Annotated in this window: 51 protein-coding genes, 2 tRNA genes and 1 pseudogene (2 of these 54 only partly in view); 31 read left to right on the top strand and 23 right to left on the bottom strand. The window is 73.2% G+C overall.

Translation table 11 applies throughout. From position 1 onward, the window contains the following. Positions 1-814, bottom strand: the start of a protein-coding gene (locus tag ACQPYD_RS26500; protein WP_433698191.1) for a DUF4153 domain-containing protein. 1,664 nt of this gene lie to the left of the window's left edge; 814 of the gene's 2,478 nt are visible here — the first part of the coding sequence; its start codon is at positions 812-814; the stop codon falls past the left edge of the window. Between the two features lie 222 nt (positions 815-1,036). Between ACQPYD_RS26500 and ACQPYD_RS26495 the strand changes: the two genes are divergently transcribed. Beyond that, a complete protein-coding gene (locus tag ACQPYD_RS26495; protein WP_330159543.1) occupies positions 1,037-1,228 on the top strand; it encodes a ferredoxin in 192 nt (63 codons plus the stop codon). Here ACQPYD_RS26495 and ACQPYD_RS26490 read toward each other — a convergent pair. Next, on the bottom strand, positions 1,212-2,480 hold the full coding sequence (locus ACQPYD_RS26490) for an NAD(P)/FAD-dependent oxidoreductase (protein ID WP_433698190.1): 1,269 nt from the start codon (positions 2,478-2,480) through the stop codon (positions 1,212-1,214). The genes ACQPYD_RS26495 and ACQPYD_RS26490 overlap by 17 nt on opposite strands. A gap of 41 nt (positions 2,481-2,521) precedes the next feature. After that, the gene (locus ACQPYD_RS26485) at positions 2,522-3,484 is read right to left on the bottom strand and encodes an asparaginase (protein ID WP_433698189.1); all 963 of its coding nucleotides are present in this window, start codon (positions 3,482-3,484) and stop codon (positions 2,522-2,524) included. Between the two features lie 329 nt (positions 3,485-3,813). On the opposite strand from ACQPYD_RS26485, the gene ACQPYD_RS26480 reads away from it, so the two are divergent. Continuing rightward, positions 3,814-4,788: a 3'-5' exonuclease gene (locus ACQPYD_RS26480; protein ID WP_433698188.1), complete on the top strand. Its 975-nt coding sequence runs from the start codon at positions 3,814-3,816 to the stop codon at positions 4,786-4,788. Here ACQPYD_RS26480 and ACQPYD_RS26475 read toward each other — a convergent pair. The 3 genes from ACQPYD_RS26475 to ACQPYD_RS26465 all read right to left on the bottom strand — a co-directional run bounded on the left by ACQPYD_RS26475 (position 4,769) and on the right by ACQPYD_RS26465 (position 6,606). Further along, positions 4,769-5,038 carry a hypothetical protein gene (locus ACQPYD_RS26475; RefSeq protein ID WP_433698187.1) on the bottom strand — a complete coding sequence of 90 codons (270 nt, stop codon included), beginning with the start codon at positions 5,036-5,038 and terminating at the stop codon, positions 4,769-4,771. The genes ACQPYD_RS26480 and ACQPYD_RS26475 overlap by 20 nt on opposite strands. Positions 5,039-5,188: 150 nt before the next feature. After that, a complete protein-coding gene (locus ACQPYD_RS26470; protein WP_433698186.1) occupies positions 5,189-5,848 on the bottom strand; it encodes a TetR/AcrR family transcriptional regulator in 660 nt (219 codons plus the stop codon). Positions 5,849-5,919: 71 nt separating this feature from the next. Continuing rightward, positions 5,920-6,606: a heme oxygenase (biliverdin-producing) gene (locus tag ACQPYD_RS26465; protein ID WP_433698185.1), complete on the bottom strand. Its 687-nt coding sequence runs from the start codon at positions 6,604-6,606 to the stop codon at positions 5,920-5,922. 473 nt (positions 6,607-7,079) lie between these two features. Between ACQPYD_RS26465 and ACQPYD_RS26460 the strand changes: the two genes are divergently transcribed. The 5 genes from ACQPYD_RS26460 to ACQPYD_RS26440 all read left to right on the top strand — a co-directional run bounded on the left by ACQPYD_RS26460 (position 7,080) and on the right by ACQPYD_RS26440 (position 12,352). Beyond that, positions 7,080-8,375, top strand: coding sequence for a PP2C family protein-serine/threonine phosphatase (locus tag ACQPYD_RS26460; protein WP_433698184.1), 1,296 nt, complete (start codon positions 7,080-7,082; stop codon positions 8,373-8,375). Positions 8,376-8,398: 23 nt separating this feature from the next. After that, on the top strand, positions 8,399-10,339 hold the full coding sequence (locus tag ACQPYD_RS26455) for an ATP-binding protein (protein WP_433698183.1): 1,941 nt from the start codon (positions 8,399-8,401) through the stop codon (positions 10,337-10,339). Between the two features lie 29 nt (positions 10,340-10,368). Then, a complete protein-coding gene (locus ACQPYD_RS26450) occupies positions 10,369-10,803 on the top strand; it encodes a response regulator (protein WP_267946228.1) in 435 nt (144 codons plus the stop codon). Between the two features lie 71 nt (positions 10,804-10,874). After that, positions 10,875-11,402 (top strand): low molecular weight protein-tyrosine-phosphatase, encoded by a 528-nt coding sequence (locus ACQPYD_RS26445; RefSeq protein WP_433698182.1) that lies wholly within the window; start codon positions 10,875-10,877, stop codon positions 11,400-11,402. Positions 11,403-11,407: 5 nt separating this feature from the next. After that, positions 11,408-12,352 (top strand): fructosamine kinase family protein, encoded by a 945-nt coding sequence (locus ACQPYD_RS26440; protein WP_433698181.1) that lies wholly within the window; start codon positions 11,408-11,410, stop codon positions 12,350-12,352. A 73-nt stretch (positions 12,353-12,425) separates the two neighbouring features. On the opposite strand, the gene ACQPYD_RS26435 is transcribed toward ACQPYD_RS26440, so the two are convergent. The 3 genes from ACQPYD_RS26435 to ACQPYD_RS26425 all read right to left on the bottom strand — a co-directional run bounded on the left by ACQPYD_RS26435 (position 12,426) and on the right by ACQPYD_RS26425 (position 15,835). After that, positions 12,426-13,424 carry a carbohydrate ABC transporter permease gene (locus ACQPYD_RS26435; protein WP_433698180.1) on the bottom strand — a complete coding sequence of 333 codons (999 nt, stop codon included), beginning with the start codon at positions 13,422-13,424 and terminating at the stop codon, positions 12,426-12,428. Continuing rightward, positions 13,421-14,398 carry a carbohydrate ABC transporter permease gene (locus tag ACQPYD_RS26430; RefSeq protein WP_433698179.1) on the bottom strand — a complete coding sequence of 326 codons (978 nt, stop codon included), beginning with the start codon at positions 14,396-14,398 and terminating at the stop codon, positions 13,421-13,423. Before ACQPYD_RS26430 ends, ACQPYD_RS26435 begins: the two co-directional genes overlap by 4 nt. 81 nt (positions 14,399-14,479) lie before the next feature. After that, positions 14,480-15,835 (bottom strand): ABC transporter substrate-binding protein, encoded by a 1,356-nt coding sequence (locus ACQPYD_RS26425; RefSeq protein WP_433698178.1) that lies wholly within the window; start codon positions 15,833-15,835, stop codon positions 14,480-14,482. Between the two features lie 214 nt (positions 15,836-16,049). Here ACQPYD_RS26425 and ACQPYD_RS26420 point away from each other — a divergent pair, with 214 nt between their 5' ends. Together ACQPYD_RS26420 and ACQPYD_RS26415 are read left to right on the top strand one after the other, a co-directional pair. Then, entirely contained in the window at positions 16,050-17,162 is a 1,113-nt protein-coding gene (locus tag ACQPYD_RS26420; RefSeq protein ID WP_433698177.1) for a Gfo/Idh/MocA family oxidoreductase, read from the top strand. Positions 17,163-17,375: 213 nt separating this feature from the next. Then, positions 17,376-18,734, top strand: coding sequence for a four-carbon acid sugar kinase family protein (locus ACQPYD_RS26415; protein ID WP_433698176.1), 1,359 nt, complete (start codon positions 17,376-17,378; stop codon positions 18,732-18,734). 34 nt (positions 18,735-18,768) lie between these two features. On the opposite strand, the gene ACQPYD_RS26410 is transcribed toward ACQPYD_RS26415, so the two are convergent. From ACQPYD_RS26410 to ACQPYD_RS26390, 5 genes are all read right to left on the bottom strand, one after another. Then, the gene (locus ACQPYD_RS26410; protein ID WP_433698175.1) at positions 18,769-19,665 is read right to left on the bottom strand and encodes an alpha/beta fold hydrolase; all 897 of its coding nucleotides are present in this window, start codon (positions 19,663-19,665) and stop codon (positions 18,769-18,771) included. A 122-nt stretch (positions 19,666-19,787) separates the two neighbouring features. Beyond that, positions 19,788-20,138 carry a DUF4873 domain-containing protein gene (locus ACQPYD_RS26405; protein ID WP_433698174.1) on the bottom strand — a complete coding sequence of 117 codons (351 nt, stop codon included), beginning with the start codon at positions 20,136-20,138 and terminating at the stop codon, positions 19,788-19,790. After that, positions 20,122-21,702, bottom strand: coding sequence for a flavin-containing monooxygenase (locus ACQPYD_RS26400; RefSeq protein ID WP_433698173.1), 1,581 nt, complete (start codon positions 21,700-21,702; stop codon positions 20,122-20,124). The genes ACQPYD_RS26405 and ACQPYD_RS26400 overlap by 17 nt, the downstream gene beginning before the upstream one ends. Positions 21,703-22,018: 316 nt before the next feature. Beyond that, positions 22,019-22,930: an AurF N-oxygenase family protein gene (locus tag ACQPYD_RS26395; protein WP_402920769.1), complete on the bottom strand. Its 912-nt coding sequence runs from the start codon at positions 22,928-22,930 to the stop codon at positions 22,019-22,021. Between the two features lie 11 nt (positions 22,931-22,941). Beyond that, positions 22,942-23,793, bottom strand: coding sequence for an SDR family NAD(P)-dependent oxidoreductase (locus ACQPYD_RS26390; protein ID WP_433698172.1), 852 nt, complete (start codon positions 23,791-23,793; stop codon positions 22,942-22,944). A gap of 340 nt (positions 23,794-24,133) precedes the next feature. Here ACQPYD_RS26390 and ACQPYD_RS26385 point away from each other — a divergent pair, with 340 nt between their 5' ends. Further along, a complete protein-coding gene (locus tag ACQPYD_RS26385) occupies positions 24,134-24,919 on the top strand; it encodes a MerR family transcriptional regulator (protein ID WP_433698171.1) in 786 nt (261 codons plus the stop codon). Between the two features lie 232 nt (positions 24,920-25,151). On the opposite strand, the gene ACQPYD_RS26380 is transcribed toward ACQPYD_RS26385, so the two are convergent. Continuing rightward, a complete protein-coding gene (locus ACQPYD_RS26380; RefSeq protein WP_433698170.1) occupies positions 25,152-27,056 on the bottom strand; it encodes a GMC oxidoreductase in 1,905 nt (634 codons plus the stop codon). A 213-nt stretch (positions 27,057-27,269) separates the two neighbouring features. Between ACQPYD_RS26380 and ACQPYD_RS26375 the strand changes: the two genes are divergently transcribed. Continuing rightward, positions 27,270-27,917: a DUF6230 family protein gene (locus tag ACQPYD_RS26375; RefSeq protein ID WP_267946212.1), complete on the top strand. Its 648-nt coding sequence runs from the start codon at positions 27,270-27,272 to the stop codon at positions 27,915-27,917. A gap of 4 nt (positions 27,918-27,921) precedes the next feature. After that, positions 27,922-29,415: a DUF6114 domain-containing protein gene (locus tag ACQPYD_RS26370; RefSeq protein ID WP_433698168.1), complete on the top strand. Its 1,494-nt coding sequence runs from the start codon at positions 27,922-27,924 to the stop codon at positions 29,413-29,415. 292 nt (positions 29,416-29,707) lie between these two features. On the opposite strand, the gene ACQPYD_RS26365 is transcribed toward ACQPYD_RS26370, so the two are convergent. Continuing rightward, entirely contained in the window at positions 29,708-31,525 is a 1,818-nt protein-coding gene (locus tag ACQPYD_RS26365; RefSeq protein WP_433698167.1) for a UvrD-helicase domain-containing protein, read from the bottom strand. Positions 31,526-32,328: 803 nt separating this feature from the next. Between ACQPYD_RS26365 and ACQPYD_RS26360 the strand changes: the two genes are divergently transcribed. The 3 genes from ACQPYD_RS26360 (at position 32,329) to ACQPYD_RS26350 (ending at position 35,344) form a co-directional block, all read left to right on the top strand. Beyond that, positions 32,329-32,952: a DUF1707 SHOCT-like domain-containing protein gene (locus ACQPYD_RS26360; protein ID WP_433698166.1), complete on the top strand. Its 624-nt coding sequence runs from the start codon at positions 32,329-32,331 to the stop codon at positions 32,950-32,952. Positions 32,953-33,148: 196 nt separating this feature from the next. After that, complete coding sequence (locus ACQPYD_RS26355; RefSeq protein ID WP_433698165.1) at positions 33,149-33,754, top strand: SanA/YdcF family protein; 606 nt, start codon at positions 33,149-33,151, stop codon at positions 33,752-33,754. Positions 33,755-33,904: 150 nt separating this feature from the next. Beyond that, the gene (locus tag ACQPYD_RS26350; RefSeq protein ID WP_433698164.1) at positions 33,905-35,344 is read left to right on the top strand and encodes a hypothetical protein; all 1,440 of its coding nucleotides are present in this window, start codon (positions 33,905-33,907) and stop codon (positions 35,342-35,344) included. A gap of 136 nt (positions 35,345-35,480) precedes the next feature. Here the strand turns inward: ACQPYD_RS26350 and ACQPYD_RS26345 are convergent, their stop codons facing one another. Next, on the bottom strand, positions 35,481-36,326 hold the full coding sequence (locus ACQPYD_RS26345; RefSeq protein ID WP_433698163.1) for a SanA/YdcF family protein: 846 nt from the start codon (positions 36,324-36,326) through the stop codon (positions 35,481-35,483). Between the two features lie 133 nt (positions 36,327-36,459). Between ACQPYD_RS26345 and ACQPYD_RS26340 the strand changes: the two genes are divergently transcribed. Further along, positions 36,460-38,028, top strand: a complete 1,569-nt coding sequence (locus ACQPYD_RS26340; protein WP_433698162.1) for a DUF885 family protein — start codon at positions 36,460-36,462, stop codon at positions 38,026-38,028. 210 nt (positions 38,029-38,238) lie between these two features. Here ACQPYD_RS26340 and ACQPYD_RS26335 read toward each other — a convergent pair whose 3' ends face one another. Together ACQPYD_RS26335 and ACQPYD_RS26330 are read right to left on the bottom strand one after the other, a co-directional pair. Next, entirely contained in the window at positions 38,239-39,237 is a 999-nt protein-coding gene (locus ACQPYD_RS26335; RefSeq protein WP_433698161.1) for an N-acetylmuramic acid 6-phosphate etherase, read from the bottom strand. 76 nt (positions 39,238-39,313) lie between these two features. Then, positions 39,314-40,300: a MurR/RpiR family transcriptional regulator gene (locus ACQPYD_RS26330; RefSeq protein ID WP_402920810.1), complete on the bottom strand. Its 987-nt coding sequence runs from the start codon at positions 40,298-40,300 to the stop codon at positions 39,314-39,316. 198 nt (positions 40,301-40,498) lie between these two features. Between ACQPYD_RS26330 and ACQPYD_RS26325 the strand changes: the two genes are divergently transcribed. The 6 genes from ACQPYD_RS26325 to ACQPYD_RS26300 all read left to right on the top strand — a co-directional run bounded on the left by ACQPYD_RS26325 (position 40,499) and on the right by ACQPYD_RS26300 (position 44,953). After that, on the top strand, positions 40,499-42,424 hold the full coding sequence (locus tag ACQPYD_RS26325) for a BTAD domain-containing putative transcriptional regulator (protein ID WP_433698160.1): 1,926 nt from the start codon (positions 40,499-40,501) through the stop codon (positions 42,422-42,424). A 151-nt stretch (positions 42,425-42,575) separates the two neighbouring features. Further along, positions 42,576-42,761: a hypothetical protein gene (locus ACQPYD_RS26320; protein ID WP_267946203.1), complete on the top strand. Its 186-nt coding sequence runs from the start codon at positions 42,576-42,578 to the stop codon at positions 42,759-42,761. A 138-nt stretch (positions 42,762-42,899) separates the two neighbouring features. Next, positions 42,900-42,972, top strand: a tRNA-Lys gene (locus tag ACQPYD_RS26315). 176 nt (positions 42,973-43,148) lie between these two features. Further along, positions 43,149-43,221, top strand: a tRNA-Lys gene (locus tag ACQPYD_RS26310). Positions 43,222-43,656: 435 nt separating this feature from the next. After that, positions 43,657-44,139 carry a septum formation family protein gene (locus tag ACQPYD_RS26305; protein ID WP_433698159.1) on the top strand — a complete coding sequence of 161 codons (483 nt, stop codon included), beginning with the start codon at positions 43,657-43,659 and terminating at the stop codon, positions 44,137-44,139. Between the two features lie 229 nt (positions 44,140-44,368). Further along, positions 44,369-44,953: a septum formation family protein gene (locus ACQPYD_RS26300; RefSeq protein WP_267946201.1), complete on the top strand. Its 585-nt coding sequence runs from the start codon at positions 44,369-44,371 to the stop codon at positions 44,951-44,953. Between the two features lie 274 nt (positions 44,954-45,227). Here the strand turns inward: ACQPYD_RS26300 and ACQPYD_RS26295 are convergent, their stop codons facing one another. Continuing rightward, complete coding sequence (locus tag ACQPYD_RS26295; RefSeq protein WP_433698158.1) at positions 45,228-46,868, bottom strand: alpha/beta hydrolase; 1,641 nt, start codon at positions 46,866-46,868, stop codon at positions 45,228-45,230. A gap of 216 nt (positions 46,869-47,084) precedes the next feature. Then, entirely contained in the window at positions 47,085-47,315 is a 231-nt protein-coding gene (locus tag ACQPYD_RS26290) for a DUF397 domain-containing protein (protein WP_433698157.1), read from the bottom strand. Positions 47,316-48,156: 841 nt separating this feature from the next. Between ACQPYD_RS26290 and ACQPYD_RS26285 the strand changes: the two genes are divergently transcribed. Together ACQPYD_RS26285 and ACQPYD_RS26280 are read left to right on the top strand one after the other, a co-directional pair. Continuing rightward, positions 48,157-49,335, top strand: a complete 1,179-nt coding sequence (locus ACQPYD_RS26285; protein WP_433698156.1) for a methyltransferase domain-containing protein — start codon at positions 48,157-48,159, stop codon at positions 49,333-49,335. Positions 49,336-49,639: 304 nt separating this feature from the next. Further along, positions 49,640-50,416, top strand: coding sequence for a protein kinase (locus ACQPYD_RS26280; protein ID WP_433698155.1), 777 nt, complete (start codon positions 49,640-49,642; stop codon positions 50,414-50,416). A gap of 122 nt (positions 50,417-50,538) precedes the next feature. On the opposite strand, the gene ACQPYD_RS26275 is transcribed toward ACQPYD_RS26280, so the two are convergent. Both ACQPYD_RS26275 and ACQPYD_RS26270 read right to left on the bottom strand, forming a co-directional pair. Further along, positions 50,539-50,718: a DUF397 domain-containing protein gene (locus ACQPYD_RS26275; protein ID WP_433698154.1), complete on the bottom strand. Its 180-nt coding sequence runs from the start codon at positions 50,716-50,718 to the stop codon at positions 50,539-50,541. Next, entirely contained in the window at positions 50,715-51,536 is an 822-nt protein-coding gene (locus ACQPYD_RS26270; RefSeq protein ID WP_433698153.1) for a helix-turn-helix domain-containing protein, read from the bottom strand. Before ACQPYD_RS26270 ends, ACQPYD_RS26275 begins: the two co-directional genes overlap by 4 nt. A 322-nt stretch (positions 51,537-51,858) precedes the next feature. Between ACQPYD_RS26270 and ACQPYD_RS26265 the strand changes: the two genes are divergently transcribed. The 7 genes and pseudogenes from ACQPYD_RS26265 to ACQPYD_RS26235 all read left to right on the top strand — a co-directional run. Then, positions 51,859-52,290, top strand: coding sequence for an ATP-binding protein (locus tag ACQPYD_RS26265; RefSeq protein WP_433698152.1), 432 nt, complete (start codon positions 51,859-51,861; stop codon positions 52,288-52,290). Beyond that, positions 52,287-52,514 carry a hypothetical protein gene (locus ACQPYD_RS26260; RefSeq protein ID WP_433698151.1) on the top strand — a complete coding sequence of 76 codons (228 nt, stop codon included), beginning with the start codon at positions 52,287-52,289 and terminating at the stop codon, positions 52,512-52,514. The genes ACQPYD_RS26265 and ACQPYD_RS26260 overlap by 4 nt, the downstream gene beginning before the upstream one ends. 248 nt (positions 52,515-52,762) lie before the next feature. Next, a pseudogene (locus ACQPYD_RS26255) lies at positions 52,763-52,936 on the top strand (BldC family transcriptional regulator); the annotation flags it as partial. 167 nt (positions 52,937-53,103) lie between these two features. Next, entirely contained in the window at positions 53,104-53,376 is a 273-nt protein-coding gene (locus ACQPYD_RS26250; RefSeq protein ID WP_433698150.1) for a hypothetical protein, read from the top strand. Positions 53,377-53,739: 363 nt separating this feature from the next. Next, positions 53,740-54,321, top strand: coding sequence for a hypothetical protein (locus ACQPYD_RS26245; protein ID WP_433698149.1), 582 nt, complete (start codon positions 53,740-53,742; stop codon positions 54,319-54,321). Beyond that, positions 54,318-54,824 (top strand): ATP-binding protein, encoded by a 507-nt coding sequence (locus tag ACQPYD_RS26240; protein WP_433698148.1) that lies wholly within the window; start codon positions 54,318-54,320, stop codon positions 54,822-54,824. Before ACQPYD_RS26245 ends, ACQPYD_RS26240 begins: the two co-directional genes overlap by 4 nt. Before the next feature lie 356 nt (positions 54,825-55,180). After that, positions 55,181-56,033: the 5' portion of an ABC transporter permease gene (locus tag ACQPYD_RS26235; protein ID WP_433698147.1), read on the top strand. 236 nt of this gene lie beyond the right edge of the window; 853 of the gene's 1,089 nt are visible here — the first part of the coding sequence; its start codon is at positions 55,181-55,183; the stop codon falls past the right edge of the window.

Here is a 56,033-nt window from a genome sequence, read left to right as displayed (position 1 = left end):
TGCCGGTCGTCCCCGCCGCGACGGCGTCCCGGGTCTCCTGCGCGTGCTCCGGACCCGGTCCTTCGGAAGGCCCCGTCCCCGCAGACCCGGTGTCCGCGTGCCCGGAACCGTCGTGCCCGGCTTCTGTGTCCCCGGAGCCGGAGCCGGAGCCGGAGCCGGAGCCGGAGCCGGAGGCGTCGGGGCGCGTCTCCCCGGAGCGGGGGTTCCCGGCCTCCCCGCCGGGGACCGCCTCGCCGGTCCCGGGAGCCCGTGCCCCGTCCGCCTCCTGCGCGGCGGGGGCGTCCGCCTCCGGGAGCGCCCCGGAGGCGCTCCCGTCCGGCCCCTCGTCGCGGCCGTCCGCCCCGCCGGGGGCGCCGCCCGGGACGGGGGGACGCACCGTCAGCGCAGTCAGGGCGGTCAGGCCCGCCACCGCTCCAGTGATCACGATGCCGAGCCCCGGACGGTCGAGCGTCGCGAGGAAGGCCGCCACCACGCCCACGCCGAGGAGCGCGAGGGGGAGCCACACGGGCGCCTCGGGCAGGGGGATCCGGGGCCTGGCCCCCCAGAAGTCCTGCTGGTACATCTGCGCGTAGCTCTGCCGACCACGGGCGGGGTACGGGCCGTACGCCTGATGGGCCGGATACGCCTGGTGCGCCTGGTGCGGCGGATACGCCGGATGCTGCTGGGCCGTGTCCCCGGGCCGGCCCGGCCGGCCGTCCGTCCCGGCGCGTCCGGCCGTGTCCCCGTGACCGCGCAGGGCCCCGGCGGAGGGTCCGTGCCCGGAGCCTCCGCCGGGGCCCTGCGCGCCCCCGCCGCCCGTGTGTTCGCTCGGCATGCCACCCCTCTCCACGACGGCCCGGACGGCCCGTGCTGTCGTGACAGTTGGACAGCCGGATGGTGTCCACGGTTCACCGAATGCCCGGCTTGTGTCATCAAGTTCTCAATAGGACCGAATGGGCGAATCCCTTCGGTCCCTGTGGTGACAATGCCCTGCCCCGGCCGGGGGGAGTGGCTTAGGCTCGGGTCCTGCGACCGACCACGCGAGGAGCACACGAGCATGCGAGTCGAGGTCGACTACGACCAGTGCGAGAGCAACGCCCTGTGCATGGGCGCGGCGCCGGAGGTGTTCGAGGTCCGCGACGACGACTTCCTGTACCTGCTGACGGAGGAGCCCGCCGCCGGGTCCCACGACGGCGTCCGCCGGGCCGAGCGGCTGTGCCCCAAGCGGGCCATCACCGTGCTGGAGTGACCCCCGCCGCGGCCAGGGCCTCGTCCCACGTCGTCGGCTTCTCCAACAGCCCGCGGTAGCGCATCGTCCGGGGCGTGGAGCGCAGCCCCAGCACGCCGGTGAGCATGCCGTCCCGGCCGAGGAAGGCCACGAACTTTCGGTCCTCCGGTGAACCGTGCACGAAGGTGACCTGATCCGCCGGTGCTCCCTGTCCCAGCAGCTGGAGCTTCATCTTGTATTGGTCCGACCAGAAGTAGGGCACGGGGGTGAAGGGCGTGCGCCCCTCCCCGGCGAGCAGGTTGCGGGCCGCGGCCTCGCCCTGCTCGCCCGCGTTGGTCCAGTGCTCCAGCCGGATCCGGCCGCCGTAGCGGGGGTGCGGCCAGTTCGCGAGGTCGCCGACCGCGTACACGTCCGGCACCGACGTCGCCGAGTACCGGTCGCACGCGACCGCCCCGTCGGCGAGCAGCTCCACCCCCGACCCGCGCAGCCACTCGGTGTTCAGGTGCACGCCGATCCCGGCGACCACCAGCGACGCCTCCACGGCGCTGCCGTCGGTCAGCCGGACCCTCTCCACCCGGCCGTCCCCCTCGAACCCGGCCACGCCGGCGCCGAGGCGCACGTCGACCCCGTTCTCCCGGTGCAGCTCGGTCAGGAGGCGGCCGATCCGCGGGTCCACCACGCGGGTCAGCGGCGTCGCCGCCGCCTCCACCAGGGTCACGTCCATGCCCGCGGCGCGGGCGCTCGCGGTGACCTCTGCGCCGACGAAGCCCGCGCCGACCACCACGAGGCGGCCCCCCGGGGCGAACGCCGCGCGCACCGCCTCGGCGTCGTCGAGCGTGCGCAGCACGTGGACCCCCGCCAGGTCGGTGTCCGGACGCCGGGCCCGCGCCCCCGTGGCGATGATCAGGCCGTCGTAGCGCACGGTCCCGGCGGCGCCGCCCGGACCGGAGACGGTCACCTCGCGGGCCGCGGGGTCCAGCGCCACAGCCCGGGTGCCCGTGCGGAGGTCCAGGCCGAGGGCGTCGACGGCCGCGTCGTCGCGCAGGCGCAGGGCTCGGTGGCCCGCCAGCCAACCGGGCCCTCCGCCGGAGGGGTCCATGCCGATGCCGGTCAGCACCTCCTTGGACAGGGGAGGGCGCGAGTAGGGGCGGTGCGCCTCCTCGCCGAGGAGCGTCAACCGCCCCTCGAACCCTTGTGCGCGCAGCGCCTCGGCCGCGTGCAGCCCCGCCATCCCGGCGCCGACGACGACTATCTCGTTCAGGGTGTCCCGCACGGTGCTGTGCCTTTCGGTGGTCCCTCCCCGGGGAGGGGACGTCAGAGTGGGCGGACCTCGCCGACGGGGGCGCCACCGCCGTGGACGTCCACGCGCAGCCGGTCCTGGACGGGGGAGACGTCCACACCGAGGGTCCGCAGCGCGTCGAGTGCGACCAGGGTACGCGCCCGCTCCTCCGCGTCCCCGTCGCTGATCTTGACCGCGACGGTCTCACCCGTGGCCGCGGAGAGCACCAGGACGCCGTCGGCGCCGATCTTGGAGACCAGGCCCGGCATCCGGGTCATCAGGTCGGTGTCCACGCGGCCGGGGCCCGACACGTACTCGGGGTGGGCGCTCATCGCGTCCAGGACGGCCCGCTCGCGGCTGCCCCCGGGCGCGGTGCGCATCCGCCACAGGCCGCGGGCCAGCCCGGCCAGGGTCACGGCGAGCTGGGGCGCACCGCAGCCGTCCACGGCGGTGTGCGCGACCTCCTCGCCGCACACCTCCTCCGTGGTCTCGCGGACGAGCGCCTGGAGGGGGTGGTCCGGGTCGAGGTAGTCGTCGGTGCTCCACCCGCGGGCGACGCACGCGGCCAGCATGGCGGCGTGCTTGCCCGAGCAGTTCATGAGCAGGCGCTCGGGTTCGCGCCCGGCGCGGACGAACGCGGTGCGGGCCCCGGAGCCGCCCGGGGCCGCGGGCGGGCAGCCGAGGGCGTCGGGGGTCAGGCCCGCGGCCGCGAGGATGCTCCTGGCCTCGTCCGCGTGGAAGTCCTCGCCGCCGTGGCTGCCGGCCGCGATGGCGAGGGAGCGGCCGGCGAGGGGGGCGCCCGCGCGCAGCGACGCCAGGGCCTGGAAGGGCTTGGCGGAGGAGCGCGGGAACATGGGCTGGTGCACCGGGCCGCGGGCGTAGGCGATCTCGCCGGACGCCGTCAGCCCGACGACCGCGCCGTAGTGGACGCTCTCGCGCATACCGGACCGGACGACCTCCGCCAGGGGGACGTACTCGGGCAGCGGGCTCTGGGGCATGCGGGCTCTCCTCGACGGTGAGGTTCGGTGGGCGCGGGGTGTCCTCCGGCGGGCGGACACGCGTAAGAACGTTACATAACCCCCCTTTCTTCCGTGTGGCCAGGTGTCCGGGCCCGGCGCGGCCGGGCCCCGGCGGCCCGGGCTCCCGGAGCCGGTCGGCGGGACGCGGAGCAGGGGCCCGGCCCGGGCTCCGGCCGTGTCCCCTGACACGATCTGCCCGGACGACGCGTGCTGGGGGTTCGCTGTCGGACGCGGGGAGTAAGGTCGATGCCGGTACGCACCAGGAGAAACGGCCTGTGGCACGGCGCGACGAAGGAGTGGGGCACACGATGGGAACGCTGCGGATGGGCGCGCTGACCCGGCGCAGGGTCGGAATGCGGGCGGCGGACCTGGAGTACGCGGTACTCGACATGGAGACGACGGGCCTCGAACCGCGCGAGGGCGCGCGCATCGTGGAGATCGCGGTCGTGCGGGTCCGGGGCGACGGCAAGGTCGTCGAGGAGTTCAGCACCCTCGTGGACCCGCGCGCGGAGGTGGGCGGCCGGGAGTTCCACGGGATCGGCGAGGGGGACACCGTCGGCGCCCCCGTCATCGCCCAGGTCGTGCCCCGGCTGGCGGAGCTGCTCTCGGGTGCGGTCGTGGTCAGCCACAACCTCGACTTCGAACTGCGCTTCCTCGGCTCGGAGCTGGTGCCCGCGGGGCTGCCGACGGGGCAGTCCGGGCTGTGCACGCTCCGCGCGCTGCGCTCCCAGATCGACCTCGACCGGTACTCGCTGCCCAAGGCGTCCTTCCGGCTCGGGGGGGACTGGCCGACCGGCCAGCACACGGCGCTGGGCGACGCCCGCGCCTGCGCCAAGCTCCTGGCGGAGATGATCGCCAACGCTCCGGGGGAGCTGCGCTACAACGGGCCCGCGCCCCGGACCCTGGCCGTGCCGGAGGCCGCGCCGGTGCGGGGCCCGTGGGGCGTGGTCGAGCCGGTCCGCTGGAAGCCGCGCACGGCCTCGGTGCCGGGCGGCCTGGCGCCGCTGAGCCCGTGGCGGGCGGACTGGAGGCCCCGGGAGCTGGACGCCCTGCTCTGCGGCGGGGCCTTCGGCGCCACCGACCGGGCGATCGCGGAGTTGGCCGCCCAGCGCGACACCCGCTTCCGGGAGCGGCTGGCCACGGCGGCGGCCGTGACGGGCGGCATCGCCGCCACCGCCGCGGGGGGCCTGCTCGTGCGCATGGCGGGCAGCCGGGCGACGGGCTCCGCGATCGCCCGCCGGGCCGTGGCGGCCCGGGCGGCGCTCAGAGGCCGGACAGGGTGAGGAAGAAGGCCACGATCAGGGCGCTGCCCCCGAGCGTGGCCAGCAGTGCCTTGCCCTGCTCGGTGAGCCGGGCCGACTCCAGGCGGACGCGTGGAGCGGTCCCCGCGCGGCGTGCGGTGGCCAGGGGCCCCGCGGCGGCGGCGCGGCCGGCCCCGGGGGCCGGGAGCCGTCCGGGCACGTAGTGGGGCAGCCTGTTGAAGAGCGCGATCGACACCAGGACGGTGCCGACGGCGAGCAGGACGAGTGACACGTCGGGGCCTCGCTCTCGGTCGGAGGGCCGCCCGCCCGCGAGGGGCGGGCGGGTGACCGATTCTTACCGATGCCGAGATGCCGTGGCGAGTCTGTTTCGACCGCACCCTGTCCAGGGTCCTCTTACGGACCAGCCCTTATGACTCAGTGCTTATGGTGACTCGCTCTGAGTGATTTCGGGGGAGGGTTTCGGGAGGACGGTGTCGATGGTTTCGGGCTCCACTCCGAGGGCGCGGAGAACGAACCGCGTGACTAGGGCGTGGGTCTCGTCCAGGTCGATCTCGCCGCTCACGAGCGGGAGGCGCTGGGAGCCGACCATCGACAGGGTGAGGCGTGCGACGGGCTCCGCGGGCAGGGGCTCGAACTCGCCGGCGGACGTCCCCTCCTCCAGGATCTCGGTCAGCAGGCGGTGCATGGGGGCGACGTGGTCGGCGAGCGCCTGGTAGGCGTCGGGGCCGAGGCTGGCGCCGAGTTCGGCGGCCGGCGGGTGCGGGTGCGCCATGATCCCCTCCAGTTGGAGGCGGACGAACGCCGACAGTCTCCGGGCCGCGGACACGCCCGAGGGGAGTTCGCGCCTGTACCGCTCCACGAACGCGCTGTTGACCTGCTCGGTGAAGGCGAGGAGCAGTGCGGGCTTGTCCGGGAAGTAGTTGTACAGGGCGGTGCGCGTGATGCCGGCGGAGTTGGCAACGTCGGTCATGGAGACGCGGTCGATCCCCTGGCTCCGGATCAGGTGGTCGACGGCCTCCATGATGCGCTCCCGTGTGCGGGCACGGTGGGCGGCGATGGTCGGCGCCGTGATCTTGGGCATCCCCCTATGGTGGCATGTCCGGGGGCCGGACCGGCATGGCCGGGAGCCCGGGGCCGGCGGCGCGCGGCCCCTCAGGCGGCCGGGGCGTGGACGCGGCCCAGGTCGGCGAACACCTCGGTGTTGAGCTGGTAGGCGAGCCGGGTCTCGGCCACGAGGCGCGCGGCGGCCGCCTCGTCCAGGTCGAGGGAGTCGAGGCGCTCGCGGTACCCGGCACGGAACCGGGGAAGGCTGCCGAGCGCGTCGAAGACGTAGAAGGCGACGCCCGCCCCGTCGGACAGGCCGTAGGCCCCGGCGGCGGCACGGCGGATGAACTGCCCGCCGGACACGTCGCCCATGTAGCGCGTGTAGTGGTGGGCGACGAACCCCTCGGGGTGGCCGGCCATCTGCTCGATCCGCGCCGCGTAGGTGCGGGTGGCCGGACCCGGCGAGATCCGCTCGCGCCAGTCGGGGCCGAGCAGGTGCTCCAGGTCGCGGACGAGCGCGGGGAGCCGTTCGAGCTCGGGGTAGTGGAACCTTCCGGCGACGGGGTCGTCCGACAGCCTCCGGCCGACCTCCTCCAGCGCGGCGTAGGCGAAGTAGTGCTGGGCGACCATCTCGGTGTAGCCGGCCAGGGGGAGGGAGCCGTCGAGGAGGGCCCGGGTGAACCCGTGGTCCTCGGCGGCCTGGTGGTCGCTCCACGTCGCGGCCTTGAGCCGTTCGGAGAACAGCCGGGGCGAGCCGGGTGCGGCCGTCGAGGGGGCCTCGGCCGTTGCGCTCATCTGCGCTGTCCGCCTTCCGTGTCGGAAACTTTATGACATCATGTCATTTAGGTGGGAGGGGCTGTCAAGACGGATATGACGGGTTGTCGTGAAAAAATCCGCCCGCGTGTCGCCCGCGCCCCCGGGCCCGCCCCGTTCCCCGTCCCCGCGCCCCCGTGCCGCAAGGGTCCCCGGTGTTGCGCGCTCGTGTCCTGCACGTGCCCTTGCATGCGCATATGTCGGTTCTGGGTGGTTGTGGGGGCGGCGTCGCGCCGGGCGCCCGGGACGCGTGACGCGGGCCCACGGGAGGCCATCCCGGGGGCGGTTCCGGCCGTCGGCGTCGGATGTGTCTCGTTACGCCTGCTGGTCAACAGGTCGCCGGGGCGATTATCGTTTGTGTGTCGTGTGGTCCGAACCGCCGGGAAGCACCGAGGGATCCCCTCGGCGCGCCGTGCGGGGCAGGCACCCGCGGTCCGGCAGACCAGAGGCGATGAGTGGATACCAGGAGAACAGGGCACGATCCCCGGACGGTGATCGGTGAGGGGACGGCACAGGCCGCTCCCGCCAACGGCGCCGCCCCCCACGGCGGCGCCTCCCTGGGCGACGACGCCGTCCTCAACGACCGGGTGGAGGCCACCGTCGAATCGCTTGACGTCCTGCTTGTCGAAGACGACGCGGGCGACGCCTTCCTCGCCGAGGAACTGCTCGCCGACACAGCCCTGAACACCCGCATCACCTGGGTCACCACCCTGGCGGACGCGCGTGAGCACCTGGAGGGCTTCCGCGGCTGCGTCCTGCTCGACCTGAACCTGCCCGACGCCCACGGCCTGGAGCTCCTCCGCGAGATCCTGGAGGGCGCGCCGGCCGCCGCCGTCGTGGTCTTCACCGGGCTCGACGACGAGCACGAGGGCGTCGCCGCGGTCGCGGCCGGGGCCCAGGACTACCTCGTCAAGGGTCAGGTCGACGGCTCCCTGCTCGGCCGCAGCCTCCGCTACTCCCTGGAGCGCCGCCGCGCCGACGAGGGCGCACGGCAGCTCCGCGAGGCGCGCATCCGCGCCCGGGAGAACATGCGCCTCGAACGCGGCCTGCTGCCCCAGGTCCTGCTGCAGCGCTCGCCGCTCAGCCACCGCGCCTACTACCGGCCCGGCCGCAAGCGCGCCCTGGTCGGCGGCGACTTCTACGACGCGGTCGAGAAGGACGGCACCACCCACGTCGTCATCGGCGACGTGAGCGGGCACGGCCCCGACGAGGCCGCCCTCGGGGTCAGCCTGCGCATCGCGTGGCGCGCCCTCATCATGGGCGGGGTCGACGAGGCCAGGGTGCTGCCCAACCTGGAGGCCATCCTGGTCAGCGAACGCGCCCAGGAGGAGATGTACGCGACGCTGTGCATGGCGAGCCTGGACACCGGCGACGACCGGGTCAGGCTCCGCGTCCTGGGACACCCGCCGCCCATGATCGTCCAGGACGGCGCGGTGGAGGAGACGCGGGTCACCCCGCAGCCCCCGCTGGGCGTCTTCCCGGTGGAGGAGACGGCCACGGACGAGGTCGTCCTGCCCGTCGGGGCGAGCGTGCTCTTCTACACCGACGGCCTCGTGGACGCCTACGACGGCGGCCCGCCCGAGCGCCTGGAGGTCGCGGGCCTGCGCCGGATGGTCACCGGGGTCCTGGGGCAGGGCGTCTCACTGGCCCGCCTGCCGGAACACCTGGTGGACGAGGCGGAACGCAGCAACGGCGGCCCGCTCCAGGACGACGTGGCGATGCTGCTCATCACCCACGGAGAGTTGGAGTGAGCCCGACCCGGGAGGGAACGGCCATGGACACCGACACGACGGAGGGACCGGGGGCGGACCCCGGCCCCGGTCTGCCCGGAGGCGTCTCGATCGGCGGCGGCCAGTTCGTCAACGGGGCCGACCGGGAGCGCTCGCGCCCGGCCCACGAGTCGTGGAGCCTGCGCCGCCGGGTCACCAGCCTCCTGACGGTCGTCGCCGTCGTCCTGGTCGTGGCCGTGTCCGTCATCACGCTGGCCGCCCTCAACGCCCGCGACAACCTCGCCCTCCAGGTGGACTCCCTGACCCCGGCGGTCAGCTCCGTCGACCAGACCCACTCGTCCTACCTGAGCCAGGACCACGCCCTGCGCGGCTACATCCTCACGCAGGACCGGGACTTCCTGGAGCCCTACATCGCCTCCCAGCTGACGCTGGCGGAGAACCAGGCGGCCCTCTCCGAGCTGGCCGAGGAGAACCCGGAGGTCGAGTCCAACGTCGAGGACCTGCTCGCGGCGGGGCGGCTGTGGACCGACGAGTTCGCCGAGCCCGCGCTGGAGCAGGTGAGCAGCGGCCAGGAGATCTCCCGGGAGGACCTCCAACGCGGCCGCATGCTGTTCCTCGACCTGTCCCGGATCGCCGACGCCACGACCCAGCAGCTCCAGAGCGAGATCGACCAGGCGCGGGAGGGGCTGACCCTGGCCACCCAGCAGGTCGTCGCCCTCCTGGTGCTGGTGGGGCTGGTCGTGGTCTTCCTGTCGGTGTTCCTGTGGGTGATGCTGCAGCAGTGGGTGCTGCGCCCCCTGGACGAACTGGCCGGGCACATGCGCCAGGTCTCGGAGGGCTACTACGCCCACCGCATCTCCCTGCACGGGCCGCCGGAGATCGTCCGGCTTGGCCGGGACGTCGACTCCATGCGCGAACGCATCGTCCAGGACCTGGACGAGGTGGCGTCCGCGCGGCGCAAGCTCCAGGAGCAGTCCACGCTGCTGGAGCACCAGACCGAGGAGCTGCGCCGCTCCAACCTGGAGCTGGAGCAGTTCGCCTACGTCGCCTCCCACGACCTCCAGGAGCCGCTGCGCAAGGTGGCGAGCTTCTGCCAGCTGCTCCAGCGCCGCTACCAGGGGCAGCTCGACGAACGGGCCGACTCCTACATCGACTTCGCGGTCGAGGGCGCCAAGCGCATGCAGACCCTCATCAACGACCTGCTGGCGTTCTCCCGTGTCGGGCGGACCAGGAACTTCGCCTCGGTCAACCTGGACGCCGCCCTGGACGACGCCCTGAGCAGCCTGTCCACCCGCCTGGAGGAGGTGGGCGCCGAGGTCACCTGGGATCCGATGCCGACCGTGCAGGGCGACCGCACCCTGCTCACCCAGGTGTTCTTCAACCTGGTGGGCAACGCGGTCAAGTTCCGCGGCGACGAGGACCCGCGGGTCCACCTCGGCGTGGAGCGGCAGGGCGACGAGTGGGTGTTCTGCTGCGCCGACAACGGGATCGGGATCGAACCGCAGTACGCCGAGCGCATCTTCGTGATCTTCCAGCGGTTGCATACGAGGGAGAAGTACACGGGCACCGGCATCGGCCTGGCCATGTGCAAGAAGATCGTGGAGTTCCACGGGGGCAGGATCTGGCTCGACACCGGGTCCGGGACCCCTGAGGGGGCCGAAACCTCCGGCGAAGGCGACTCCGGGCAGACCGGAACCCGCATATGCTGGTCCTTGCCCGCGGATTCCGAACACGAGGACGACACGGCGGCCCCGGAGAGGGGAACCGTCGGAGGCGTTCCCGTCGATATCGGAGACGAGGGCACCGAGGACGCCGAGGCCGACACCCCCGAGGCCTCGGTGCCGACGGCCGCACGACAGCCCACGGGCGACGGCGACACCGGAGCGGAGAGCACGGACGCGGACGACATGTCCGGGGACGGGCGACCCGCCCCGCCCGCCGCCGGTGGCGGTACGGTTCCCCCCGACCACGGGGTGGGGCCCTGAGTCAGGGGTCTGGAAGTTTGAGCGAGGTCATGTTGGTGCATCCCATCGAGGTGCTGCTGGTCGAGGACGATCCAGGGGACGTCCTGATGACCAAGGAGGCGTTCGAGGAACACAAGCTGGGCAACCGCCTGCACGTGGTCTCCGACGGCGTCGAGGCCCTCCGGTTCCTCCGCCGTGAGGGGGAGTTCGCCGACGCGCCCCGTCCGCACCTGATCCTCCTCGACCTCAACCTCCCCCGCAAGGACGGCCGGGAGGTGCTGGAGGAGGTCAAGAACGACGAGGACCTCGCGCACATCCCCGTCGTGGTGCTCACCACCTCCGAGGCCGAGGAGGACGTGCTGCGGAGCTACCGCCTGCACGCCAACGCCTACGTGCCCAAGCCGGTGGACTTCGACCAGTTCATCAAGGTGGTCCGCCAGATCGACGACTTCTTCGTCACCGTGGTGCGCCTTCCCAAGGGGTGACACCGCGGGACGGAGCGGACGCGCTGGAGGGGGAGCGGGTGACGGCACCCGTTTTTCGTTACGGTTGGGGCATGAGCTTGCCGGAACCCCGTGATCCCGCTGGTCCCTACCGTGTCAGTGTGGTGTGCCTGGGCAACATCTGCCGGTCGCCCATGGCGGAGAAGGTCCTCACCGCCGACCTCGAACGCGCCGGGCTGGGAGACCTCGTCGAGGTCGACAGCTCCGGCACCGGCCACTGGCACGTGGGCGGGGAGATGGACCCGCGCGCCGCGTCCACGCTGCGCGTGCACGGCTACCTGACCCACCACACCGCCCGCCAGTTCGACCCGTCCGACCTGGCCACACGCGACCTGGTCCTGGCCATGGACCTGGACAACCTCGACGAGGTCAGGCGCTTCGTCGACGAGTACGGCGAAGAGCACGGCTTCGACATGTCGCGGCTGCGGCTCTACCGGTCCTTCGCGCCCGGCGGCGGTCCCAACCCGGAGGTGCCCGACCCCTACTATGGCGGCGACGACGGTTTCACCGCCGTCCTCAACATGGTGGAGGCCGCGGCCAAGGGCCTCACGAGCGAGCTCGTCACCCGGCTGCGGGGGTAGCGCGGGTGGAGGGGGAACCGATCGTGTGTGCCTTCGGCGGGGACGACGGCGAGGGGCCCCGGGAGGGCCGCCGCCGGGACCCCGTCCACGGCACCATGGCCGAGCGCCTGGCCACCCTGCTCGGCAGGGAGGTCGGACGCGCCGCCCGCGCGGGCAGCAGCCACGACTGGGAGATCTCCTTCGCCGAGCTCACCGACGGCACCCGCCTCTTCGTCAAGTCCCTGGTGCGGGGAGCCCCGGCCAGCGGTGTGCTCGTCGCCGAGGCGTGCGGACTCGACTGGCTGGGGCGCGCCTTCGGTTCGCCCGCCATCGAGGTCATGGCCTGGGACGACCGCCTGCTCGTCCTCCCGTGGGTCGAGCAGTGCGAGCCCACCGCCGGCGCGGCCGAGCGCCTGGGCCGCAGGCTCGCGGGCACCCACCTCACCGGCGCCGACCGCTTCGGGGCCGACTGGCCGGGCTACGTGGGCCCCCTCCCCCTGGACAACACCCCCTCCCACGACTGGCCGCGCTTCTACGCCGAGCAGCGGCTCCGCCCCTACCTGCGCCAGGCCCTGGACCAGGGCGGTCTCACCCCCGGGGACGGCCGCACCGTGGAGAAGGTCGTGGACTCGGTCGCGGACCTGGCGGGCGACCCCGAGCCGCCCTCCCGCATCCACGGGGACCTGTGGAACGGCAACGTGCTGTGGGGGACCCGGGACGCGGTGCTGATCGACCCGGCGGCCCACGGGGGGCACCGGGAGGCCGATCTCGCCATGCTCGCGCTGTTCGGGCTCCCCCACCTGGAACGGGTGAGGGACGCCTACAACGAGGTGGCGCCCCTGGCCGACGGGTGGCGCTCCCGCGTCGCCCTGCACCAGCTGCACCCGCTGCTCGTGCACGTGTGCCTGTTCGGAGCCGCCTACCGGACGACGACCCTGGAGACGGCGCGGGCCGCCCTGCGGGGCGGCTGAGGGCCGGGGCCCGGCCGGCCGCGGCCCCGCGGGCACCGCCCCCGCGGACGGTGCCCGCGCCACGCGGCGCCCGTCAGCCCTTGACGCTGCCCGCGAGCAGCCCGCGCACGAAGTAGCGCTGGAGCAGGAAGAACACGGTCAGCGGCACGACCATCGACACGAAGGCGCCCGCGGTGAGACGGTGCCAGGCCTCCCCGCGCGTTCCGGCCAGCTCCGCGAGCCGGACGGTCAGCGGCGCGGTCGCCGTGTCCCCGCCGGTGAAGATCAGGGCCACCAGCAGGTCGTTCCACACCCACAGGAACTGGAAGATCCCCAGCGAGACCAGGGCCGGGGTGATGAGCGGGAGCACGATCCGCAGGAAGATCCGGCCGTGGCCCGCCCCGTCCACCCTGGCCGCCTCGAACAGCGACCTCGGCAGCTGCGAGATGAAGTTGTGCAGCAGGAACACGCCCAGCGGCAGCCCGAAGACCGCGTGCGCCACCCACACGTTCGTGAACGCCATCGCCCCGGTCAGCTCCCACGCGGGCAGCACCTGGACGCCGCCGACCGAGACCCCCTGCGAGAAGAACCGCAGCATCGGCACCAGCGACATCTGCAACGGGACGATCTGGAGGGCGAAGATGCCCAGGAAGAGCCAGTCCCGACCGCGGAAGTCGATCCACGCCAGCGCGTACGCGGCGAGCGCGGCCACGCCCAGCACGAACACCGTGGAGGGGAGGGTGATGACGAACGAGTTCACCAGGTGGCTGGCGAGCCGTCCGTCGTTCGCGGAGCCGAACAGCACGTCGCGGTAGTTGTCCAGGGTCACGTCGGGGGAGGACAGGAACGTCCACCACCCGGTCGTGCGGATCTGCTCGGCCGGACGGAACGAGGAGATGAGCAGGCCCGCCGTGGGCACCGTCCACACCACCGCGATCACGAGCGCGGCGAGGCCCGCGGCCGAGCCGCTGAGCCTGCGGCGCACCCGGGCGGCGGCGCCGGAGGGCCGGGGCCCCCGACCGCCCCGGGGGCCGCGCCCCGCTCCGGCGCCCGTCGGGACGCCCGGGCGCGGGGGGTTCTTCGTCGGGGTCATGAGAGCTCCCTCGCCTTGCGGGTGCGGCGGATCTGCAGCACCACCAGCGGGACGACCAGGACGAAGAGGAACACCGCGAGCGCGGACCCCTGGCCGGTCTGTCCCTGTTGGAAGGCCTGGCTGTACATCTCGTTCGCGATCACGCTGGTGCCGTAGTTGCCGCCGGTCATGGTGCGGACGATGTCGAAGACCTTCAGGGTCTGGACGGTGATGGTGACGAGCACGACCAGCACGGTCGGCCACACCGAGGGCAGGGTGATCCGGGTGAACAGCTGCCACGCGCCCGCGCCGTCGATGCGCGCGGCCTCGACCGTCTCGGAGGGGATGGCCTTGATGGCCGCGGACAGCACGACCATCGCGAACCCGGCCTGGACCCAGATCAGCACCAGGATCAGCAGGAAGGTGTTGAGGGGCTGTTCGAGCAGCCACAACCGCGGTTCGCCGCCCAGCCACACGACGATCTGGTTGAACAGGCCGTACTGCTCCTGGTCGGCGGGCCGGTAGGCGAAGACGAACCGCCAGATGATGCTCGCGCCGACGAACGAGATCGCCATCGGCATGAACACGAGGGACTTGGCGACCGACTCGAACCGGGAGCGGTCGATGAGCACCGCGTAGAGCAGGCCCATGGCGGTGGCCAGGACGGGGGCGAACACCACCCACAGGAGGGTGTTGCGCAGGACGAGGAGGATCTCCGGGCGCTGGAACATCCACACGTAGTTGGCCAGGCCCACGAACTCCTCCCCGGAGCGGTCGTGGAAGGACAGCACGGTGGTGCGCAGCGCCGGGTAGACCAGTCCTCCGACGAGGAGGACCAGCGCCGGCGCGAGGAAGAGGAACGCCTGCCAGCGGTCGCGCCGGGTCCGGGGCACGTCCACGAGGACGAGCAGGAGCCCGATGGCGGCCAGGAAGGAGGCGATCCCGATGAGCATCCACACGATCTTGGGAAGCTCGGACAGGAACGAGTACTCCATGGAGACCCCTTGTCGGTACCAGGAGGGGTGACGGGGTCCGGCGGGACCGTGCCGGACCCCGTGCGGGGGTGGGGGAGGGGGTTACGGCCAGGCGGACTCGACGGTCTCCAGGACGTCTCCGGTGGAGCTGCCGGTGATCCAGTCGATGATGCCGGTCCAGAACACGTTGGTACCGACGGACGAGGGCATCGCGTCGCTGGCGTCGAAGTGGAAGACGGTGTCGGGGTCGTTGAGGACCTCGGCGGTGAACTGGTCCGTGGGGTCGGCCAGGTTGGCCGGGTCCAGGTCCTGGTGGGCGGAGACCCACGAGCCCAGGGAGGCGCGGCTGTTCGCGAAGTCGCCGGAGGACAGGTACTCGTGCATGGCCACGACCTCGGGCCGGTCGTCGAAGGCCACGACGAACTCGCCGCCGCCCATGATGGGCACCTCCGTGCCCGCCTCCATGGGGGGCAGGACGAACCCGTAGACGTCGGCGTCCTCGCCGACCTCGACGTCGTCCTCGAACTGGGCGCCGTAGAACGAGCCCATCAGGTACATGGCGCAGCCGCCGTCGAGCAGCGGGAGTCCGGCCTCCTGGAAGGACGTGACGGCGATGCTGTCCACGCCGCCGAAGGTGCCGTTGACGTAGTCCTCGTTGCGGATGATCCCGTCGGCCAGGTCGAAGGCCTCCTCGACCTCGGGCGCGTCGAAGGGGATGTCGTGGGCGATCCAGTCGTGGTAGGCGTCGGTGCCCGAGGTGCGCAGGAGCGCGTTCTCGATCCAGTCGGTGCCGGGCCAGCCGGTGGCGTCGCCGGACTCGAAGCCCACGCACCACGGCTTGGTGCCGGACTCGGCGATGGTGTCGCTGAGTTCGAGCATCTCGTCCCACGTCTCGGGGACCTCGTGGCCGTTGTCGGCGAAGTACGTCGGCGAGTACCAGACCATCGACTTCATGTTGGCGCCCAGGGGGGAGCCGTAGAGGTCGCCGTCGACGGTGGCGTAGCCCTGCCAGTCCTCGCTCCAGCCGGCCTCGACGTTCTCGCGGACACCGTCGGCGACCGGGACGGCGTGGCCGTCGGCGGCGGCTCGCTGGAGCAGGCCGGGCTGGGGGATGAAGGCGAGGTCGGGGGCGTTGCCGCCGTCGAGGCGGATGGGCAGCTGGGCCTCGAACTCCCCGCTCCCCTCGTACTGGACGGTGATCCCGGTGCAGGCGGCGAACTCGGCCCAGGACTCCTCCAGGAGGTCGCCCTCCATGTCGCGGATGGAGGCGTAGACGTCGACGGTGCCCCCGGTGTCGGCCCACTGCTCGTAGGGGGAGCAGTCGAGGTCGGAGGTGTCGACGGTCCCGCCGCCGCCCTCGCCGCTGAGGAATCCGCACCCGGAGGCGACGAGGAGGACGGTTCCGGCCGCGGCCGCCGCGGCCAGGTGGCGGCGGACCCTGGGGTCTGGTCTCGGCATGGGGGTGGTTCTCCCTCGGTCATCTGACGGGGGCGCCGCCGGTCCGGCGCCGCCCCCGGGGGGTCGTGTGACCCATGGCATACCTGGAAGAGATGCAAGCCCCCTTCTCTGCAAATGTCTACATATTTTGCAAAAACTTTCGTAACAATGGCGAAACATGCTGTTCGGAGGGGGCACACCGGTTTCCCGCCGGGTGAGGCCCTAGATTGGGGACATGGCTGACGCACCCCATGGACCGGACCGGGGAACGCCGGGGAACGGCGCCCCAGGGCACGACGGGCCCGAGCTGCACGTCGCCCTCATCGGCTACGGCAAGGGCGGGGAGGTCTTCCACGCGCCCCTCGTCGACGCGGTCCCGGGGCTGCGGCTGTCGGCCGTCGTCACCGGCGACCCGGGCCGCCGGAGCGCGGTCGAGGCGCGGTACCCGGGGGTCACCGTCTACTCCGCCGTCGCCGACCTGTGGGCCGACGCCGACCGGTACGAGATCGCCGTCGTCACCACGCCCAACGACACCCACGCGCCCCTCGCCCGTGCGGCGCTGGAGGCCGGGATGGCCGTCGTGGTCGACAAGCCCTTCGCGCTCACCGCGCGGCAGGCGCGTGAGCTCACCGACCTGGCGGACAAGCTCGACCGGGTGCTCACCGTCTACCAGAACCGCCGGTGGGACGCCGACTTCCTCACCCTGTGGAACCTGATCGAGGACGGGGCCCTGGGCCGCGTGCACCGGTTCGAGTCGCGGTTCGAGCGCTGGCGGCCCCGGCCGAAGGGGACCTGGCGGGAGGCCGGCGGGGTGGAGGCCGGGGCGGGCCTGCTCTACGACCTGGGGCCGCACCTCATCGACCAGGCGGTCAACCTGTTCGGCCCGGTCGGTTCCGTCTACGCCGAGGTCGACGCCCTCCGCGAGGGGGTGGGCGCCGACGACGACGTGTTCCTCGCGCTCGAACACGTCCGGGGCACGCGCTCCCACCTGTGGATGGGCGCGCTCACCGGCCAGGGCGGACCGCGCTTCCGGGTGCTGGGCGACCACGGGGCCTTCACCAGCCACGGCATGGACGGGCAGGAGGCCAGGCTGGCGGCGGGCGAGCGGCCCGACGCCCCCGACTGGGGCGTGGTCCCCGAGGAGCGGTGGGGCGTGCTCGGGGTGGACGGGGACACCCGCCGCGTGCCGTCGGCGCGCGGGGCCTACCCGGAGTTCTACGCGGGCGTGCGCGACGCGGTCGGCGAGGGGGAGCCCCTGCCGGTGGACCTGCACGAGGTCGTCCACGGCCTGGAGGTCATCGAGGCGGCGAGGCGCAGCGCCCGCACCCGCGCGGTCGTCGCCCTCTAGGACGGGCACGGGCCCCGCGGACGCGGGCGGGCGCCGGGCGCGCCGGGAGGGCTGGAACCGGCGGAGGGGAGGGGCCGCGCCCCCGTCCCCGGGAGGCGCGGACGGCGGACCGGGTCCCCCGGCGGCGTCCCGGGCCTGCGGCGCCTCCCCGTGGCCCTATGTTGGGGGGAGGTTGCCCCAGGGTTTCGTCCCGAAGACCGAAGGAGACGTGTCGTGGCCCAGGTCCTCGTGGTCGCAGACGACCTCACCGGCGCGAACGCCACCGGTGCCAGGTTCGCCCGGACCGGGATGCGCGTGGCCACGGTGACCCCGGAGCACGTGAGCCAGGTCGCCGGGGACTACGACGTGGTCGTGGCCAACCTCGACAGCCGGCACGTCCCCGCCGACCAGGCCGCCGATCTGGTCACCGACGTGGTCGAAGCCGTGTGGCCGGTGGGTCTGGTGGTCAAGCGCACCGATTCCACGCTGCGCGGCAACATCGGCGCCGAACTGGAGGCCGCCTACGACGCGGTCCGCGAGCGGGTGCCCGCGGGGACGCGGGTGCGGGTGCTGTTCAGCCCCGCCTTCCCGGCGTCCGGCCGGATCACCGAGGACGGCCTGCAACTCCTCCACGGGCTGCCGCTGGAACGCACGGAGCTGGCGGTGGACCCCCTCTTCCCCATGACGACCAGCGTCGTCGCGGACATCCTCGCCGCCCAGTGCGACCTCCCCGTGCGGCACGTCCCGGTCCGGCAGGTCACCCACGCGATGCTGACCTCGGAGCTCCTGGCCGGTGACGAGCCCGTCGTGGTCTGCGACGCGAGCACCGAGCAGCACCTCACCGACATCGCGGAGGCCGCTGCCGAGGCCCACCAGCGGGACGGGGTCGTGTGGGTGTCCGTCGACCCCGGGCCCACGGGCGCCCTGCTGGCGTACGCGCTGCGGCTGCGCGGCCAGGCGGGGTCGCGCGGACCGCTGCTCGGCGTGGTCGGCAGCACCACCGACCTGACCCGGCGGCAGCTGGCCACGGTGGCGCGCACGGGAGCGGTGCGCTTCGTGGACGTGGACGCGGTGGCCCTCGCCGACCCGGGGAGCGGGCACGGGGACGAGGTCGCCGCGGAGCTGACCGACCAGCTGACGTCCTCGGGGTTCCCGGAGCTGTGCGTGCTGAGGCTGGTCACCCCGGCCGAGCGGGTGCGGGGGATGCCCGCCCAGGCGCGGGCGGAGCTGCCCGGCCGGATCGCCCGCCTGGTGGCCGACGTCGTCAACGACGTGGCCGACACCACGGGCGCCCACGCCCTGCCCAGCGGCCTCTACCTGACCGGGGGCGACCTCGTCGCGAGCCTGCTGGACGAGCTGGACGTGCACGCCTTCGACGTCGGCGGCGAGGTCGTGCCCCTGGCGGTGCACGGGCACCTCGGCGGAGGGCCGCTGGACGGGACCCCGATCGTGGCCAAGGGCGGCCTGGTGGGGGACGACATCACCCTCGTCGAGTGCCTGGCCAAGCTGCGGCGGGCCGTGCAGACGCGGCTGCACCAGGTGCACTCGGAGGTGTCGGAGCACGTGGTCCCGACCCTGTCCCGCGACCTCTGACCCGCCCGGCCCCGCGTGCCGGGGCGGCCGCGCCTCAGACGGCGAGCTCCGCCCGCAGGTGGTCGACGGCGAGCTTCTCCAGCAGGTCGGACAGGACGCGCGGGTTCTCCAGCGGGCCCATGTGGCCGGTGCCGGGGACCTCCCGCACCTCCTCGCAGTTCGGGAGCAGCCCGGCGATGTGGTGCGCGTGCCACGGAGGGGTCAGCTTGTCCTGCGTTCCCACCACCACGACGGTGGGCGCCGAGATCCGCCGCGCCGTGTCGTCCAGCTCCAGCCCGCTCATCACCCCGCCCCACCGGCCGCGCGGCACGCCGCCGCACGCGTGCACCAGCCTCGCGCACAGCCTCACCATGCGCGGATCCGCCTCCTTGCCCATCACCAGGAACTTCAGCGCCCGCGCGCTCACCGCGTTGGCCGGGCCCAGGGGGAGCGGAGCCTGGAGGAACGCCCTCGCGCCCAGCGCGCCCAGCGGGCCGGGCAGCGGGATGGCGGTGGAGCGCTTGGGCAGCTGGGTGCACCCGGTGTTGGTGAGCAGCACGGCCCCCGCCCTGTCCCGGAACACCCGGCGGTCCCCGGCGGCCATGACCGTCATCCCGCCCATGCTGTGCCCGGCGACCACGGCCCGGCGCCCCTCGGGGACGGTCGCCTCCAGCACGGCGCACAGGTCGTCGGCCAGCTTGTCCGTGCTGTACCCGGCCCGGGTCAGGGGCGTCTGCGAGCGGCCGTGTCCGCGCTGGTCGTAGAGCACCACGCGCAGGTTCGGGTCCAGCTCGCGCACCACCGGCCCCCACGAGGCCAGCGACGTCGCCCAGCAGTGGGCGAGGACCAGGGTCGGCCCGTCCTCGGGGCCGCGGACCTCGGCGTGCAGCAGCGTGCCGTCGGCGGAGCGGACCTGGAGTTCGCGGGCGCGGCCCACGTGTCGGATGGCCATCGGGGTTGCCTCTCGCTCTGGGGGTGCCTCAGGGGTGCCGCCCCGGGGCGGGGGCGGGGCGGCGGCGCGCCGAGGGGGTATCCCCCCGGGTCGGCGCGTGGCCCGGGGGGACGTTCGGGGGATCAGGCGTCGAGCTCGTCGACGTCGATCCGGGGGACCGCGAAGGGAGGGGAGCCCGCCCCGTTGACCGGGTGGCCTCCCCACAGGTTGGGTTCGCCCAGGTCGCCGGTGCCCTCGAACCCGTCCGGCGTGCGGACCACGACGGTGCGCGCGCCCTCCCGGAAGGCCGAGGTCACCTCGGGGCTCGCGGACAGGCGGCCCCGCCACCGGTAGTCGCCGGTCAGGGGCGAGAAGTTGCCCGCGAGGTGGGCGTCCACCTCGACGGCGGCGCCGTCCTCCCCGTCGGACGGACCGGGCAGCACGACCGTGACCGTGCCCCGGTACTCCTCCTCGTCATCACCGAACCCGCTCATCGGCCCTCCTTCTCCTCCTCGTTCCGCCGGCCGCCGGCCCCCGGGCCGCGACGGCGGGGCGGCGGGCGCCGCGCGTGCGCGCGCGGTCCACCCGCAGGTCGTAGTTGTGCGGGTCGAACCAGCGGGTGCGCAGCGCGAAGTCCCACGTGAAGGTGGGCCACAGCGTCGTGTTGCGCCCCTCCTCGTTCAGGTACCAGCTGTCGCAGCCGCCGGACACCCACACGGTGCCCTCCATGGACTCGTCCACCATGTCGTTGTAGGCCCTCTCCGCCTCCGGGCGCGCGTCCAACCGGTCGAGCCCGTGCTTGCAGAGGTACTTGAGCGCCTCCATCGTGTACCGGATCTGCGCCTCGATCATGAACACCTGGGAGGTGTGCCCCAGCCCGGTGTTCGGCCCGGCCAGCACGAAGGCGTTCGGGAAGCCGGCGACCGTGGTGCCCCGGAACGCCCGCACGTCGGAGCCCCAGTGCTCGGCCAGGGAGCGGCCCTCCGCGTCGAGGATGCGCTGGGCGATCGGCGGGTCGGTGACGTGGAAGCCGGTGCCGAGGATGACGGTGTCGACCTCGTGCTCGGTCTCGCGGCCCGACGCGTCCCGGGTGACGACCGCGTGGGGGCGGACCTCCGTGATGCCGTCGGTCACCACGTCGACGTTGGGCCTGGCCAGCGCCGGGTAGTAGTCGTTGGACATCAGGATGCGCTTGCAGCCCGCCCGGAAGTCGGGGGTGAGCTTGGCCCGCAGCGCGGGGTCCTTGACGCTGCGGGCGATGTTGGCCCTGCCGAGCCGCTCCACGACGGTGAGCAGCCTCGGGTTCTTGGCGAAGCCGAGGATGTAGGTCTCCCGCCCCCAGTAGATGCTCTTGCGCGCGATCTGCTGGGTGACCGGGAAGGTCCGGTACAGCCAGCTCTCGACCCTGGTGATGTCGCGGTCGTGCCGGAACATCACCCACGGGGCGGTCCTCTGGAACAGCGTCAGGGCGCCGACCTCCGGCTGGATCCGGGGGACGAACTGGATGGCCGACGCCCCGGTGCCGATCACCGCGACCCTCCGGCCGGCGAGGTCGTGGCCGTGGTCCCACTCCGCGGAGTGGAACAGCTTGCCCTCGAACGAGTCCAGGCCCTTGATGTCGGGGTAGGACGGGTCGGCGAGGGGGCCGGCCCCGCTCACCAGGAACTGGGCGGTCACCGTGCCGCCGTCGGTCGTGATCCGCCAGCGGTTGCCGTCGGGCTCCCACCGCGCGGAGCGCACGTCGCTGCCGTAGCGCACGTGCCGGTCCACGCCGTGCTCCCCGGCCACCCGCTTCATGTACTCCCAGATCTCGGGCTGGGGGGAGAACGTGCGGCTCCAGTGCGGGTTGGGCGCGAACGAGAACGAGTACAGGTGGGAGGGGACGTCGCAGGCGGCGCCCGGGTAGTCGTTGTCGCGCCAGGTGCCGCCGACGTCGTCGGCGCGCTCCAGGACCACGAAGTCGTCCAGACCGGCCTGCTTGAGCCGGACGGCCATGCCGAGGCCGGCGAATCCCGACCCGATGACGGCCACCCGGAAGTGCGGGGGTGCTTCGGTCACGTTCTGGTCCCTTCGTGCGAACCGGCCCGGGGTGGTGCCGCCCGGGGCGGGGGTGTGGCCCCCGGGGACGTGGCGCGTACGCCCCCGGGGGAGTCGCCGCCCGGAGGCGAGGCGCGTTCGCCTCCGGGAGGTGCGGCTCCCGGGGACGTGGCGCGTTTCGCCCCCGGGAGGTCGGGGCCGCCGCCGGAGGACGTGGCGCGTCTCGTCCTCCGGCGGCGGGTCTGTGGGGCCGGGGACCGGCCGCGGTGCGCGGCGGTCCGACGGCGGCGGGTGGCGCCCCGGGGAGGGGGCCGTGCGGGCGGTCCCGCGGGGCGCGTCAGCCGAGGAGCCCGGCCTTGCGCCAGAAGTACCGCCCCAGTCCGGTGATCGCCCCGGCGGTGCCCAGGGTGCCGACCACCTTGCGCGCGGCCCAGGTCTTGGTGCCGATCCAGTGCGGGTTCTTCCGGGCGACCTCGTAGGCCTCCTTCGGGTCGAGCCCCACCTGCGCGTACACCTTGGGGTTGATCAGCCGGGTGGCGGAGTAGTAGGTCACCAGTCCGAGGACGATGCGGCTGTAGGCCCGGTTGAGGGGGCCGCGGGTGACCCAGTCGCGCTGGAACTCCTCGCGGGCGTAGCGCATGTGCCGCGCCTCCTCCACCACGTGGATGCGGGCGACCGAGCGCACCAGGGGGAGGATCTGCTCGTCCGGCACGGCCTCGCGCTGGAGCTGGTCGAGCACCTCCTCGACGAACAGCGCCCCCGCGAAGATCAGCGGGCCGTGCGCGATGGCCTTGAAGACGCGGCCCAGGTGGTAGGTGACCGGGTCCAGCCGGTGCGCCTCCCAGCCGAGCTTCTGCACCATCTTGGCGAACATGACGGTGTGGCGGCACTCGTCGGCGATCTCGGTGTAGGCGTACTGGACGTGGTTGGTGGTGGGGTCGTTGTGGTAGGCGTGGCGGACGAGCATCTGCATCAGGATCGTCTCGAACCAGATGCCGATGGTCGCGACGCTGGCCACCTCCAGGCGGGAGAGCTCCTTGCGCTCGGCGTCGGAGAGCCGGTCCCACAGGTACGTCCCGTAGAGGGAGATCCGCTCGGGGCGGATGGCCCACATGCCGGGGTCGACGGGGGCGTCCCAGTCGATCTCGACGAGCGGGTCGAAGGAGGCCTTCGCCGATCCGCGCAGCAGGCGCTTGGCGATGTCCTCCCGGTCGGTGAGCCGGGGCTTGGCCGTGGTCTCCGCGGTCATCTTGTCCCTCCTCAGGACGCGTTCTGGGTGGCGGGGCCGCCGTGGCGTGCGCGGAGGCCCCGGGCGATCTCCGCCCCGTCGAAGGCGCCGTCCGCGAGCAGCAGGCCGAGCTGGAGCGAGACGATCTGCTCGGTGGCGCCGGGGAAGTGCCTGGTCAGGTGTAGGGCAGCGGTGCCCAGGGCGGTGGAGGCCATGTTGCGCGGTGCGCGCCGGGCGGCGGCGGCCCGGACGACGGCCATCACCGTGTCCCGCGTCCGCTCGGCGGGGACGAGGCCGTCCAGGGAGGCGCCGGTGGCCCGCGAGCTGTCGTGGATGGGGGTGTCGACGTAGCCGGGGAACACGGTCGTCACGGCGACGTGGGTCCCGTACTCGGCGCGGAGGCAGTCGGCGTAGGCGGCGACCGCGCGCTTGGAGACCGTGTAGGCGCCCGCCAGCGGGAGCTGGAGGTTGGCCAGCAGCGACGACGTGACGATGATCCGCCCCCTGCTCCCGAGCAGCGAGGGCATCGCGGCCGCGGTCACCCGCCAGGTGCCCAGGAGGTTGACCTCCAGCGCCTGGTGGGCGGGGGCGCCGGGGGCGTGGCCGATGTCCACGGAGGGGCCGACGCCCGCGTAGTGGACGAGCAGGTCCAGGCGTCCGCCGAGCTGTTCGACGGCCTCCGCGACGCCGTCCCGCACCTGCCCGTCGTCGGTGACGTCGCAGCCGATGACGCCGGGGGAGGGCTTGCGGTCGATGCCGACGACGTTCACGCCGAGGTGGCGGAGGACGGCCACGGTGGCGCTGCCGAAGGCTCCCGAGGCGCCGGTGACGACGGCGTTCCGGCCGGGGAGCCGGCGCAGGTGGCGCGGCGAGGGGGGCGTCATGTGATCTCCTCCACAGTCATTGCGGGAACGTTACAACGAGCATTGTCACAATGCAATGGGTTGAGATGGGGGAATTTACTCGCGGGTAGGTTCGGTGTTCGCCGGTGTCCGCGGCTCCGGGGCCGCGGGTGTCGGCCGGGCGCCGCTCCCGGCCGCGGCGGCGTGGGGGCGCCGGGGGCGGGAGGGGTGGAGGGCGGGGCGGGGGCGTCGCGACGGGCGGGCGTGTGACGCCCCTCACTCCCGTTTCGGAAACGTTACAATGCTCGTTGTCATGGTGCAATGGCCCGGAGGCGCGGATTTACTGACGGGTAACCTTCGGGAAGGTCTCTAGGCTGGTCCCATGGCCGAATACCGCATTGACGAACTCGCCCGGCTTGCCGACACGACCGTCCGCAACGTCCGGGTGTACCAGGACCGAGGTCTGCTCGCTCCTCCCCGCAGGGAGGGCCGCGTGGGCATCTACTCCGAGGCCCACCTGGCACGCCTGCGGCTCATCGGCCAGCTGCTGCGGCGGGGCTACACGTTCGCCAACATCGGTGAGATGTTCCGGGTCTGGGAGCGCGGCGGCGACCTCTCCGACATCCTCGGCTTCGAGTCGGCCATAGGGGACGCCTGGAGCGACGAGATAGCCGACTACGTCACGCTCGGGGAACTCCGGGACCTCTTCGGCAAGGGCGTGACGCCCAAGACCATAAAGCGCGCCCTGGACCTGCGTGTCCTCGAACGCGACGGCCTGCGCTTCAGGGTCCCCAGCCCCCGGCTGCTGCACGCGGGCGTCGAGCTCGTCAAGCTCGGCATGAGCGTGGGCTCGGTCCTGGACATAGCCGAGAACCTGCGCGACAAGGTGGGCGGCGTCGCCGAGCACATGGTCCGCTTGGTCTCCGAGCACATCATCGCCGAACACGCCCCCGGCACGGTCGTCCGCAGCGAGGAGACCGCCGAGATGGCCGAACTCATCCGGCGCGTGCGCCCGCTCGCGCAGCAGGCCGTGGACGCGGTCCTCGCCCAGGCGATGGCGGAGAACCTCACCACCGTCATGGGCGAGCACTTCGCCCTGGCGATGGAGCACCTGGAGCGGGAGCAGGGGGGCCGTTCTCAGGCGGAGGGCCTGACGGGCCCCTCCTGACGGTCCGCGCCCCGGCGGCCCGCGCCCCCGAACCCTCCCCGGCCCCCTGACGCACCTCTCCCCCCGACCCGACGCCCCCCTGCCCCGGACGGCGCGCCCCCACGCCTCCGGCGGCCCGGCGCCCGCGCCGACCGGCGCGGACGCCCGGGGCCCGGCAGGACGGCCCGCCCGGCCGCCCCGGCGGGAAGACCGGTGCGGGCCCGGACCGGGTGGTCCGGACCCGCACCGGCGCTCATCCCCGCTCGCCGTCCCCGGAGCCCTCGGCCGCCTCCACCGTCTCCGCGACCTCCGCGGCCATGGCCTCGACCTTCGCCTCGACCTCTTCGCCGGCGGGGGAGGAGGCGTCCACCACGGTCAGGGGCAGCGTCGTGCCGAACCGCAGTTCGGCGAACGACCCGGCGGGGACGGCCGGGGACCGCGGGAGGACCGGCCGGACCCGGAGGTAGCCGGAGCCCTGCTCCGGCCGGGGGTCCTCGTCGCCCTTGTTCGGCCACATCGACATCGCCCGTTCCGCCTGCGCGGTGATCGTCAGGGACGGGTTCACGCCCAGGTTCGCGCTGACCGCCGAGCCGTCCACCACGTGGATGTCCGGGTGCCCGTACAGCCGGTGGTAGGGGTCGATCACGCCGCTCTCCGGGCTGTCCCCGATCGGGCAGCCGCCCAGGAAGTGCGCGGTCATCGGGATGTCGAACACGTCGCCCCAGGTGCCGCCGGGGAAACCGTCGATGCGCCCGGCGAGCCGGGTCGCCGCCTCCTGGCCCTTGGGGATCCACGTCGGGTTGGGTTCGCCGTGCCCCTGGCGGGAGGTGAGCTTCTTCCGGCCGCCGAACACCCCCCTGCGGACCGAGGTGGTCAGCGAGTTGTCCAGCGACTGCATCACCAGGCCGATGATGACCCGCTCCGACCAGCGGCGGTTGGAGAAGCTGCGGACGAACACGTACGGGTGGCGCGCCGCCAGCCCCATGAACCGCAGCCAGCGCGGGATCCTCCCGCCGCCGGGCACCTGCATGGCGGTGAGCAGCCCCATCGCGTTGGAGCCCTTGCCGTAGCGGACCGGCTCGATGTGCGTGTTCTCGTCGGGGTGGATGGAGGACGTGATGGCCACGCCGTGCGTCAGGTCCTCCGGCGGCGGCACCTGCTTGCTCATGGCGCCCACGAGCGCCTCGGAGTTGGTGCGGGTGAGCGTGCCGAGCCTGGCGGACAGGCGGGGCAGGAGCCCCGAGTCGCGCATCCGGTGCAGGAGGGTCTGGGTGTTGTAGGTGCCCGCGGCCACCACGACCCTGCGCGCGGTGAACGTGCGGGCGTTCTCCCGCCGCCGGGGCGCGCCGGTCCGGAGGGTGTCGAGGGCGAGGCCGCCGCCGGGCAGCTCGCGGACGCGCTCGACGCTGGTCAGGGGGTGGATGTCGGCGCCGCCGCGCTCCGCGAAGTACAGGTAGTTCTCGGTCAGCGTGTTCTTGGCCCCGTGGCGGCAGCCGGTCATGCACTCGCCGCACTCGGTGCAGGCCCGGCGCTCGGGGCCCGCGCCGCCGAAGTAGGGGTCGCCCACGGACTCCCCGGGGGCCGCCTTGGCGCCGTCGCCGTCCTCCCCGTCGCCGAAGCACACGCCCACGGGGGTGAGGCGGAAGGTGTGGCCGACGCCCATGTCCTCCGCGACCGCCTTCAGGTGCACGTCGGAGGGGGTGACGGTGGGGTTGGTGCGCACGCCGAGCATCCGGCGGGCCTGGTCGTAGAACGGGGCGAGCTCCGTCTTCCAGTCGGTGATGTGCCCCCACTGGGGATCCTCGAAGAACGGGTCCATGGGGTGGTAGAGGGTGTTGGCGTAGTTGAGGGAGCCGCCGCCCACCCCGGCCCCGGCGAGGATCATCACGTCGCGCAGCAGGTGGATGCGCTGGATGCCGTACAGGCCGGCCTGCGGGGCCCACAGGAAGTTCTTCAGGTCCCAGGACGAGGACGGGAGCGTCTCGGGCGTGAAGCGTCGGCCCGCTTCGAGGACGCCGACGCGGTAACCCTTCTCGGTGAGGCGGAGGGCGCTGACGGAGCCGCCGAATCCCGACCCCACGACGATGACGTCGTAGTCGAAGCGGGGGTCCTCCTCGGGGGCGGCGGCGGATGGTTCTGCTCTGCGCTCTGGGGGCACGGCTGATCTCTCTTCGGGTCAGTCACGGGCCTCGTAGTGCGCCGGATACGAGTCCGCAACATTGAATGTGCCATCTAGAAATGTGACATTCGATATTGTAATGTTCGTCACTACCGCCGAGTAGGGTGTGTTCCATGTAACACGCGTGGCGTGCTCCGGCGCAAGTTTCGCTCCCCCTCGCCGCCCCCCGGCGGCGGAACACTGGAGGTACTCATGCCCAAGGCTTCCGACGAGGCGCCTGAGGCGTCGCGGGACGCGCCTGAGCAGCACGAAGCCGGCGGCGGCACCCTGTGGCGCAGGTTCGCGCTCGTCGTGGTCCCCGGCCTCGCCGCCGCCGCGGTCCTGGGCGGCATGACCACCCAGGGCCTCCTCGCCGCCTCCTTCGCGGTCTCCGGTGACAGCTTCAAGATGTCCGCCGACCAGCTCGCCGGACACGGGTTCACCCAGTTCGGCGACGTCGCCACCTCGGTGGACGGCTCCACCCGGCCGGTCGGGCTCTCCTCGGTCAACACGGCCGAGCTGACGAACCTGTGCATGTCCTCCCTCTGGGACCTGCCCATCGGCGAGGCCACCCTCGTCATCAACGCGGGCGAGACCACGCCCGTCGAGGGCACCAACCTCGTCATCGACATCGAGCAGCTCCAGGGCAACGCCGAGTTCGGCGCCATCGAGATCGGCCGCGACGCCAGCACGCTGGACAGGGCCGACAACGGCCAGGGCCCCGCGGGCGGCTTCGGCCTCCAGGCCGACACCATCACCGTCTCCGACATGGAGATGACCACGTGGGCCGTCACCTCCGGCTCGCTGCGCCTGTCCGGCCTGAGCCTGGCGATCAGGCCCGGCGCCCACGAGTGCTTCTGATGCCATGACCCACGCACTCACCCTCCTCCGGACGGGACGGGGACGCTTCCGGGACTGGCGGCGCAGCCGCCCGTTCTGGGGCGGTGCCCTCCTCGTCGCCGCCGGGGTCGAGCTGCTGCTGGCGCCGGCCGCGCAGAGCCTGATCCTCCCGATCGACCTGATCGTCTACGCGGGCATCGCCGGGGTGTCCGGCGCCCTCATCGCGGCGCTCCTGATCACCCTGGGCGCGCTGAGCTGGCTCCAGCCCGCCCAGCACGTCTTCTTCGGCCTGGTCGGGCTCGCCCTCGCCCTCGTCTCCTTCGTGACCTCCAACTTCGGAGGGTTCGTCATCGGGATGCTGCTCGGCATCGTCGGCGGTTCCCTCGTGTTCGCGTGGGCCCCCGGTGTTCGCCGCCGTTCCCGCGGACGCCGCCGGGCCGGGACGGCCGGGGCCTCCGGTCCCGTGCCTGCGGAGGGCGTCGCCCCCGGTCCCGCGCCTGACGAGGCGGACGCCTCCGGCCCCGTGCCTGCGGAGGGTGTCCCGGGCGCCGGCCCCTCCGAGGAGGGCGACGGCGCCGGTGAAGGCGTCCCGCCCGCCGCGGACGCGACCGCGGGGAGCGGCGGCGCCTCCCGGGGCGCGGCAGGGGCCCCCGGGGAGGGCGGCGTCGCCGACCCGCGCCCGGGGACCGGGCCGCTCGCCGCCCTGGCGCTGCCGCTGGCCGCGGCGGTGGTGCTGGCCGGAGCCCCCGCACCCGCCCTGGGCTGGCCCTGGGACTGGTTCACCCCGCCGGGCGGCGGGGAGGAGCAGCCCGAGGACGCCCCCTCGGAGGACCCCTCGGAGGAGCCCTCCGCCGGGCCGACCGGCGAACCCCCGGAACCGGGCGGGGACCCCGGCGAGGACGGGGAGCCGCAGGAGCCCGGGGAGGACGAGGAGCCCGGGGAGGAACCGGAGGAGGAGACCGACGCCGACCCGGCGGCCTGCGAACTGCTCTCCGGCGAGTCCGCGCTGGCGGAGTCGGAGGAGGAGTTCCTGGAGGCGGTGGAGGCCTGCCGGGCGGCACGGGACGAGGGCGAACTCCCCGAGGTCCCCGTCGACGAGGACCACGACTGCTTCCAGGGCTCGGTCCGCACGTCCGGCCTGACCGCCGATACGCTCACCATGCGGGGGGCGCGCTACGACGGCGTCGTCGAGTGCCCCACCGCCGACGGTCCGCGGCGCTACATCATGCTCAGCATGCGCCAGGCCGACGTGGACAACGGCGAGCTGTGGTTCGAGGACGGGGGGACCCGCATGAGCCTGGGCCTGCCCACCATGAACCTGACCGGTGACGTGCGCCTGCACATCACCCGCATGCACGTGCGGCTCCTGGGGATCCCGCTGACCTTCACGCCGGACTTCCCGCCCCCGCTGCTGCTGCCGTTCATGATCGTCACCGACGTGGAGGTGGACAACCCCATGGCCGGCACCGACAGCATGACCATCCCGAACCTCAACGGGCAGTACGGCGGAGGCGGCTGACACGGACCGGTCCCGGCTCCGGGACGCCGTCGGCGGGGCGGCGCGTCGAGCGGCGCCCCGCCGTTTCCCCCGGACGGGCCCCGGGCCGCCCGGCCGTGACGCCCCGCGCCCGCCCCGGCGGGCACGGGCGCGGGGCGCCGAGGAGGCGAAGCAGTCCGAAGCGCTCACATCCTGTCGGGCGCGCACGCGCGCGGGGCGCCGTAGCCGGGCCAGCCGTGGACCGCCTCCAGGTACGTCGGGCGCGCACGGGCGCGGGGCGCCGCCGACGGCGACGCCCCGCTGGTACCGCGGACTACCAGTTGTCGGTGATCAGGCGGCTGGCCCGTCCCACGTGGGAGACGTACAGCGCGTCGCGGGCCCGTGTGGAGGCCACGAACAGCAGCGTCCGCTCCTGCTGGAACGCCTGCTCCAGCGCCACCTGGTCGCCGTCGGCCGCCTCGATCGCGGCCTTGGGCGGCAGCAGGTGGTCGCTGACCCCGACCAGGGCCACGCAGCGGAACTCCTGGCCCTTGAGCCGGTGCATCGTCCCCACGCGCACCGCAGCGGCGTCGCCGCCGTCCTCCAGCGGCGCGGTCGGGATCCCCCTGGCCTCCAGCTCCTTGGCGATGCCGCGCACCACCCAGTGGTTGCGCCCCGCCACCGCGATCTCGGCCGGCTCGACGCCGGCCTCCAGCCACGCCCGCACCCGGCCGCCCAGGGCGGCGAGCTCCTCGGCGCGGTCGTCGCAGCCGCGCACCACCGGCGCGGGCCCGCGCAGCAGGGACCGGTACCCGGCCAGGGTGTCGGCGTTGTCGTCCATGCCCAGCGCCGCACGGCGGCCCAGGACCGGCATGCTCCAGTCCAGGATCTCCTGGGTGATCCGGTAGCTCGTCCGGAGCCGGTGGCCGCGCCCGCGCACGTTGATGCCGAGCGAGGCCAGCGACACCCGGTTGTCGGACACCCGCTGGTGCGGGTCGCCGACGACGAACAGGTCGTCCGGGCCCTCCGGGACCGCCGCGCGCAGCATCCGCCACTGGCTCGGGTGCAGGTCCTGGGCCTCGTCCACCACCACGTGCCGGAACAGCGGCGCCCCGCGCCCCAGGACGCGGGCGGCCTCGGCCGCGAGCTGCGGGTAGGACCACAGCCCCTCCACCCGCATGGCGCCGACGTAGCGCCGCACGGTCTCCCACACCTGGCGGCGGTGCTCGGGGGCCAGGTGCTGCACCCGGCCGCTGCGCTCGCAGCGGATGTACTGCGGCAGCAGCTCCAGCCCCTTGGCGAGGATGACCTGCTCCCACTCGTCCACCAGGAAGCGGCCGGAGAAGGGCAGGCCGTCGGCCAGCGCCACCGCGCGCCACCGCTGGGCCAGTTCGTCCCTGCCGACCATGCGCGGCGCGACGCTGCTGTGCGACTGCACGACCGACCGGGCGAGGCTGTCGATGGTCGCCACCCGAACCCGTGCGCGCACGCCGGGGTCGGGCAGCAGCTGGTCGAGGCGTTCGGAGAGGGACAGGGCCAGGGCCCGGTTGTAGGTGGTCAGGAGCACCGCCTCGCGGGGGTCCCCGGGGTGGGCGGCGGCGTCGTGCTCGGCCAGGTGGGCGGCACGGTGCAGGGCGATCACGGTCTTGCCCGTCCCCGGCCCCCCGGTGATCTGGGCCGACCCCTTGAAGCGGGCCTCGGTGATCCGGTGCTGGTCGGGGTGGAGGGTGATCTGCCACTGGTCGAACGGCGCGGCGAGGGCGTCGGCGAGTTCGGGCGGGCCGGTGGGCGTGGGGTCGACGGCTCCGGCCCCGGGGGACTCCAGGACCTCGGGGCGCAGGCCGCGGGCGAAGCGGAGCGCCTCGTCGCGCGGGCGCACGGTGATGAGCCGGTAGTGCGTACCGTCCGTGGGGCGGTCCTCTCCGGGCTCGCCGCGTCCCTCCCCGTCGGGGTCGGGAACGACGACGCCGGTCCAGTCGGGGGCGATGCTGACGACCCGCACGCGCGGGTCGGCGGCGCCGGCGACGGCCTCCAGGTCGGGGTCGTCCCCGGCCTGGCAGGCGCGCATCACGGCCAGGGTGTCGAGCTGGACGTCGGGCGTGAGGCGGGTGAAGTCGCTGAGAAACGTCGGGGCGATCGCAAGGGCGGACACGTCGTGGATTCCTCCGGTCTTCGACCAAGTGGTGTCTGCGGTGCTGAGGAGGTCGGAGCGGATGGTGTCGCGCGAGGGGAAGCCGGTCGGGCGACCGTCGCGTTCACCTGAAACATGCTCGGTGGCGAATTTGGGCAAACGCCGCCCCAGAGGCGATTCCCGCCGGGTTGCGAGGAGTTTTCGGGGTTCGCATAATCCCTGTTCAGAGGGGGTTTTACGCAAGCGCGTTCGAGGTGTCGGGCGGGTTTTTCCGCGGGGTCGCGGCGCGGGCTCCGCGACCTGCGGTTCTGCGCGAAGAGCTGGTGTCCGCAAACGGGTTTATGTACCTGACCGAAACTGGGTAGCAGAGAGCGAGACTGCCAGCTCGGAGTGGGATCGGTGGGGACAGTGAGGAAGAACTGTCGTCAGGGAAGGGTATGACCGAAACCCGGCGGGAGAGGGGGAACATGTGACCGTCGCGGGACCGGGCCCGTCGCGGCGGCAGGGGTACACGTTGTGGCCGGTTTCGGACACGCTCTGTGCAGACGGCGCCCCCGCGCGAGATCGTAGAGCGCACGGGGGGCGGAAACCACGTGTGGTTCAGGACTCTGCCGGGGTCCGTCCTACCCCGGCAGAGTCCTCAACCGCTCTGGCTCCCGGACCGCTCTAGAGAAGCGGTACCCAGTCCCCGCCCTCTCCAAAGCGGGTGGCACGGCGAACCTTCGCCGACCCGAGGACCCCGGCGCCGATCGACTCCGCGACCGTCACACCCCATGCTCTACCTTGGTGGTGACAAAAGAGCGGAAAGGACCGGGACGAGCACAGTGGCCCCCAACGACATGAGCCGGATGCGCATATCCGACGCTGAGCGCGACCAGGTCTCCGAGGTCCTGCGCGAAGCCGCCGCGGAGGGCCGGATCACCCTCGACGAGCTGGACGAACGGCTCAACGCCACCTACGCGGCCAAGACCTACGCCGACCTCGAACCGCTCACCTCCGACCTGCCCGCCCCCGGCGGTGCGGCGTCCCCGCTGCCCTCGGTCCCCGGCACGGTCCCGGGGGTGGTCGCCAGGCCCCAGGGCGACCCCATGGTCCTCAACGGCGGAGGGAGCTCCATCGTCCGCAAGGGCGCATGGGAGGTCCCCCACCGGATCGAGGTGCACAACAAGTACGGCTCCACCCGGCTCGACTTCCGCGAGGCCGTCCTGACGAGCCCCGTCACCGAGGTCCACGTCGACACCTCCTGGGGCAGCGCCGACCTGATCCTCCCCGAGGGCGCCACCGCCTCGGTCGACTGCGACTCCTCCTGGTTCGGCTCGCTGCGCTCCGACGTCGACTCCATGCGCAAGCAGGGCGTACCGCACTTCGTCGTCACCGGCGGGTGCCAGGGCGGGGGCCTCCGCGTCCGCTACAAGCGCCCCTTCTCCTGGGGCGGCCGCGGGGCCTGAACCCGGCCCCTGCACGGGCGGGGCGCCGCTCCGGCCGCACCTACCCCCGCCCACGGCCCGGCCACCGCTCCCGCGCCCCGTCGGTCCCGGCCCGGCGGCATCCGCGTCCGCCCTCCCCGTCCGGCCGTGCCCGGCCGTGCGCCATGATGGGTGCGGCGCGCCGCGGGGCGCGCCGACGACCGGAGAGGCGGCACGCGTGGGCTGGTGGATCGCAGGGATCGGAGCGGGCGCGTGCGCCCTGGCGCTGGCCCCCTACGCCTGGACCTACCTGGCCAGCGCCGGGCGCCGCAAGGCCCCCGGCGCCGTCCCGCACCGGCCCGTCGCCGTCGTCCTGGGCGCCGCGGCGTGGAAGGACGGGCCCTCGCCCCTGCTTGCCCGCCGACTGGACCTGGCCGTCCGCCTCTACGAGGACGGCAGGGTCGGGCGGATCATCGTCTCCGGGGACAACCGCGAGGTCTCCGGACACGAGACCGACACGATGACCGCCTACCTCGTCGGCCACGGCGTGCCCGCCGACCGGATCGAGGCCGACCGGTACGGCTACCGCACCTGGGACACCTGCGTCCGGGTGCGCGACCTGCACGGCGTCCGCGCGGCCACCATGGTCACCCAGTCCTTCCACCTGCCCCGCACGGTCGCCCTCGCCCGCGCCGCGGGGATCGACGCCGTCGGGGTCGGGGACCCCAGCCTCGGTGCCCGCCGCCGCTCCACCCTCATCGGCTACGCCCGCGAGGTCGGCGCCGCCGTCAAGGCCCTGCGCGACGCGGTGCTGCGCCCCGCGCCCGCGCACCAGGAGGCGTGACCGCGCCCCGGCGGGGGATCCCCCCGGGGCCGTGGGAAGGGTACGGCCGCCCCCGTCCCTGAGGAGGACGCGGGGTTCCCCGCGGGGGCGTGAGAAGGTCGACGCCGCCGCCGATTCGCGCGATCCGGCTGAGCCGGGATAATCGGGCCCATGAACGCGACCACGGACAACGACCCACACGACGGAGCGGAGAGCGTGGACTGGGCGGCGCTCCTCCCCGAGGGCGGCGAGCGCGTCCCCGGACTGCTCGCCGAACTCGCCGGGAGCGACAGCGCCCTGTCGGACCTCCACGACCTCGTCCACTTCCCCGCGCCCGGGCACGTCGCCGCGCCCAGGATCGTCGACTTCCTGGTCGACACCGCCTGCGCCGAGGGCACCCCGCCCACCGACCGCTGGCGTCCCCTGAGCCTGCTCCTGGAGCTGGTCGCCGGCCACCCGGAGGACCTCCTCCCCGAGGTCCGCGACCTCGGGCAGTGGCGCGACGAGGTGGCGTGGGCGGCGTCCACCGACGTGGAGAAGGTGCGGGAGCAGTACCGCGCCTGGGCCGAGGAGGCCCCGGACGAGCAGCACCACCTCCGCATGCGCAACCGGCTCGCCGTCATGGAGCAGCCGAACGGCGCCGCGCTCCTCCAGGCCGAGCTGGACACCTACGAGGCCGTCCTCGCCCGCGTCCCCGACCTGGTCACCCTCCTCAAGGGCGGCGTCAACCGCGGGGGCCTGGACCGGGCGGGGGAGTGGGTCAGCTACCTGCTCGCCTTCCTCGCCGACGACTCCGAGCGGATCGCCTCCGAGATCACCGGAGCCTCCCAGGTCCTGCTCGCCAAGGACCTGCGCCCCGCCCCGCAGACGCCCACGAGCCTGCGGGAGGTCATGAGCGGAGGGCTGGACAGCGGCGAACCGCTGCCCGCGGAGCTGTTCGCCCTGGGCCTGGTGGCCGACGCCGCCGACATCGACACGACCGTGGCCCTGACCCACCAGATGGCGGGCGGGAACCTCTACAACTCCTTCGCCGCGTCGGTGTCGCTCGTGCTCATCCACGGGGAGGACACCCCCCGCGAGGCACTGCGCCGCATCGGCCGCGGCGGCGGGACCTCGATGGGCTACGCGGGCCTGTTCAACGAGTCGTGGCCGCACTGCGGCGGGCGCTCGCCGCAGGTCCTGGGCTTCCTGGCCCTGGGCCGCGCCGGGGGCCGCGCGCGGCGGCTGCGCCTGGACATGCTGCCCGGCCTGATCAAGGACGAGGCCGACTCGCGCGCCCTGGTGACCGGCGTCGGCCTGGAGATCGTCCTCGGCCCCCGCACCAAGGGGCACACCGCCGAGGAGCACGCCCGCGCCGAGTACGACGAGGAGACCCTCAAGGTGCTGTGGGCGATCGCCGAGCTGCCCGCCTCCGCGTGGGAGGACGAGGAGTTCACCGCGACGCTGGCCGCCTGGGCGCTGCCGGACACCGCCGAGGAGTTCCGCGCCCTGGTGGGAGTGGAGCCCGAGGAGGAGCAGGAGGACGAGGAGGCGCCGCAGGCCCCGGCCCCCGCTCCCCAGGCCCCCGCTCCGGGCGGCCTGTTCGGACGCCTCTTCGGCGGAGGCCGCTAGCGGCCTCCGCCGGTGGACCGGGCGGCGCGGGAGGCCGCGCACGCGGGCTCGTCGGCCCGGACGGCGGGCCCCCGCGGCGCACGGCCGCCGGGGCGCCGTCCGGGGCCGCCCCGGTCACCGGCGCGGCCCCCGGGCGTCATTCCGCGTCGGCGGCCAGGGCGTCGTCCACGGCGGTCTCGTAGTCCCCGAGGAAGGTCGGGTCGGGGCGGAACACCGCCGTGCCCAGCGCGGCGACCGCGGCGGGGACCTCGCGGACCCACCCGTACATGGTGGCGAACCTGCGCTCCTCCAGGCTGGAGTCGGCCACCCCGACCGCGTCGATCCCCGCGTCCCGGCAGAGCCGCACCGCGCGCGGCAGGTGGAAGTCCTGGGTGACCACCGTGGCCTCCTCCACCCCGAACACCTCCCGCGCGCGCACGCACGAGTCCCAGGTGGAGAACCCGGCGTAGTCGCCCGCGATCCGGTTCTCCGGAACCCCGGCGGCCACCAGGTAGTCGCTCATCGTGTCGGTCTCGTTGTAGTGGTCGACGCTGTTGTCGCCGCTCACCAGCACGGCCTCCACCTTCCCGGCGAAGTACAGCTCGGCGGCGGTGTCGAGGCGGCGTGCCAGCAGCAGGGACGGCAGGCCGTCGGGGCGGACGCCGGCGCCCAGCACCAGCGCGACAGGGCGCTCGGGCACCCCCTCGGCGGTGTGGCGGTCGCCGGAGGTGCTCGCGACCTGCCACACGAACGGGAGGAAGCCCGCCACCACGGCGCACACGGCCAGCAGGGCGAGGCGGCGCAGGGGGCGCCGGCGCCGTTCGGGGTGCTCGGAGCGGGTCTTCCCGCCGGTGTCGCCGGGGCCCCCGCCGGCTCCCGGTTCGGAGGCGCCGTCGCCGGGGGAGCCGTCGGGGGCCGGGGCGGCGCGCCCGGGGGCGGAGGGCTCCCGCTCGGCGTCGTCGGGTGCGGAGGCGCCGGACGCGGCGGGATCTGAGGTCGTCACGCCTGAGAAGACGCCCGGAGCGGCCGGAGAGTTCCGGCGGAGGGTGGGACGGGCGGGGCGACCTTGCGGGCGAACCGTCCCGGGGCGCAGAACCCGGCTGTGCGCCGCCCGGGCACCCCGTTAGAGTCGCCGCATGTCCTCACACCCGCACCACGACGACCTGTCCCCGCGCCTGCGCGCCCTCGCCGACCTCATGCCCGGGAGCATGCGCGAGGGCTCCGGGATGCACGAGTACGACGGCAGGGTCGCCGACACGTCGCCCGACGGGGTCCGGGACGCTCTGTCCCGGCTCGGCGGCGACCCCGTCGCCGACGCCCACGACGAGGCCCACCTGGCCGCGTTCGAGCAGGGTCTCCGCTACGAGCTGGGCGAACTCCAGCTGCACCGCTCCAACCCCCTCCACCACCTGGGCGAACTCGACGTCTCGGTCTACGACCGCGAGTACGCGCCCCGGGCGGAGCGCGACGCCGCGCGCATCGCCCACCTGGCCGAGTGGCCGCGCGTGGTCGACAACGCCGTCGCCGCCCTGGACAGGGTCCCCGCCCCCGTCGCCGACGCGCTCCTGGCCGCGGTGAGGGGTGTGGCCGACGGCCTCCCCGACGGCCTTCCCGCCGACGTCCTCGAACCCGCCCTCGCGGCGCACGCCCGCCTCGTCGCCCACATGGAGCGGGCGGTCCGGGAGGGCCCGGAGAGCGCTCGGCTCGGCGCGGACGCCCTGAGCCGCCTGATGGGCACCGTCGAGGCGGCCGAGGTGGACCTCGCCGACCTCGCCTCCCGCGCCGACGCCGAGCGCGACCGCCTGAGGGCGGCCCTGGCCCGGGCCACCGGCCGGATGGCCCCGGGCCGCGACCCCATGGAGTTCGCCCGCGAGCTCACCCGGCAGTACCCGGCCGCCGACGGGGTCCTGGACGCCGCCCGCCGCTGGACCGCGCTCGCCGTCGAGTTCACCGCCGAGCGCGGGCTGGCCCCGTGGAGCGACGGCGAGTGCCGCGTGGACGTCTCCCCGCCCTCGCAGCGCTGGGCGACCGCGATGATGGCGTGGTCGGGCCCGTGGGAGGCCGACACCCCCTCCTTCTACTTCATCACCCCGCCGGACAAGGCGTGGAGCGAGGAGGAGGCGGGCGAGTGGCTGGAGATGTTCAGCCACACCACCCTGCCCGCCGTGAGCGTGCACGAGGTGGCGCCGGGCCACTTCTCCCACGGCCGCGCGCTGCGCAGGGCCCCCGGCCAGGTGCGCCGCGCCCTGCACTCGATGACCTTCGCCGAGGGGTGGGCGCACTACGCCGAGGAGATGTGCCTGGAGGAGGGCTTCGGCGAGTACGCCGCCGAACGCCTGGGGGACCCCGCGTGGACCGCGGACCACTACGAGGTCGGCGTGTGGGTGGAGGCGCTGATCCGCGTCACCCGCCTGTCGGTGGCCATCGGTATGCACACCGGCAGCATGACGGTGGAGGAGGCGGCCGCCCGCTTCGCCGAGGACACCCCGCTCCAGGGGCCCGCCGCCCTCTCCGAGGCCCGCCGGGCGACCTTCGACCCCACCTACGGCCGCTACACCTGGGGCAAGCTGGAGATCCTCGCGCTGCGTGAGCGCGCCCGCGAGCAGTGGGGGGAGGGGTTCGACCTGCCCAGGTTCCACCGGGCGCTGCTCGACCTCGGCTCCCCGCCGATCGGGCTCATCGGCACCGCCCTCGAACGCGGTTAGCCGCGGGGGCAGCACTGTGCGGAGGGGGCCGGGGGTCCCCCCGATTTCCACGGTAGGGCGAGGGCCGCTCCGGCCGCCAGACGTCCCCGGGGCCTGTGGACGGCCGGTCGGCCGCGGTGGCCGGGCCCGCCCCGGGGGCGGACCGCGTCCGGGACCCCGGCCCCCGGGCCCGCAGCCGTCCCGCCGGGACGGCCGCGGGCCGCTCCCGGCCTACTCCGGGGTGGCGTGGCCCGGCACCCCCAGCTTCCCGAGGGCGTCGCGCACCCGCCCCTTCGACGAGCCCAGGGCCCGCGCGGCCCCGGCCGCGTCCACGTCGGCCAGGAGCGACACGAGCGCCACCCGGGTGTCGCCGCCGGCGGCGTTGAGGGCCTCCGCGCACGCCTCCTCGCCCAGGCCGGTGGCCTGGGTCAGGATGGTCACCACCCGGCCCCGCAGCTTGCCGTTGGTGGCGTCCACGCCCACCATCAGGTTCGAGAACGTCCGGCCCATGCGCACCATCACCGCGGTGGAGAACGCGTTCAGGGCGAGCTTCTGCGCCGTGCCCGCCTTCATGCGCGTGGACCCGGCGATCACCTCCGCGCCCGTGGAGACGCCCACGTGCACGTCCGCGGCCGAGGCGAGCGACGCCCCGGGGTTCGCGCTGATCAGCACCGTCGACGCCCCGCGCTCCCTGGCCGCCTCCAGGGCTCCCCCCACGTACGGGGTACGGCCGCTCGCGGCCAGCCCCACCACGAGGGAGCCCTCGGACACGCCCGCGGCGTCGATCCTGCCGGACTCCCAGTCGTCCTCGATCCCCTCCACGGCCCGTGCCAGCGCCTCGCCGCCGCCCGCGTGGTGCGCCACCACCCACTCGGCGGGCACGCCGTACGTCGGCGGCAGCTCGGCGGCGTCCTGCGCGGCGATCCGCCCCGAGGTGCCCGCGCCGAAGTAGTGGATGGCCGCCCCGCTCTCCAGGGCGGCCACCCCCAGCTCCACGGCCCGCGCCAGCTCGGGCAGGACCGCGCCCACGGCCGCGGGGACCGTGGTGTCCTCGGCGTTGATCTGCCGCAGGATGTCGAGCGCCGGGAGCAGGTCGATGTCGTACGTGCCGGAGTTGCGCTCCTCGGTGGGGGCGCGCACGATCACGGCCCCACCGCCCTCCGGGTCGCCGGGGGGACGGGGGGCGTCTTCCCCGCCGCCGTGTACCGCGCTCTCCTGTTCGGTCCGCACCCGTGCCGTTCCTTTCCGTAGGGCCGCGCCCGGCCCACCGCCGGGAAACCGGGCGACGGGGCCGCGCGCGTGCCGGTCAGTCGTCGTTTCCGTCGGTGCTCCTGCCGCCGGGGGAGTCCCCCCGGCGGCGTCTGCGGTCGTCGTTGATCCGCAGGCCCCGCACAGCCTCGAAGGTGGTCTCCAACGCGGTGCGGCTGTCGGTGTAGCGGCTCTGGGCCAGGCCCACGAACAGGCAGTCCACGACGGTCAGCTGGGCGAGCCTGCTCGCGGTCGCCCCGGACCGGAACGTGGTCTCCCGCGCCGCCGTGGTCAGCACGTGGTCGGCGAACCCGATCGCGGACCGGGGGAAGTTGGTGATGGCGACGGTCCGCGCCCCGCGCCTGCCCGCCTCGGTCAGCGCCTGGACCGTGTCGATGGTCGAACCGGAGTGGGAGATGCCGATGGCGACGTCCCGCTCGTCGAGGAGGGCGGCGCTGGTGAGCATGACGTGCGCGTCGGACCACGCGAACGAGGTCATCCCGATCCGGTGCAGCTTCTGCTGGAGGTCGGCGCCGACGAACGCGCTCGCCCCCACCCCGTACACGTCGATGCGCCGCGCGCCCGCCATCGTGTCGATGACCGTGCGCAGGACGTCCACGTCCAGGGCCGCCCCGGTCTCCTCGACGGCGCGAGCGTCGGTGTAGGCGATCTTCTGGACCACCGTGACGAGCGTGTCGTCGGGGTTGATGTCGCTGGACAGCTCGGGGGAGCCGGAGCGGGCGCCGCGGGCCTGCCCGGCCTCCGTGGCCAGCGCCAGGCGCAGCTCCCGGTACCCGCTGAAGTCGATGGTGCGGCAGAACCGGATCACCGTCGCCTCGGAGGTGGCGCAGTCCTTGGCGAGCTGGGTGATGGAGGAGGCCGCGGCCCTCTCGGGGTCGTCGATGACGCGCTGGGCGACCCGTCGCTCGGCGGGTGCGAGGGAGGGCAGGAGCGACCGTATGCGGAGCACCGTCGTGGGGACGGGCGACGCGGAGAGCGCCCCGGTCTCCGGTCGGTCGCCCGAAGGCTTCGGAATTTGCGCCATGGAGGAAAGTTTCTTTCGGTCGTGGTGCAGAGTCAACGCAGTGGAGGGAAAAAGCGGGAGAATCAAGGATTTCAAGGGACGGTCGCGGCAGCAAGTATCCACCCTCCGATTGCGGGATCCCAGCTCAGGCGGCACCCTGGGGGCGGGGGCGTCGCGGTTCATCCGTCACGCGCGCAACCCGCCAGGGGGGATGGTGCCGTGTCGCCGAGCGACTCGGAAGGACGGCGGTCCGGATCGGCCGCCGGGACCGGCGCGACGGCCGGCGCGCGGTCGGCCGACCGCGGGGCCGGGGGGCTCCACGTCGGGCTGCTGGGGCAGTTCGGCGTCGAGGTCGCGGGGGCCCCGCTGAACCTGCGCGGGGACAAGCGCCGGGCCCTGCTCGCCTCGCTCCTCCTCAACGCGGGGAGCACCGTCCCCACCGCCCACCTCGTCGAGCGGATCTGGGGCGCCCCGCCCACCCAGGCCAACCGCAGCGCCCTCCAGGTCCACGTCGCCCGTGCCCGCGCGCTGTTCGAGCACCACTGCGGCACGCCGCTCATCCTCGGCGGGAACGGCGGCTACCGCATCGACCTCGCCGAGGAGCAGTCCGACCTCCTGCGCTTCCGGGCGCTGGTCGGGAGCGCTTCCGACGCCGCGGCGCGGGGCGACCGCGAGGCCCGCACCGAACTCCTCATCCGGGCCCTGGGCCTGTGGCGCGGCCCGGTCCTGGCCGACGTGGCCAGCCCCGTCCTGCACGCCCGCGACGTGCCGCCCCTCACCGAGGAGCTGCTGCGTGCCGCGGAGGAGGGCTTCGGCGGGGCCCTGGCGCGCGGTGACCACGAGCGGGTGGCCGACCAGATCCGGCCGATCGCCACCGACCACCCCGAGCGCGAGCCCCTCATCCGCGTCCAGATGATCGCCCTCTACCGCAGCGGCCGCCCCAGCGAGGCCCTGCGCGTGTACGCGCGCACCCGCGACGCCCTGGTCGAGCGCCTCGGCGCCGACCCGGGACGCGAGCTCCAGGAGACCTTCCACGGCATCCTGCGCGGGAACCTGGACCCCCCGTCGGAGCACGGGCCAGCGCGACCCCCGGGACACGACGCGCACCGCGACCCGCTCACGCGCATCCCGCGCCAGAGGGCCCTGGTCCGTGGCGCGGGGACGCCCGCGGGGGACGCCGGAGCCTGCGCCGGCGCGGACGCGGACCCCGGGGGGCCCGCGGGCCGGTGCGTCCGGGCGGAGGAGCCGGCGCCCGATCCGGTCCGGCCCCCCGCCAGGATGCCCGGCTCCGTCACGCCCTCCGAGCTGCCCTCCGCGCCCGCCGTCCTGGTGGGACGCGACGGGGCCATGGCCGAACTCGACCGGCTCGTCGACCCGCGTGGGGGTACCCCAGGCAGCGTGCTCGTGCGCGGCCCGGCCGGGGCGGGGAGCAGCGCCCTGGCGCTGCGCTGGGCGCACGCGGTGGCGCCGCACTTCCCGGACGGCCAGCTGTACGTCAACCTGCGCGACGGCGACGGCTCCCCTCGCGACACGGCCGAGGTCCTGCGCCGGCTGGTGCGCTCCCTGTCCTCGGGGTGGCACGGCACGGGCATCCTGGACGCCGAGGACGCCGCGGCCCGCGTCCGCACGCTCCTGGCGCGCAGACGCGTCCTGCTGATCCTGGACAACGCGGCCACCAGCCGCCAGGTGCGGCCCCTGCTGCCCGGCGGCGCCGGTTGCGCCGCGGTGGTCACCAGCCGGAACTGGCTGACCGACCTGCTGGTGCGCGACGGGCTCCGCGCGCTCCCGGTGGGGGCGCTGCCGCCGGGGGCCGCGGTCGAACTGCTCCGCTCGCAGATCGGTGCGGACCGGTGCAGGGAGACGGTGCTGCGGCGCCTCGCCCACCTGGCGGGATACCTGCCGCTGCCGCTGCGGATGGCCGTGGCCTGGTTCGACACCAACCCGCACGCGTCCGGCTCGGAACTGGTGCGGAGCCTGGAGGAGGCGGACCCGGCACGCGGCGTCACTCCCACGGCCCGGATGGCCGCCGTGCTGCGTACCGGGCCCGGGACGGGCCGCCACGGCCGCGGGGAAGTACCGGTCGGAGCGGACCCGCCCGGCACAAGTGTGGGACAGGCGTCTTACGTTCGGCTTTCACCCGGATGAGGACTTTGCGCCCTGCGGTTGGCCGGGAGGTGGGCGGAGCGTGGCGGCCCGTGGACGCGGCGCGAACGGAAAACCAAGCACCGGTGGTGAAATCGGTCGGATTTGGCTATGGGGGTCCGCTGCGGTCGCACGAGTCGCTAGTGTCAACCCCATGACACAGAACAATGATCCCAACCTGGACCCGGCGGGCAACACCCAGCACTTCCGCCGCTTCGTCGACGAGAACCCGGAGCCCGAGGAGCCCGCGCGCCGTCCGATCCTGCCGCTGGTGCTGGCGGGCGTCGGCGTGGTTCTGGCGATCGCGGTGGTCGTCGCGCTGGTCCTGGCCTTCTCCTAGGACCCCTGTCGGGCTCTGGCGGCACGGGGCGGACCTGCCGGTCGGTCCGGAACCGGTTCGCGACCGCCCCGCGGTCCTGCTAGAGTTAACGACGTCGCCAGGGGGTACGGGCCACGGTCCGGCACCCGGGAGCGGCGGGCGTCATTAGCTCAATTGGCAGAGCAGCTGACTCTTAATCAGCGGGTTCGGGGTTCAAGTCCCTGATGACGCACAGCGGGTCGGCCCCGGTGGAAGGCATTCCCTCCCGCCGGGGCCGACCGCTTCCGAGGTCCCCGGCTCCGCCGGGTGGTGTGCCCCACATCGGGGCCTCGGAGGCGCGGAGTGCTCCACGGTTCCGGTAGAGTTCAATCCGTCGCAACGAGGGCGAGAGCCCACACGGGACGACAGGCGTCATTAGCTCAATTGGCAGAGCAGCTGACTCTTAATCAGCGGGTTCGGGGTTCAAGTCCCTGATGACGCACACGATCCGAGGCCCCGATCGATTCCGATCGGGGCCTTCGTGCTTTCCCGGGACCGAATTCGCCGAGCGCCCTTTCGCTGTTCTTTCGCGTCCTCCTTTCCCTACTCCCCGAATTCGCGCTGACGCATTCTGTGCCCTTGGCGTCCCGTGCGGAACGGCGTCCCTTTCGGGGGGCCGTTCGCCGCTTCCGGCGGCGGCCGGTGGTGATGTGCGGCACCTCGAACTGTCGTAGCCGGATGGTCTCCTGCGTGCGGTGCCCGAGATCCCCTTCGGTCTACGGCATCGCAGCTCAGGCAGTGCGCATCGTGACCGTTCGCTCTCATGAGGTGACCACCCTAATGAGATTGACATAAATCCCCTGGTGGGGAAATGTTGCGTTTCTGCCGCCTCTCTCGGAGAGGCAAGAACCCCTTGTACCGACCCCGGAGAATCCCCATGTCTGTTTCCCCCGCCCTGCGCGCCACCGGTCTGTCCGCGCTCGCCCTCGGCTCCGTCCTCGCCCTCAGCGGCTGCGGCGCCATCACCTCCCTCATCGGCGGCGGCAACGTCTTCGAGATCAGCGTCGGCGACTGCTTCGTCGAGTCCGAGATGAACGCGGCCTTCGCCACGGGCGAGGTCAGCGACGTCCCCCTGGTCGAGTGCACCGAGGAGCACGACGCCGAGGTCTACTACACCGAGGACCTGCCCGAGGGCGACTTCCCGGGCACGGAGTCGGTCGACGCCTCCACGGAGGAGATCTGCTACGGCGACAACTTCACCGACTTCGTCGGCGTCTCCTACGACGAGTCCGAGATCTACGCCGGCGCGCTCTACCCGACCGAGGAGAGCTGGAACCAGCTGGACGACCGCGAGGTCGCCTGCTACCTGATCACCCAGGGTGAGATGGTGACCGGCACCCTCGCCGGCGCCAACCGCTAGACCCCGCGTACCGCACGCCCCCGGTGACGGGCCCTGCTCCAGCCCGCGCCGCCCCGCGCCGCTGTTCACCTGCGGCGATGGAGAGCACGTCGCGACCGGAGAAGTTGAAAATTCTGATTCGCCCCGTCTTGGGCTGAAACCTTCTCCGTGTCACGTGCATCTTGATAGATGTCGCCGACCCTCCCCCACGTCGGCAGCAAGCAACCCTCGAACTGGTGGAGTACTACTCATGTCCGCAACGCGCCGCCCGCTGCTCGGCCGCATCACTATCGGGATCCTGGCCGTCGGCGCCTCGCTGTCCCTCTCCGCATGTGGCCAGCTTCCCCTGCTGCCCCCCGCCCTCACCGGCGGGGCCGAGGTCTCCCCCGAACCGGTCGAGACCAGCGAAACCCCCGAGACCCCCGCCCCGGAGCCCGTGGAGTCCGAGGAGCCCGCCGGCGCCTCCGACACGGACGTCTTCAACGTCGGTCTGGGCGACTGCCTGAACGAGATGACGCAGAACACGGACGACCAGATCTCCGAGGTTCCCATCATCGACTGCGCCGAGCCCCACGACTACGAGGTCTACCACGTGGAGGACATCGCGGAGTCGGGCGACTACCCGGGCGACACCGCCGTCCAGGAGGCCGCCAACACCATCTGCCTCGACGCCTTCGACGCCTGGGTCGGCATGGCCTACGCCGAGTCCGGCATCGACTACACGCCGCTGTACCCCGTCGAGGAGGGCTGGAACCTGGGCGACCGCGAGGTCCTCTGCCTGGCCTACGACATGGCCGGCCAGGTCGAGGGCACCCTCGCGGGCGCCGCCTACTAGCGCCGGGACCGGACAGCGCTCCGGTCCGGCGGCACGACCCGGCTCCTGCCCTTGTCGCGGGCAACTGCGACGAACCCCGCGACAAGCACAGGATCCTCCCCGGCGGACCTCGTCCGCGGCCCCGGACCTGCCTCCGGCAGGCGCACGACGAGCACGGGACCCGGCCCTACCGGTCCCGGTCCGCACCGCATGACGAACGGCCCGCACCGCACGGTGCGGGCCGTTCGCGTTCTCCGGGGAGGATCACCGACCGCCTCCCCGGGAGCGGCCCCGGTCAGCCCCCGGCGCCGCCCGCGGCGGGCAGGAGCAGCGGGGCGACGGGCTCGGCCGGGTCCTGCGCGAACGCCTCGGCGGTCTCGGCCGCGGGGGCGGGTTCCGCGGGCGGAAGGCCCTGGCAGGTGACGTCGGCCGGGGCCTCGCCGTCCACCAGGTAGGCGTCCACGGCGTCCCTCACGCACGGCAGGCCGAAGGAGTGGTAGAAGCCGTGCCCGCCGTCCCCGGCCACCGTGACCAGCGGGTTGTCCAGGCGTTCGGCCATGGCCACGCCGTCCTCGTAGGGGGTGTTGGCGTCCAGCTCACCGGCGATGACCAGGCCCTGCGGGTAGCCGTCGCGCTCGGCGTCGACCGCCGGTTCGGGCCGGTCGACGGTGCTGAAGGCACACGGGTGGGGGGAGGCCCATCCCGCGCCGCTCCCGTAGGGGTGCTCCTCCCGGTACACGCGGGTGTCCTCCCGGTACACGCCGAGCCGGGCGGGCCACTCCGTCTCGCACAGGACCGCGGTCTGGAGGTCCGGGGTGGAGATGTCGCCCACCGCGGGGCTGTAGGCGATGCTCAGGTTCTCGTACCCCTCGGGCAGCGGCTCGTCGTTGACGAGGAACCACTGGAACGAGGCGAACGCGTCCCACGAGGCCTGGAAGCGGGCGTGGAAGCCGATGTCCAGGTCGAAGAAGTTGTTCTCGTACCCCGGCATGGGGGAGTCCTCGCCGAGCGGCTCCTCCCGGAGCCGGGCGGAGGTGGCGTCGAGCGTCTCCAGCACCTCCTCCGCGGTGGCGCCGAAGCCGTACAGGTCGTCGTGCTCGGCGAGCCAGGCCGCGTACCGGTCCATGTTGGCGCTGAAGGCCGGGGCCTGGCCCATGAGTGCGTCGCGCGACACGCCCTCGGGACGGGTGGCGGAGTCCAGGACGCTGCGGTCCATCCGCTCGGGGAAGAGGGTGCCGTACACCGCGCCCAGGTACGTGCCGTAGGAGCCGCCCAGGTAGTTGAGCTTCTCCTCGCCCAGCGCGGCGCGGATGACGTCCATGTCCCGGGCGGTGTTCGCGGTGCTCATGTGCGGCAGCAGGTCGCCCCGGGTGCGCTCGCAGGTGCGCTGGTAGTCGATCGCGGCCCTGGTCAGGGCGGAGAACTCGGCGTCGGTCGGGCGCGTGAAGAAGGGCAGAGGGTCGGCCCCGCAGTCCACGCGGGGCGAGGACGCGCCGGTGCCGCGGGGGTCCATGCCGATGATGTCGTACACCTCGGCCGCGCGCGTGTCCCCGAGGGCCCAGCCGGCTTCGGGGTTGTCCGCGAGGGAGAGGGGCACGGTGCGTCCGTGGCCTCCGGGGCCGCCGGGGTTGGTGAGGAGGATGCCGCGCCGCCGTTCTGCGTCGTCGGCGGTCCCGCGGCTGACGGCCACGGTGATGCGCGTGCCGCCGGGGTCCGCGTAGTCGAGGGGGACCTCGATGTCGGCGCACTCCAGGCCGGGGAGTTCGGCCTCGGTGCAGGGGGCCCACGCGACGTCCTGGTCGTGGAACCGCGCGAGGGCGGTGTCTGCGGGGGCGGCGGCGGGGTCGGCCGCGGCAGGCGAGGCCGCCGCGAGGGAGGTGGTCAGGGCGGCCGTCAGGACGCTCGCGGCCAGGGGGATCGTGCGTGCTCGGCGCACAGGGGAGGCCTCCGCTTTCGGTCTCGTTCCGGGGGAACGGGGTCGTGTGCTTCGGAGGCACCACGGTACGAACCGGACGTACGTGTGCAACATTGACGAATGTCATGGATCCGGCTCATGGCCGGATGCGGACAGTGACGTGCCGAGCCGGCGGTGTCGGCCCGCCGGAGGCGCCGGGGCGGGGGTGGAGAGGGGCAGGGCCGCGGATCTTTCCGGTCAGCGCGCCCAGATCCGGACGGTCCCGTTGAGGAAGGCGCTCCACTCCAGGCCGGGGAAGGCGAGGGTGGCCAGGTCGCGGTGGCGGGTGTCGCGCAGGAACACCGCACCGGCGACGGCCGTCTCGTTGACCTCGACGCAGTCTCCGCGAGCACCGCTGTAGCTGCTCTTGCGCCAACCGTCGTCGGGAGTGGGGGCGGGCTGGAACCCGCCGTCGGGGATCACCGCCATGTCAGCCTCCCCAGGCTTCTGACAGCACATGGGGCGAGGCTACCGGCACGTGATGCGTCGTAGACAGGCCGTCGTGAAGCGAGGTCGGACGTGCTGGCGGTGGCGGCCCCCGCGTGGGCGGAGCACCTGGGCGCGCGATAGGTGCTCTGGGCTCCTACCCGGGGTCTTCGGGGTTGTGTGCTGTGGCCGAGATCCATGAGCCGTCCCGATCTGGTGGCCCGGTCGAAGAGTTGGTGTCCCCATCGTGCCAAGTTCCTGACAGAACGTGTCCATCGGGCTACCGTGCCTGTGACAGCACCCCGCGTCCCCGGGCAGGTCGAGCGCTGAAGGGCGGCCACAGTCGTCTCAGCGGGACAAGGACCGGTGCTCGCGCAGAGCGGCCGACGGGGAGGGCTTCTCGCCGACCCGTCACCCCCCACGAGGAAGAGATCCACGCTGGGCACCCGCTCCACGCTCCTGGAGTCTCCGGACGGAGAGAGCCGAGCCGGCATCGCCAGGACCGGCGGCCCGGGGGGAATCCGAGGAACCGACGCCCCCGTGGGCGTCGGCTTCTTTCGTTGTTTCCCTGCCGTCCCAGCTGTGGCGTGGCTACCGTGGTGCGCGGGTTCTGCCACCCGAGCCGCGAGGACCGCCGCCATGCCTGATCCCACTACGGACATCCCGAGCTACTGGGACAGGTACGCCCGGGGCGTGGGAGGAGACCCTTGCCGGGCACGGGTTCCGCCAGAAGCGGGCGTGGGAGGAATCCGCACCGGAACCCGATCACGTGGGAACGCTGACGCCTCCGCCGTCCGGTGAGACCGTTCGCCGCGTCCATCGCCACACTCTTGAAAGGGCGCCAGTGATCACTGATCCGTCGTCGGGGCTGGTCGACCGTCTGACCGGGGCCGGGGAGCTGGAGGAGGGGACCGTCCTCGCCGAGGCGTTCCGGGTCGTGGACCGGGGCGCGTTCGTTCCCGCTTTCGCGCTGTTCGACCACACCGGCCAGGGGACCCGCTACCGGCTCGTGGACCGTGCTGTGCCCGAGCAGCGCGAGGAATGGGCCGAGCACGTCTACGCCGACCAGACCCTCATCATCGAGATCAACGGCGAACCGGTCACCGAGGCGCTGCCGGGCGGCTCCGGGGCGGGCCGGTGGACCAGCTCCTCCACGATGCCGAGCCTGATGGCCCGGCACCTGCGCGAGCTGGGCCTGGAGGCGAACCCCCGGGTGTTGGAGATCGGGGTGGGGTCGGGGTACAACGCTGCGGTGCTGTGCGAGGTCCTGGGCGACGAGCGGGTGACGAGCATCGACATCTCTCCCGGACTCGTCGCGGGTGCGGCCCGGGCCCTGGCCTCGCAGGGCTACCGGCCCGTGGTGGCCGAGCACGACGGGCACCAGGGCTACCCGGAGCGTGCTCCCTATGACCGGATCACCTCGACCACGGCGTTCACCCACGTTCCCCCCGCCTGGCTCGACCAGGTCGCACCGGGCGGGATGATCCTGGTCAACGTCGCCGGAGGCACCGGCGGCGCCGTGCTGCGCCTGAGGGTCGGGGACGGCATCGCGCAGGGGCGGTTCCTTCCCCAGGGGGCGGGGTTCATGCCCGCGCGTACGCATCGGCCGGTGGAGCGTGTATCGGTGGACGACGACGGCGAAGCGGGATGGACCGACCTGGACCCGAAGGTCCTCACGGCGCAGCCCGAGGCTTCCTTCGTGGCCCAGCTCGCGACCGTCGATGCCCGCACGGTGGTCTCACAGGCCGACGACGGGACCGAGCTGTTGTTCCTGGAGGGTGCGGACGGGGCGTGGGCGGAGGTGGAGACGCGTCCCGTCGATGGACGCCACCGGGTGGTCCAGGGCGCTCCGCGCCGACTGTGGGATCTGGTGGATCACACGCACCGCTGGTGGGAGGGTGAAGGACGACCGTCCTGGAGCGCGTTCGGCGCGACCGTCACCGCCACCGACCAGTGGGTGTGGTTCGGGTCGCCGGACAGCGCTCACCGCTGGCCGCTCCCGGTCCCGGAACATCGCACCTGACCGTTGCTGACAGGCACGCACCTGTGGGTGGACACCCCGGACACACGCCTGCGGTGAGCAGGGGTCGGGGAGTCCGGGGCCCGGCTCCGCTCTTTCTCCGGGCTCCGGAAAACCTCCCCGGGAACACCATCGGCCCTGCCCGTCCTGGTCGGCCCCGACATGAGCAACGCCCGGACCGCCATCCAAGAAGCCAAAGGACCGGACGACGACGATGACGAACACACCATCATCACCTGCGAACCAGACCACTGGTGCTCCCCCGGAGGCCCCGGAAGCGTGTGCGACCCCCGCAACTGAGGACACCATGATCCCGTTCACCGACCTCATCCGCCCCCACACCGGTGGCATCAGCCGGGTCCGCCCCGCTGGTAAAAGTTTCGGCTGGAGCACCACAGCCCTTGTCAGCGGCGAAGCGGGGGAGTTCTTCGTCAAAGGGGTCCCGAACCGGCCCGGCGGACGCCTGGACTCCGCCCAACGGGAAGCGACCATCAACCCGTTCGTCCGGGACGTCACCCCGACGATGCGGTGGCAGACAGAGGACGAGCACTGGTTCGTGATGGGCTTCGACGCCATCGAGGGTAGGCCGGCCAACTTCCGGCCGGGCTCACCCGACCTGGGCCGGGTCGTGGAGGCCCTGAACAGGGTGTCGAAGATCCCCCTGCCCGCCGTGGCCCGGGGGTGGGAGGAGACCCGGTGGGACCGGTTCGCCACCGAGGAGGAGAAGGCCCTTCTGCGCGGGGACTCGTTGACCTACACCGACGTCCACGGACACAACTTCCTCCTCACCGAGGGCGGGACGTGGCTCCTGGACTGGGCGTGGCCCACGCACGGGGCGCCGGTCATCATGCCCACGGACCTGGCTGTCCAACTCGTCTCCGCCCACCACTCCCCGGAGTCCGCCGAGGGGTGGGTGGGGCAGTTGGAGGCGTGGAAGGCGTCTTCGCCGGAGAGCGCGCAGGCGTTCGCCCGTGCCGACGTTCGCCTGCACGAGTGGCTGGTCGAGATGCGGCCGGAGGAGGAGTGGTTGAAGGCGATGCTGGTGGCCGCGGAGGCGTGGGCGGAGCACCTGGGCGCGCGATAGGTGCTCTGGGGCCTTCGGTCCTGGTGGTGTGTCCTGGCCCGGGGTAGCCTGAACCCGCTGAACACGAGAACCGCACCCCGTCACCAACACTGACGGGGTGCGGTTCTTCGCGTTCGTGGGGGCTACCGGCCGCGCACAGCCGCCAGCAGCGCGGTCCACTCGGGGGCCGGGGCCTCCAGGTGGCCGAGCGGCCGGTTCTGGGTGTCGCGCACCAGGACCGCGGCCTGATCGCAGCGGGCCTCCACGCACTGGCCGCCGTTCGCGTTGCTGTAGGTGGACTTGTTCCAGTCCTCGGTCATCATGTGATGCTGCCTCGAATCTCTTCCATGCGGGACCGTGACGCGGGTACCGGCAGAGCGGCGCTTCCCAGGTCCGCGAATATCCGCTCGTAGCTTGCCACAACCTCTTGCTGCTTGAGTGACACCCCGGTCTCCTGGCTTTCGATGTACACGAACGGGTGACTGTCCGGTACCTCAATCAGCGTAAAGGACCCGCCCAGACCCGCATGTCCTTCGGTCGCGATCGGCACCACCTGAATCTTGATGCGGGGACGGCGGGACAGGTCGATAAGACGGCTGATTTGGTCCTTCATCACCTGGGGGTCACGGAAGCGGCGCAGAAGCACCACTTCGTCCAGGAGCAACATCAACGCAGGTGGGTGGGCCTGTTCCAGAACTTGTTGACGATGCTGCCTGGCCTTGACGATGTGATCGAAGCTGCTCTGAGGGGCTTCCGGCTTCGCGATCTCGTTGATGGCCCTGACATAGCCCTCGGTTTGGAGCAGTCCATGAACCAGGCCGTGGGAGTAGTCACGGATCTTGACAGCCGTCTGCTCAGCCTCGGCCACTTCGCGAAAGTACGCGGTCATGCCGAAGCCGGAGAACACCGCATCCCACGCGTCCATGAGAACGCCCCGTGCGGTAAGAGCGTGATCCAGACGAACCACTGGTTCCCGACGCGTCCCTTTTTTCCCGAGCTCCAAATCACTGACCGTGCTCTGGGAAACGGTGGCGAGAGCGGCAAGTTCCTGCTGAGAGAGCCCTGCCTGACCTCGGAGTTTCCTGAGCAGCCTTCCAAAGCGAAGCCGTGCAGCTTCTTCGCTCTCCTCCGTTTTCCTCAAAGCATCACTCGCTTACCCAACGGAACCGCTGGTCATAGAACTTTTACCGTCTTGGGCGGTAATCATAGACCGAGAGGCGGTTCAGTTGGCAAGGTTCATGATGAAGGGCCTTCCCGGCTGAGGTGGACGGTAGGCGGGCGACGTCTTATCCACTTCTGCCTGTAGGGAAATAGCGCCCGAAAGGACACAAAAGAGCCCCGGAAGCCGATTCGAGGCGGCCTCCGAGGCAAAAGCCCCACCTGTCACGCAATGACACGAGGTGAGACGATTGCAGCCTATCGCCGCTTCGGCACCGAAGCCAGATCCCGCGTCCGGGCCCGCTGTGCCCTATCCGCACCGGATCGGGTTCAGCGAGCCCCACCGGCACGGCATCCTCCTGGGCCACGAGCGCGGCTGCACCGCCCTGGCCGCCTGGGTACCCACGGTGGTCCCCCGCCGGGCGAGGAAACCGGTCGGTCTGGTGGCCGAAGCGCTCGTGTCCAACGCCCGCAAACACTCCCGTTCCGGGGACCCCGGTGGGACCGTGCGGGTGGTCGTCGACGTCAACCCGTTCCTGGTCGGCGTCGCGGTGACCGACAACGGCCCCCGGGGCGACACCGTCATCCCCTATCCGCGTCTGGGCGATCCCCGGCAGGCCCCGCTGCCGGGTCTGCACCTGGTGGACCACCTGGCCGTGTACTGGGAGTGGGACTGGGCGTGGAAGGGCGCCGGGGCGGGGCCGTTGACGGTGCGCGCGGTGGTCGAGAACCCGTGAGGTGGCATCCCGGGCACGACCGCGAGGAGCGGGACCTGGCCGCCGCGCTGGCCCGCCGCCACGCCCCGTACTGGGTGGTGATGTGGTCCTACTCGCTGCGTATGTGGGTGGCGTTCTACCTCGGTCCGGCCACGGTGGCGCCGCTGCGCTGCGCGGACCCGGACCGGCTCTCCCGGCAGATGCGGCACGTGGTGCGTACGGTCGCCGCCGGCCGCTCTCCCTGAAACCCCCTCCGGGCGGCACCGCTGCGCCCGGGGGTTCCCCGCCCGGTGAAGCACCACCACCGGGCCGCGGGGCCGCCGCCGAAAAGGGGGGCCGGCGGCCCCGTCCCACCCACTCGGGTCCGGTCGTACTTCCCCGGACCGGACCCGACCCCTCCACTCACACCCGACCCACCACCGACACCCGACACCCGACCACAACCCGCACCCGACGACACACGCTGACGGAGAACACCGTGCCCACCGGACCCCTGCCCGACCTGGTCGAGAACGCCGACACCCTGCTCACCCCCGCAGAGGTCGCCCGCCTCTTCCGCGTGGACCCCAAGACCGTCGCCCGCTGGGAAAAGGACGGCCGCCTGGCCTCGGTCAAGACCCTGGGCGGGCACCGCCGCTACCCCCAGACCCAGATCAACACCCTGCTCACCACCCCCGACCCCGGCACCGGCGGCGGAGCCGTCCTGCTGGCCCTGGAAGAGGTCCGCGACCTGGCCACCGCCCACGGCGACCCCACCGCCGCCGCCCGCATCAACGACCTCATCACCACCCTGCGCACCCGGACGAACAAGCCCTGAGAAGGAAGGGAACCAGGGTGAACGCGCCCTCCAGCGACGGGACCCCGCTCCTGCGCCCCTACACCGCGCACGCCGAACACCGCGCCCACACGGCGATGCGCGAGCGGGAACGGGCGGCGGCCGACGCCGCCGCGGGACTGGCGCGCCTGGCCCAGATCGCCGCCCAGCAACAGGTCGCCGCGGCCCAGGCCCGCCTGGACGCCGCCCGCGCACGGGTGGACGCCGCCGACACCGCCTGCCTGGGCGCCGCGATCCGCCACTGGCACCACCGCCGCACCGCGAACACGTGAAAGGCGCATGCCCCGGCACGGGAACTCGCGGCGCAGGGGGAGCGCCCCGCGCACCGGACATCCGACCGAATCCCCGCACGGAGAACCGTGCCGTCTCGCAAAAGCCATCAATTCCGGCATCGCGGATTATTCAGACGGGGGTCGGTGGCCTGATTCGACCCCTCTCGCCCTCTCTTGACCTGCGGGGAAACGGCGATCCGCATATTACCCCGGGGTAGTTCGCGAAAAAGTACGCCACCACCCCACCCCTGCCCCTACTCTGGCCCCACAACTCCATCCACACAATGACCCCGCGACGGTTAAGCGCCGTCCGGGGTCGTGGCCAGCAACCTTCAACCCTTCAAACGCAAGGAAATTGCCAGCATGCGCCAGTTTAGCGCTGCCCTTCTCAGCTATGCGCTGGGGGCGGCCAAGGCCCTCCTCCTCCCCCCGCGCGGACGCCACTCCGCCAGGGCACTCCGCCGCCGACGCCGCTCCACGCGGGTCCGCCGCTACGCCCCGCTCCCGGCCGCCCCGCCGCCGGTCGGCGCGGTCCCCGTCCGGCCCGCCGGTTCCACGCGTCCCGTGCGCCCCGGCCTCCCCGCGCCCCACCCGCCCGCACCGCCCCACCCGCCCGCACCGCCGAGCGGGGCCGCGCCCGCCGGGGAGACCGCCCTCGTCCGCCCCTACTACGCGGCCCACGAACGCGAACTCGCCCTGGTCCAGGCCCGTGCCGACGCCCGCCTGCGGCAGTGGACCCGCACCGGCCCCGCCGCCGGGACGCCCGTCCCGGCGGGCGCTCCGGCACCACTCCCCGCACCCCGCCAGGAGCCCCGCACGCTCGACGGGTTCGCCCGCGCCGCCCACCGGGTTCCGGCCACCCACCGCGTTCGGGCCGCCCATCGCGCCCCCTCCGATGACCGCGTCCCGGCCGCCCGGCGCGAGTACCGGGGGGTGCCCGCGTGAACCCCCCGACGCCCACCGACGCACCGCGCCCCCTCGTCTTCTGGGAGCACCGCCTCTACCCCGGCAGCCTCTCCCGGCTGGCCCGGGTCCGCGCCGACCTCGCCGCCGACCTGGCCGGGTTCGACCCCGACCTGGTCGACACCGTGGTCCTGTGCGCCAGCGAGCTCTTCGCCAACGGCGTCAAGTACACCGACTCGGGCCGGGCGGAGGGCGGCGAGGTCATCCGCTCGCTGTCCCTCACGGCCGCCGACACCCTGCTGTTCTCGGTCAGCGACTCCGGCGGGGGAGGGGGAGTCCCCGCCGTCCCGCACGGGCGCACCGACGACGAGTGGGGCGAGGCGGAGGGCCAGCGCGGGCTCCTGCTCATCGAGAACCTCACCCGCCGCTGGGGACACCTGCGCCTCGCCCCCTGGGCCGACCTGGGCACCCGGGTCTGGGCGGAGTTCGACGTCGAACCCTCCGGGGTGCCGGGCGGCCTGCGCCCCTACGTGTTCACCCGCTGACCCGCCCGGTGCCACCGGCCCCTCCGTTGCCACAGCACCCCCGGCCCCGTCGACGCCTCCGCACCGGCGGGGCCGGGGGACGCCGGGGGCCGGACCGGCGGGATTCCAGGTCTGTGACCTGGCCACTTTTGTGCAGAGCACAACGCGTTGGTGCGTACGGACTGTCGGTAATGAGCTATTTTATTCCTGTTTGTTCGCTTTGTGATGCCGATCGTGTCGCGCGGAAGACGCCGTTTGGTCACGGGGGTGGTGCACGCCACATCCTTCGGGTTACGGTGGCGATTTATTAGGAAACTTTCCTAATAAAAGATGGTGCCCCCAGACCACCAGCCGCACCCCCTGCCCGAAGGAGCCCCGTGGCCACCGAAATCGCGGCCTCCCCGCCACCAGGCGCCGGGGACGCCACATCGGCGCGCACCGACGCCCCCGCCCCGCCGCTGCGGCGGATCTGGAACCACTACGCCGTCGTCAAGGTCCGCAAGGCTCTCGTCGTGGTGTTCGTCGTCGCCAACGTCACCTTCTTCCTCGGGCGCGCGATGCCCGGCGACCCCATCGACGTCATGGCCGGACGCCTCACCCAGAACGGCATGACGATGGAGGAGGCCCGCGCCGTCGCCATGAACTCGCTGGCCTACGACGTCGACGCCCCCCTCTACCAGCAGTGGTGGGACTTCCTCGTCGGCCTGGTCACGTTCGACATGGGCAACACCATCAACCGGCCCGGCGTCAGCGTCATGGACGCCATCGGCGCCTACCTGCCCTGGACCCTGTTCAGCATCGGCGTCGGCACCGTCATCGCGGTGGTCCTGGGCCTCGCGCTCGGCATGGTCATGGCCTACCGGCGCAACCAGTTCCTCGACCACGTGCTCAGCGTCGCCGCCTCGGTCCTGGGGGCCGTGCCCAACTACCTCATCGCCATGGTGCTCGTCGTCGGCGGCGGCATGTACCTGGGCTGGTTCAACCCCATCGAGCTGCGCGGCACCGTCAGCCCCGGCGTGCAGGCCGGGTTCAACCCGGAGTTCGTCGGCGACGCGTTCTTCCACGCCTCGCTGCCGATCCTCACCTACGTGCTCGCCATCATCGGCACCTGGATGCTCGTCATGAAGGCGTCCACCACCGAGGTCCTCAGCGAGGACTACGTCACCGTCGCCCGCGCCCGGGGCCTGCGCGACCGGCGCATCGCCGTCGCCTACGTCGGCCGCAACGCGG

The sequence above is a fragment of the Nocardiopsis sp. CA-288880 genome (assembly GCF_050955985.1).
GTDB classification, from domain to species: domain Bacteria; phylum Actinomycetota; class Actinomycetes; order Streptosporangiales; family Streptosporangiaceae; genus Nocardiopsis; species Nocardiopsis tropica.
Note: the sequence above shows the minus strand (reverse complement) of the source record. Positions and strands in the feature narration are given on the sequence as shown.

Bases quoted from the DNA above. Each gene is read 5' to 3' on its own strand.
- ACQPYD_RS26495 (WP_330159543.1), top strand. From the start codon at position 1,037: ATGCGAGTCGAGGTCGACTACGACCAGTGCGAGAGCAACGCCCTGTGC.
- ACQPYD_RS26485 (WP_433698189.1), bottom strand. From the start codon at position 3,484: ATGCCCCAGAGCCCGCTGCCCGAGTACGTCCCCCTGGCGGAGGTCGTC.
- ACQPYD_RS26480 (WP_433698188.1), top strand. From the start codon at position 3,814: ATGGGAACGCTGCGGATGGGCGCGCTGACCCGGCGCAGGGTCGGAATG.
- ACQPYD_RS26470 (WP_433698186.1), bottom strand. From the start codon at position 5,848: ATGCCCAAGATCACGGCGCCGACCATCGCCGCCCACCGTGCCCGCACA.
- ACQPYD_RS26465 (WP_433698185.1), bottom strand. From the start codon at position 6,606: ATGAGCGCAACGGCCGAGGCCCCCTCGACGGCCGCACCCGGCTCGCCC.
- ACQPYD_RS26455 (WP_433698183.1), top strand. From the start codon at position 8,399: ATGGACACCGACACGACGGAGGGACCGGGGGCGGACCCCGGCCCCGGT.
- ACQPYD_RS26450 (WP_267946228.1), top strand. From the start codon at position 10,369: ATGTTGGTGCATCCCATCGAGGTGCTGCTGGTCGAGGACGATCCAGGG.
- ACQPYD_RS26445 (WP_433698182.1), top strand. From the start codon at position 10,875: ATGAGCTTGCCGGAACCCCGTGATCCCGCTGGTCCCTACCGTGTCAGT.
- ACQPYD_RS26435 (WP_433698180.1), bottom strand. From the start codon at position 13,424: ATGACCCCGACGAAGAACCCCCCGCGCCCGGGCGTCCCGACGGGCGCC.
- ACQPYD_RS26430 (WP_433698179.1), bottom strand. From the start codon at position 14,398: ATGGAGTACTCGTTCCTGTCCGAGCTTCCCAAGATCGTGTGGATGCTC.
- ACQPYD_RS26425 (WP_433698178.1), bottom strand. From the start codon at position 15,835: ATGCCGAGACCAGACCCCAGGGTCCGCCGCCACCTGGCCGCGGCGGCC.
- ACQPYD_RS26420 (WP_433698177.1), top strand. From the start codon at position 16,050: ATGGCTGACGCACCCCATGGACCGGACCGGGGAACGCCGGGGAACGGC.
- ACQPYD_RS26410 (WP_433698175.1), bottom strand. From the start codon at position 19,665: ATGGCCATCCGACACGTGGGCCGCGCCCGCGAACTCCAGGTCCGCTCC.
- ACQPYD_RS26405 (WP_433698174.1), bottom strand. From the start codon at position 20,138: ATGAGCGGGTTCGGTGATGACGAGGAGGAGTACCGGGGCACGGTCACG.
- ACQPYD_RS26395 (WP_402920769.1), bottom strand. From the start codon at position 22,930: ATGACCGCGGAGACCACGGCCAAGCCCCGGCTCACCGACCGGGAGGAC.
- ACQPYD_RS26390 (WP_433698172.1), bottom strand. From the start codon at position 23,793: ATGACGCCCCCCTCGCCGCGCCACCTGCGCCGGCTCCCCGGCCGGAAC.
- ACQPYD_RS26385 (WP_433698171.1), top strand. From the start codon at position 24,134: ATGGCCGAATACCGCATTGACGAACTCGCCCGGCTTGCCGACACGACC.
- ACQPYD_RS26375 (WP_267946212.1), top strand. From the start codon at position 27,270: ATGCCCAAGGCTTCCGACGAGGCGCCTGAGGCGTCGCGGGACGCGCCT.
- ACQPYD_RS26370 (WP_433698168.1), top strand. From the start codon at position 27,922: ATGACCCACGCACTCACCCTCCTCCGGACGGGACGGGGACGCTTCCGG.
- ACQPYD_RS26350 (WP_433698164.1), top strand. From the start codon at position 33,905: ATGAACGCGACCACGGACAACGACCCACACGACGGAGCGGAGAGCGTG.
- ACQPYD_RS26340 (WP_433698162.1), top strand. From the start codon at position 36,460: ATGTCCTCACACCCGCACCACGACGACCTGTCCCCGCGCCTGCGCGCC.
- ACQPYD_RS26330 (WP_402920810.1), bottom strand. From the start codon at position 40,300: ATGGCGCAAATTCCGAAGCCTTCGGGCGACCGACCGGAGACCGGGGCG.
- ACQPYD_RS26320 (WP_267946203.1), top strand. From the start codon at position 42,576: ATGACACAGAACAATGATCCCAACCTGGACCCGGCGGGCAACACCCAG.
- ACQPYD_RS26305 (WP_433698159.1), top strand. From the start codon at position 43,657: ATGTCTGTTTCCCCCGCCCTGCGCGCCACCGGTCTGTCCGCGCTCGCC.
- ACQPYD_RS26300 (WP_267946201.1), top strand. From the start codon at position 44,369: ATGTCCGCAACGCGCCGCCCGCTGCTCGGCCGCATCACTATCGGGATC.
- ACQPYD_RS26290 (WP_433698157.1), bottom strand. From the start codon at position 47,315: ATGGCGGTGATCCCCGACGGCGGGTTCCAGCCCGCCCCCACTCCCGAC.
- ACQPYD_RS26280 (WP_433698155.1), top strand. From the start codon at position 49,640: ATGATCCCGTTCACCGACCTCATCCGCCCCCACACCGGTGGCATCAGC.
- ACQPYD_RS26275 (WP_433698154.1), bottom strand. From the start codon at position 50,718: ATGATGACCGAGGACTGGAACAAGTCCACCTACAGCAACGCGAACGGC.
- ACQPYD_RS26245 (WP_433698149.1), top strand. From the start codon at position 53,740: ATGCGCCAGTTTAGCGCTGCCCTTCTCAGCTATGCGCTGGGGGCGGCC.